Origin of the sequence: Streptomyces ficellus, assembly GCF_030406405.1 — a bacterium.
In the GTDB taxonomy this organism is placed as follows: domain Bacteria; phylum Actinomycetota; class Actinomycetes; order Streptomycetales; family Streptomycetaceae; genus Streptomyces; species Streptomyces ficellus_B.
Genome location: NZ_JAUEPL010000004.1, coordinates 111,399 through 168,421, shown reverse-complemented (window position 1 = coordinate 168,421; position 57,023 = coordinate 111,399). Strand labels below are relative to the sequence as shown.

Genomic DNA, 57,023 nt, shown 5'->3' with positions numbered 1-57,023 from the left:
TGTAGGAGCGGGCTCCGACGCCGAGCCCGAGCAGGGGTACGCCGTGGAAGGTGAGAACCTTCTGCACGTAGCCGCCGCGCCCGGGCTTCTTGTAGCGGACGGAGCCCTCCTGCACGTACCCGTGCTCGGTGAACACCTCGCGCGCGTAGTCGTAGCGGTCGTACAGCTCCGGCTTCCACATGTACTGGTAGGAGCCGGTCTTGGAGAACCAGGCGTCCGGCCGCACGGTGAGGAAGTAGGTGGAGATGGTGGTCGGGGCGAGCCTGGCGAGCTCGTCCACCGAGTGCCGCCAGGTCTCCGGGGTCTGCCCCGTGAAGCCCATGATCAGGTCGGTGGACAGGTCCGGCAGTCCGCGCTCCTGGACGATGGAGACGGCCTGGCGGATGACGTCCTCGCCGGCCTGACCGCGGCCCGCCTCCCGGATCTCCTTCGGGACGAGCGACTGGATGCCGATGTTGGCCCGGGTCAGCCCCATCTCCAGCAGCCGGCTGAAGCCGTCGGGATCGGCGACGATGGAGTCGGGCGTGGCCTCCACGGCGACCTCTTCCACCGTGGAGCGCCAGTTGGGGTAGATCTCGGTGAGAGTGGTGAAGATCTGCTCGAAGTGCCGGGTCGACAGGAGCGCCGGCGTGCCGCCCCCGATGTAGACGGTGCGCAGCCGCCGTGCCTGGATGATCTCGGCGTGGTCGCGGATCTGCGTACAGAGCGCGTCGGTGTAGGCGTCGTAGAGGTCCTCGTCGGTGGAGATCACCGTGTAGAGGTTGCAGAAGCCGCACTTGTAGCGGCAGAAGGGAACGTGCAGGTAGAGGTTGAGTTCCGGTACCTGGTACGCCTCCAGGTCCCTGGCCCAGACGTCGTGGACGTCCCAGGCGCCCTCTTCGAGGGGGCGGTAGGTCGAGCGGGGCGGATAGGAGTACTGGTAAGGCGGGATGACGCCCTGTCGGATGTACGCGGCGAGCTGATCGTGCAGGCTGTTCACGATGGATCTCCCCATTCGGGTCATGCCGTCGTAGTGACCGTGCGCAGCGATTCGATCACGCCACATTTTGTTGAAGCTATGGGTCATGTGCACCAACTCGCCTGCACCGGACGGCGTCTGGTCGGTACCTTCGTCCAACTCGCCCATCCCGACGGACAGTTGTTTTCAGAGAAGAGGCCGATAGACGGTGCGGTCTCCCGGCGGGTCCACTGACCTGGTGGACATCAGCCAAGAGCCGGGCGGGACCGGCGTGATGGTGATCGAACCGATGGGGAACGCCGGGCGCTTCCTCGTCGAGGCCGCCGGGCGACTGCGGCTGCGCCTCTACGCGGCCACGCACAAGACCATCCACGACGGCTACGAACCGTGGCTGAGGGAGTCGCTCGCCGGGGTGTGCTTCACCGACCTGTCGGACACCGACCGGGCGCTGACCGACATGGAGGTGTTCTGCCGCGAACACCGGGTCACCGGCGTCGCGGCGTGCTGGGAGCTGCTGACGCCGCTGGCGGCCCTGCTGGCCGACCGCCTCGGCCTTCCGGGCAACGATCCGCGCCTCGCCGCGGCGGCCCGTAACAAGATCGCGATGGCCGGGGCCTTCCGCTCCGCCGGTGTCCCGGCCCCGCGCGGGGCGGTGGTCACCGACGCCCGGCACGCCCACCGGGTGGCCGCCTCGGCGGGGCTCGGCTGGCCCCTGGTGGTCAAGCCGGCCGAGCAGGGCGGATCCTGGGGGGTCAGCGTGGTGCACGGCCCCGACCAGCTCGACTCCGCGGTGGCCGCCGCCCAGCGGTACACCACCGCCAGGCCGCACGGCCTGCCGCTGGACTCCCGCGTGCTGCTGCAGAGTTACGTGGCCGGGGAGGAGTACTCGGCCGAGACGGTCGTCTGCGACGGCGTGCCCTACGCGCTGCCGGTGGTCCGCAAGGACACCACGGCCGGACGGTACCGGGTGGAGACCGGCCACACCTGCCCGGCCGGGCTGACCCGGGAGACGACCCTCGCCGTACAGCACACGGCCGCCCGCGCCGCCCTGGCCGTGGGCGTACGGAACGGCATCGCGCACACCGAGGTGAAGATCCCGCCCGGTGCCGGGGTGCCGGTCGTGATCGAGACCGGCGCCCGCCTGCCCGGCGACAACATCTGCGAGATCGTCGAAGCCGCGACCGGCGTCAGCGAGGCGGTCGCCCACCTGCGCGCCGTGACCGGACGCCTGCCCGACACCACGCCCACGCGCGACGCCGCGGCGGCCATCCGCTTCCTGCTCCCCGAACGTGCGGGGCTACTGGAGCAGGTGGCCATCCCCGACCTCCCCGGCACACACAGCGAGACTTACATCCGCCCGGGGGAACGCGTCCCCGAACCGACGGACAGCTCCGGTCGCATCGGCCACGTCGTGGCCCGTGCCCACACCATCGAAGACGCCCGCCGCCTGGCCGACCGGGTGATCGCCGGCACACGAGTGAAAGTGAACTGACCTGTGCAGAGCATGCGGAAACTGGCGTTCCTGCGGTCCGTCGACATCCAGCGCGCCGATCCCTACATCCAGCAGTGCGTCCGGGACCTGGCACGCAGCGGCGTGGAGACCCGCCTGTTCCACACCCACGGTGAGGCGGGCGACGACGACTTCCCCGGCGAACGCCACCGGGTGGACCCCGCCGTCACTCCGGCGGAGCTCGCCCGGCTGGTGGCCGACTGGGGTGCGGACGCCGCCGTCTCCATCTCGCTGCCGTGCGAGAACGCCCTGCGGGACGCCACCGTGAAGCAGCTTCTCGACGCCCGCGGCATCCCGACCGTCATGACACCGCTCGCCGCCACCCGGGCCCTGTCCGACAAGTGGGAGACCAAACAGCTGCTGGCCCGCGCCGGCCTGGACACCCCGCGGGGCGTCCGGGCCGACTCCGACCTCCTCGCGGGCCGGGGCCTGCCGGTGCCGGCGTACGCCGACGCCCTGCGCGCATCCGCCGAGGAGATCGGCTACCCGCTGCTGTCCAAGCCCATCTGGGACTCCACCAGCATGGGCATCCGCGCCCTGCCCGACCCGGCGGCGCTGGACGCCTACCTGGCCGACCCGCCCGAGGTGTCGGCGGTGATCGAGGAGTGCGTCAGCGGCGACCTGTGCTCGGTCGACATCGTCGGACAGCCCGGCGGCTACCAGGTGCTTCCGCTGTGCTGGACCGGCACCGCCGGAACCGAGCCGGTGTTCACCTTCGCGGACCTGCGCTGGTGCGGGCCCCGGCCGGAGGCCGACGCCGCGTTCGCGCCCGTCGCGCGGAAGCTGGCCGCCCTGTGCGAGGGGCTCGGCGTGTACGGGTCGGTCAACGTCGACATGATCTACACCGGCTCCCGGTACGTGGTGCTGGAGATCAACCCCCGCATCGGCGGAGCCACCACCCTGTCCTGTGCGGCCTCCGGCACCAACACCTTCCGGTCGCTCGCCGACATGGCCCGCGGCCGGTACACCTCCGGAACGGCCCACCGCACACGGTGGGCCATCGAGTTCCTCTCCCCGGAGCGGCTGCCCGCGCCCGCGCGCGCCGAGCTGACGGAACGGCTGGCCGTCATCACCGCGCACGAGCTGGTCATCGACGGCGTCAGCCACGGCGACATCGTCGTCCTCACTCTCGCCGAGGGCGACGAGGAGCAGACCGTGAAGGCCCTGGAGGCGGTGCACACCGCGAGCGGCTTCCCCCGGCCGGAGGTGCTGGACAAGGTCCGCGCCCTGCTCACCCCGTGACGGCCACCGGCACCGGCACCGGCACCATGGCCCGCCCCGGCCGGGTGCGGCGTGCGCTCGGCCTCCCGGCCACCGGCGGGCACGGGCGGTTCATCACCGGCAACCTCATCGACTCCCTCGGCAACGGCATGCTCTTACCCCTGGGCCTGCTGTACTTCACCACCATCAGGGACCTGCCTCTGGCCGCCGTCGGCGCCGCCGTCACCATCGGTCAACTCGCCGCGCTCCCCGTCGTCTTCGTCGCCGGCCGCTTCATGGACCGGCGCGACCCCCGGCGCCTGACCGTCGTCGCCAACGTCGTCGGCGCCGCCGGGTTCCTCTCCTTCCTCGCCGCCCACCGGCCCTGGCAGGTGGCCTGCGCCTACCTCCTCGTCCAGTCCGGCGTCAACGCGTACTACACGGCGCAGCGCACGCTGATCACGCACACCGTCCCCGCCGCCGAGACCCGCGCCTGGTTCGCCTTCACCGGCAGCCTGCGCAACATCGGCATCGGCGCCGGAGCGGCACTGGCCGCAGCCGCGCTCGCCCTGTTCGGCACCGGCGCTTTGACCTGGCTCATCGCGGCCGCCGCCCCTCTGTACCTGATCGCCGCCGTTTGCTTCGCCGGTGTGCCCACCAGCCCACCGCCGTCGCCCGCCGCCACGAAGGCCATGAACGCCACGGCCAAACCCGTGGCCCCGAACGCCCCGAACGCGCCGGCGGCGTCCACCTCGCCGGCCGCGCCGGGCGCCCCCGGGGAGACGCCTCCTCACACCGCCCCGCCCACCGAGGCCGACAGCGACAGCACCCGCCGCTACCTGCTCCTCGTCGCCTGCAACGTCCCGTTCGTGCTGGCCCAGTCCATGCTGTCGGTCCTCATCGCCCTCTACGCCACCCGGGCCCTGGGGTTGCCGGCCTGGACGGCGAGCGTCCTGCTCGTACTGAACACCGTGATGGTCTCGACCCTGACCAGCCCCCTGACGGCCCACGCCGCACCCTCGAAACCCCGGCACACCATCACGCTGGGCTACGTCCTGCTGGCGGCCGCCATGCTGGCGTTCGCCGCCCCGGCGCTGCCCGCACTGGGCTCCACCGCGTGGCCCGCGCTGCTGGTCGCCATCGTGCTGTTCAGCCTGGCCGAGATCTTCTACTCCCCGGCCATGAACGAACTGTCCGTCACCCTCACCCCCAGCGCCGCGCGCGGCAGCCGGCAAAGCCTCTACCAGCTCTCCTGGGCGACGGGGAACATCGCCGCCCCCGTCCTGTTCACCACCCTCCTCGACGCCGGCGCCCTCCTGCCCTGGGCCGCCCAGGGTGCCGCCTGCCTCTTGGCCCTGATCGCGGTCCCGGCCCTTGAACCGTCCCGGCGGGACCAGGGCCGGCCGCGCGGAAGGACACCACGCGGAAGGACACCACGTTGAAAGCCGAGACCACCACCGGCATCGCCGCCGTCCCGGCGGCGGCATGGGACCGGCTCGCCCGGCACGCGGGCCTTTACCTCTCCCACCGCTGGCTCGCCGGAGAGGAGACGGACCCCACCGCGAGCGCCTCCTACGTGCTGGTGCGCGACGCCGCGGGCGCCCTCATCGCCGCCGCGCCGCTCTACGTCGTACACACCGAGCCCAACGCGTACTACGAGCCGGCCCACCTCCCACCCGGCGCCGGGCGGCCGCGGGTCATCGCCGGCGCCCGCCGCGGCTACCACAACGCCCCGCTGACCGATCCCGGCCTCTGCGACGAACAGCGCACGGCCTGCCTCGCGCTGCTCCGCGACACCATCCGCGCCCACGCCGCCCGGCACGGCACCACCCACTGGTGGCCCTACCTGACCGAGACCGCCGCCCGGCAGCTCACCCCCCTCTACCGGACGGCCCCGTACCGGCTCGACGACGACGCCACCATCCCGCTGCCCGGCACCGGCTTCGACGACTACCTGGCCTCCCTGCCCTCCAAGCGCCGCGTCGCCATCCGCCACGAACGCGCCGCCTTCCACGCCGCCGGACTCGACGTCCGCCACCAGGCGCTCGCCGACTGCTACCAGGACGCCGGCCGCCTCCTCGCGTCCCTCCAGAACTCCCACGGCCACGCCGACGACACCGACGCCATGACCGGCCTGCTCAAACGCCAGGCCGACGCCATGGGGGAACAGGCGCGCGTCCTCGCCGCTTACGACGGCTCCCGCCTGGCCGCCTTCTGCCTCTACTACCACTACGGCAGCACGACCTGGCTACGCGCCGTCGGCACCGACCCGGCCCGGCCCGTACCCTTCGCCTACTTCACCCTGGCGTACTACCTGCCCATCGCGGACGCCTACCGCCACGGCACCAACGCCGTGCACGCCGGCATGAAGGCCATCCAGGCCAAACGCCTCCGCGGCGCCCGCGTCACCGGCCTGTACGCCCTCCACGACGGCTAGGCCGTCTCTTTGGGACACCCCTCCTGGCGGGCGCAGCCTGGACGATCACGGCCCACTTCGGACCGGGCACGGCCCCTGTGGCGATGCGACACGGGCTGTGGTGGACCCGTGTTGTACGGCGCGGCTCGGCCGTAGCGCTGTCCGGTGCGCTGGGCCCCCTGGCGGCAGTCGCCGCACCGCCCGGTGAGCCCCCTCGACAAAAGGCAGAGGCAAGGAGGTTGACCGCTCCTTGCCACTCTCAACCTATAGCGCACCGGGGGCCTTGCGGCAAGACCCGGGTCGTGGCGCAGAATCGTCGGCCGAGGCCAGGACCTGTGGAAATCCGGGATTCACGAGTCAGGTGTGCTTGTGCCGAGGCATGGGCCTCACGGTGCTGCGCTCCGTGCGGAGGTGCCGCCGTGTGCGCGCCGCCGGGCTGCGGGGAGCGGCTGGCCTAAATCCAATGTCGTTGCATGGGGGGTTTCATGGTTGACGTGATCGTGGTCGGCGGCGGACCGACCGGCTTGATGCTGGCGGGCGAGTTGCGGCTGCACGGGGTGCACGTGGTCGTGCTGGAGAAGTTGACCGAGCCGACCGGGCAGTCCCGCGGGCAGGGCCTGCATGTGCGCAGCGTCGAGATGATGGACCAGCGCGGGCTGCTGGACCGGTTCCTCGCGGTCAGTGAGAGGTTCCAGGTGGGCGGTCTCTTCGGCGGCATCGTCAAGCCGTGGCCGGAGCGGTTGGACACGGCGCACCCGTACGGCCTCGCCACCCCGCAGCCCGTCACCGAGCGGCTGCTCAACGAGCGTGCCCTCGAACTCGGTGCCGAGATCCGGCGCGGCTGCGAAGTGGTCGCCCTGAGCCAGGACGAGGACGGGGTGACCGCCGAACTGGCGGACGGCACGCACCTGCGCTCGCGTTACCTGGTCGGGTGCGACGGCGCCCGCAGTGCGGTGCGCAAGCGGCTCGGCGTCGGTTTCCCCGGCGAGCCCGCCACGGTCGAGACGCTGCTGGGCGAGATGGCGTTGACCGAGGATGCGGCGACGGTTGCCGCCGTCGTGGCGGACGTCCGCCAGACCCAGCTGCGGTTCGGCGCCATTCCCCTCGGGGACGGGGTGTACCGCCTGGTCGTGCCCGCCGAAGGGGTGTCCGAGGACCGCACGGTCCCGCCGACCCTCAAGGAGTTCACGCGGCAGCTGCGGGCCTTCGCGGGCACCGACTTCGGCGCGCACTCGCCGCGCTGGCTGTCCCGGTTCGGCGACGCCACCCGGCAGGCCGAGCACTACCGGGTCGGCCGGGTGCTGCTGGCCGGCGACGCGGCGCACATCCACCCGCCGACCGGCGGGCAGGGGCTGAACCTGGGCATCCAGGACGCGTTCAACCTCGGCTGGAAACTGGCCGCCGCGGTCAACGGCTGGGCGCCGGAGGGGCTGCTGGACAGCTACCACACCGAGCGGCACCCGGTGGGCGCCCGCGTGCTGGACAACACCCGCGCGCAGATGACGCTGCTGGGGACCGATCCGGGTGCGACCGCGCTGCGGGAGCTGTTCGCGAAGCTGATGGACTTCGAGGAGGTGAACCGGTATGTGACCGAGATGATCACCGCGGTCGGGGTCCAGTACGACGTCGGAGGGGGCCACGACCTGCTCGGCCGGCGGATGCGGGACGTGAAGCTGAAGCAGGGTCGCCTCTACGAGGTGATGCACAGCGGCCGCGGACTGCTGCTCGACCGGACCGGCCGGCTCTCCGTGGAGGGCTGGGCGGATCGGGTGGACCACATCGTCGACGTCAGCGAGGAACTGGACGTGCCCGCGGCGCTGCTGCGGCCGGATGGCCACGTGGCGTGGGTGGGTGATGACCAGCAGGACCTGCTCAGCCGGCTGCCCACGTGGTTCGGCGTCGCTGCGGTGAGCTGAGCGCGTGGTTCGGTGCCGTACCCGACCATGATGGGGCCACCACCGGTGGTGGTTCGGCATCGCGGTCGGCTCCTCTAAAGGACCTTGCGATCTCGTATGGGAAGGGGCTCACCGCATCAGCTGGGGGCCCCTTCCTCTCCCGCCGCAGCCGGTGCTTCCCCGGATGGCCTGACGCCCCGAGCCCGCTGACGCTCAGTCAGCGAACTCCGCCTTGGTCAGGTCCTGAGAGAGGCGCCAGCTGTCTCCTGCCCGCTCGAAGAGCAGGACGTGCGACTGCGCGTAGGGAAGGGTCGGCTGCGGGTCGGCACCGGAGCGCGTGGTCGCGTAGGGCGTCGTCACCTCGCTGAGCCAGACCTTGGCGCGTTCACCGTGCATCTCCACCCGGGAGATGGTGGCCTTCGCCTTCGCCTCGCTCCACACACGTCCCGTCGGCGCTGGGTACTGCCGCCAGGGCGCGTCGGCAACGTCGGCCTCGCGCTGGAAGATCTGCTCAGCAGCGTCCCCGAAGCGACTTCCGCTCCGCCTCTTCCAGCCTGTTCTGCACCACGAACGCCGCCGGTACCGCCGCGACAACTGCCGCCGTACCCGCCAGTATCAGCTTGTAGGCCTTACGCATGGTCTCCCCCTTCGGATCGTGGAACGGATCGTATGCGATCGCCAGGTGAGTGGGCTCGGTACCCAACCGCGGTGCAGCGCGAGCGATCCAGAGCGGCCCTTCGGCCGGTTCCCGCAAACCACGATCGGGTCCGGCCTCGGGGCTCAGTCCTCGGCGTCCTCGGGGTACCAGCGCAGCTCGACGGTGTTGCCGTCGGGGTCACGCACGTAGAGCGACTGGGCGGTGCCGCGGGCGCCGAAGCGGGGAACCGGGCCCTCCAGCACGGTGAAGGTGCCGGAGTCGATGACCTCCTGCCAGTCCACCGGCTCCACGACCAGGCAGATGTGGTCCACGTTGGACTCGCCGCGGGGCCGGGCCAGCAGGTCGATGATCATGGTCGGGCTGACCCGTACGGAGGGGAACGGCACCTTGCCGGCCCGCCACTCCTCGACCCTGACCGGGCCCAGGCCGAGCGGCCCGCAGTAGAACTCCAACGATCGCTCGACGTCCTCCACATTGAGCACCACGTGGTCGAAATCCTTGACCTTCACGGGCCCCCCTTCGCTGTCCACTCCTCCCGGGCCGCAACCCGGTACATGATCGACCGACACTAGCGTGCCGGTCCCGGTGGAAGACCGCGAGTGAGCCGCATCTCACCTGGGCGGCGGCGCTTGTCTATGCAACAAGTTGCATAGCAGGATCCCCGCATGGCGCTCGAGCACGCGATCCTCGTCTCCCTGCTGGAGAAGCCGGGCTCCGGCTATGAGCTGGCCCGGCGGTTCGAGCGGTCCATCGGGTACTTCTGGACCGCCACCCACCAGCAGATCTACCGCGTCCTCAAGCGCATGGAGGCGGACGGCCGCCTCGATGTGCGCGAGGTGCCGCAGAGGAGCCGGCCGGACAAGAAGGAGTACTCGGTCTCCGCCCTCGGCCAGGCTTGTCTGTCCGAGTGGCTGCATGAGCCGATCCAGCCGGAGAGCGTGCGGCACGACCTCGCCGTGAAGATCCGCGGTGCGGCCTTCGACGACCCGGCCGCGCTGATCCAGGAGGTCGAGCGGCATCGGCGACTGCACGGCGACCGCCTCGCGCACTACCTCGCGGGAGAGCGGCGCGACTTCGGCGCAAGCGATGCGTCCGCAGCTCCGGACGCCGGGCGGGAGCTCCAGCACGCGGTGCTCCGCGGCGGGATCGCGTACGAGCGGATGATGCTCGCCTGGCTCGATGACGTACTCGCCACCCTCCATCGGCTCGCTCCCGGTCTCTGACACGGTCGCCGGCGAGCCGGCCTCCTGCCTCCATCCCCCTCACCACTCCCCGACCCCAAGCCGGAAAGGCGAACATCCATGGCTGACCCGCTGCTGTTCAACCCGCGCACCTACGACCCGGCGCACTTCGACCCCGAGACCCGCAGGCTGCTGCGCGCCACCGTCGACTGGTTCGAGGACCGCGGCAAGCGCAGGCTGATCGAGGACTACCGCTCCCGTGTCTGGCTGGCCGACTTCCTCGCGTTCGCCGCCAAGGAAGGGCTGTTCGCCACCTTCCTCACCCCCGCCACCGAGGCCGGCGGGCAGCGGGACAAGCGCTGGGACACGGCCCGGATCGCCGCCCTCAACGAGATCTTCGGCTTCTACGGGCTCGACTACTGGTACGCGTGGCAGGTCACCATCCTCGGGCTCGGCCCGGTCTGGCAGAGCGACAACACCGCCGCTCGCGCCCGCGCCGCGGAACTGCTCTCCCAGGGCGAGGTGTTCGCCTTCGGCCTGTCCGAGAAGGCCCACGGCGCCGACATCTACTCCACCGACATGCTGCTGGAGCCGGACGGCCAGGGCGGCTTCCGGGCCAGCGGCTCGAAGTACTACATCGGCAACGGCAACGCCGCCGGGCTGGTCTCCGTCTTCGGCCGCCGCACCGACGTCGAGGGTCCCGAGGGTTATGTCTTCTTCGCCGCCGACAGCCGCCACCCGGCGTACCACCTGGTGAAGAACGTCGTCGACTCCTCGAAGTACGTCAGCGAGTTCCGCCTCGACGGCTACCCGGTCGGCCCCGACGACGTGCTTCACACGGGCCGCGCCGCCTTCGACGCCGCGCTCAACACCGTCAACGTCGGCAAGTTCAACCTCTGTACGGCCTCCATCGGCATCTGCGAGCACGCGATGTACGAGGCCGTCACGCATGCGCACAACCGGATCCTCTACGGCCGTCCCGTCACCGCCTTCCCGCACGTGCGCCGCGAGCTGACCGACGCGTACGTCCGGCTGGTCGGGATGAAGCTGTTCAGCGACCGCGCCGTCGACTACTTCCGCGCCGCGGGCCCCGACGACCGGCGGTACCTGCTGTTCAACCCGATGACCAAGATGAAGGTGACCACCGAGGGCGAGAAGGTCATCGACCTCATGTGGGACGTCATCGCCGCCAAGGGCTTCGAGAAGGACAACTACTTCGCCCAGGCCGCGATCGAGATCCGGGGGCTGCCCAAGCTGGAGGGCACGGTCCACGTCAACCTGGCGCTGATCCTGAAGTTCATGCGCAACCACCTGCTGAACCCGGTCGACCACGCGCCCGTACCGACCCGCCTCGACGCCGCCGACGACACCTTCCTCTTCCGGCAGGGCCCGGCCCGCGGGCTGGGCTCGGTCCGCTTCCACGACTGGCGCCCGGCCTTCGACGCTTACGCCCACCTGCCCAACGTCGGCCGCTTCCGCGAGCAGGCGGACGCACTGTGCGAGTTCGTCACCACCGCGGCCCCCGACGAGGAGCAGAGCCGCGACCTCGACCTCCTCCTCGCCGTCGGCCAGCTCTTCGCGCTCGTCGTCCACGGCCAGCTGATCCTGGAGCAGGCCGGCCTGACCGGCCTGGACGAGGACGTCCTGGACGAACTCTTCGCCGTCCTCGTACGCGACTTCTCGGCGCACGCCGTCGAGCTGCACGGCAAGGACTCGGCCGGCGTGGAGCAGCAGCGCTGGGCCCTCGACGCGGTCCGCCGTCCGGTCGTCGACGAGGCCCGCTCGGCGCGCGTCTGGCAGCGCGTCGAGGCCCTGGCGGGGGCGTACGAGATGGCGCCGTAACGGCGGAGCGCGAGACAACGGGTGGGCGGGCCCGCCGGGTGACCCCGGCGGGCCCGCCCCCTTCGGCCGGTCCGCGGCGTGCGGCCGGCGGTCAGCGCCCCGGCGCCGCCCGAGGAGGCGCGGGATGCGGCCCTTCGGTGGCCGGCGCCGGGATCCAGGCCGCTGACAGCGGGCAGCGCGTTGTCTCAGAGCGTCAGGTTCCAGGCGTCGATCCTGCCCGTGTCCTGGGAGGCGGTGTCCCGGACGCGGAGTTTCCAGGTGCCGTTGGCGGCTTCCGCCGAAGCGTCGACCGGGTAGGTCTTGGTGACGTTGTCCGTGCCGTCGTTGTCGGCGAAGTCCTCCAGGAGGTAGACCGTGCCGTCCGGGGCGACCAGGGAGACGACGAGGTCTCCGCGGTAGGTGTGCTTGATGTCCACGCCCACCTTCAGGGTGGCGGGCGCGTTGCCGGTCACACCGGAGACGGTGATGGGGCTCTCGACGGTGGCGTTGTCCGCGATCGCGGCGTCCGTCGTGTTCTCGAAGTACGGCCCGGAGGGCGGGGTCGCGCCGCCGACCGCCTTCAGGGCGTCGGTCTGGCCCTCGCCGAAGAAGCCGTTCGTGGCGGTCGTGCCCGTGCACCGGCTGTCCGACGGGCAGGCGGTGTCATTGGCCTGGACGCCGAGCCCGGAGCGGAGGTCGGCCGGCGTGGCGGCCGGGTTCGCGCTCGCCATGAGCGCGGCGACGCCCGCGACGTGCGGGGAGGCCATCGACGTGCCGTTCATGTTGCCGTACTTGCCACCCGGGAGAGTGGAGTAGACACCGGACGTGCCGTCACCGCCCGGGGCGGCGATGTCGATGACGCCGTTGCCGTAGTTGGAGTACGAGGCCTTGACGTTGCCCTTGCCCATCGCGGCGACGGTGACGACGCCCGGCAGCTCGGTCGGGATGTCGAGGCAGGCGTTGGTGATGGTGCGGGTGACCGGTGTGGAGTCGTTGGGACTCTCCGTGTCGACCGTCTTGTTCGCCAGGTCGAGGTTGGAGTTGCCGGCCGCAGCTATCTGCAGGGAGCCGCGCTTCTCCGCGTACTCCTGGGCCCGCTTGACGCCCTCGATGATGGCGGCCTGGTCGGCGTTGTCGGGGCAGTTGAACTGCCAGGGGTCGGTGTAATAGCTGTTGTTGGTGACCTTGAAGCCGTGGTCGCCGGCCCACATGAAGCCGCAGATGGTGTTCTCCGCGAAGAACAGGCTGCTGCCGGGCTCGGCGATGCGGACCGAGGAGATCGTGACGCCCGGCGCCACACCGACGACACCCTTGCCGTTCTTGGCCGCCGCGATCGTACCGGCGACGTGCGTGCCGTGCGTGCCGACGTCCCGCCAGGCGCCGGTGCGGGTGTCCGCCTTGCCGTAGGCGCACGAGACGGAGTCCGCGGCGTTGAAGTTGGGGGCGATGTCCTGGTGTTGATCGTCCACGCCCGTGTCGAGCACCCCGACCTTGACGGCCGCGGAGCCGGTGGACACGGCCCAGGCCTGGTCCGCCTTGATCTGGGTCATGTCCCAGCGGGTCAGGCTCTCCGCCGGCGTGGTCGGCGACTGGGCGGGGTTCGCCGGCAGCTTCGGGTTGTACGCGTCGGCCGGTACGTCCGAGGTGCGGGTCGCGCCGACCTGCTGGACGCCGGTCACGCCGCGCATGGCCGAGGCGAAGCCGGCGGACGCCGAGTGCGCGACGATCACGCCGATCGCGTCGTACGAGGCGAAGACCGAGCCGCCGTTGGCCGCCACGGCCGCTCGCACGGCGGACGTGTCACCTGGTGCGGTGATGACGAGGTGGGCGCGAGTGCCGGCGGCCCAGGCCGCCGCCGCTGCCCGCGGTGCCGTTTCGACGGCTGCGGCCGGGGTGGCGAGGGCGAGCGTGGCGCCGAGGGTGACGGCGGCGGCCACAGGCGCCCGGAAGCGGCTCACTATGTGACGTATCAATGCGTCCTCCGAGTCCCGGCATGCCGGTCGGGCCGCCGGGCCGAATGTGTAGGGGGCGAACGCAAGATGTCAGAGCGCGCAACGGCTGAGGAAGAGGGAAATCCCTTGCACTGCTCACCGCTGCGTATGGGGGTCCGGAATACGCCTGTGGGAGGGCACGTGGGAGTACGGCGCGGGTCGGCCGTGGTCGAGGCACTCTGCGGCGAGGCGCTCAACTGCCGTGCGGGAACGGATCGCCGTCATGGCGCGGGGCCGGTCAGCACGGCGGCACACCGGCAGGCGCTCAACGCGACCGGTGCCCAGGGGGGTTGGGGTAGCCTTCTTTTCGAAACGGCCGGCAGGGCGATGGGGGTCCACCGCCGGGCCGAGCGCGGTGGCCGTTCAGCGGCCGGCCGGCCGGCCCTGGCGCTGTGGGCGGGACACCGACATGTCGGCTCCACGTGGCCGCCGCGGAACCGGCCTGCGAAGGCCGACCGCACTGGACTTTTCGGGCATGCCGGGGGCGTCGACGGGTCGGCGGTGCCGGAGGACATCGCCTCCTGCCGCTGCGACCGACTCCCCCATGACGCGGAAAGCCCTGCGCGAGCACCCCGGCCTCGTCCGCGTGGGGCTGCTCGCTCACTTCACCGACGCCGATCCGGCGGCCCTGTATGTGGGCCGCCGGATCGAGCGCGTCAACAAGGACGGCCTGATCAAAGGCCGAAGGCGCACGCGAAGGGCCTGCCGCCTGCTACGCCGATGGACGGCCTTCTTGGCCGGTCGGCCCGATCGAAGCCTTCGACTGCACCGTGTCGGCCGTGTGGACGACCTGCTCAAGCACGCGTTGACCGAGCTTTCCATCGACACCCAGCCGGACGCGGTCGATCAGCCCGTCGTTGAGCACTGATTCCGTCCCCCATTCGGACGGGCTGGGCGGGAGGAGCCCGCCGTGTCCGAGGCTCAACGGGGAAAGCCAGGCCGCGGCCGGTGACAAGCCTGTCGCGACGGCCGTCAGGACTGAGGCTTCACCGGCTCCACCGTGACCACGTCGAACTCCTCGATCGAGCGCACGGTCGCCTGCCCCGTGGCCGCCGCCTCGCCACGCAGTTTGGCGACGGGCCCCCGGGAGGCCACGAGGCTGTCCCGGTCGGCGTAGATCGCTCCCACCGTACCCCGCCCCCGCGCGCGGTCGATGAGGAGCGATCCACCGAGGTAACCGCGCATGGCCTGGAGCCTGGGCAGGACATCCTTCTTGAAGGCATCGACCACGAGGTCGGTCTGGGACGGGTCGAACTCCACCCGGGTGAGCCGGAAGCAGGCGCCTTCGCCGACCGGCTCGGGACGCGTCGCGGCTGCGGCTTCCCAGTTGTCGACCGCCATGGTCGTCGCGAACGGCGACAGCATCCGGGCGCGCAGCTCCCGCACGCGCTCGGCGCTCGCCCGGAGGGACTCCTCGTCCTGCCACCACGTCTTGGTCAGCAGTTTGCCCAGCTCGCGGTCGACGAACAGGCCCAGGCCACGGAAGCCGGGTTGTTGTACCAGCGGGTCCCTGCCTTCCGTGGTGATCTTCCGCACCGCGTCGTCCAGCGCCGCCGGATCACCCGTCGCATAGGTCGTACGAACAAACATGGCACCCTTCCCGGCTGACCTCGATGTCTCCCGCCCATGCGACGGCCGCCGCGACGTCACGGCAAGCCGGACAACGCGTTCGGGTGAACCCGACCCGGGAGAGCCGTCACCCGGGCTGGTCGGTGTCCTTCAGGGCGCCCCAGCCGTGCCAGCGTTCGACCTCGACCCACGCGCTGTAGCGCCGACGATCCCGTTGCGGGTACGGCTTGCCGATGTAGTGCTGTGCCATCCGGTCGGCGTCGGCCAGTTCCGCGTCCTCGCGCAGCTCGGCCACCCTTCCGACGATGCTGATGTGCGTGTACCAGCTGCTGCCGTCCAGGACGGTGAGCGACACCCGCGGGTCGTTGCGCATGTGGTCCAGCCGTTTGCGTCCCTGGTCCATGTTGACGAGCACCCGGCCGTCGTCCCAGAGGTACCAGGTGGCAGTGGAGACCGGCTGCCCGTCGGGGCGCAGGGTCGTGATGACGGCCGGATTGGCCTTCGCCAGCATCGCGACGGCCTTCTCGGGAAGCGGGGGTTTCGACATGGGGCGCCTTCCGTGACGGTGACGTTGTTTGTGCGGACGATCATCAACATATGCCGTACGTCCGCGTTCTTCCCGCCGCGCGACTCCGGACTGTTCCCGGACAGCGGTTCCTGTGCGGTGGGGCGGCGGGTGACCGGAGCACAGGTCTGCGCCCTCGGAAACCGGGCATACGCCCTACGCGCTCGGCGCTCTTGCAAGGCCAGGCCCAGGGGCATGGGCGGGGGAGGAAGCCATGGGAACGGTTGTGCATGTGCCGCAGACGCGGGACATGAAGGGTGAGGAGCTTTCGGGCGATGAGGCCTTCTCGGCTCTGCGGCACTACGGCGGCCGCAAACTGCTCGTCGACGCCTTCACGCGTTTCCGGTACGCGGACGGATTCACCTCCGCCCGCTCCCTGGCGTACCAAGTGGTCCTCGGCATCGTGCCGTTCACCATCGCCTTGGTAGGGGTCACCACGACCACACACACGGAGAGCCTGGGACAGGTGATCGAACTGACCCTGGCCGCGATCGTGCCGGGCACCAGCGCGGATCTCGTGCAGCAGGCCCTCGCGGACACCCGCCGCAGCGCCGGCGCGGACACGGCCGGTGCGGTCGCCATGTGGCTGGGCCTGGCCTTCGCCATCGTCAATCTCGCGTCCACCATGGGCCAGATCGAACGCGGCTGCAATCGCATCTACGGCATCGAGCGCGACCGCCCCTTCCTGCCCAAGTACGGCCGAGGGGTGCTTCTGGCCCTGCTCGCGGGTCTTCCGCTGGGAGCGGGGTTCCTGGTCATGGTCGCCGGACGGCACATCGGCGAGGCGGTGGTGCGGGCGCTGCACTGGCCGTCGTCGCTGCTCGACCGGTGGGAGTTCGCCCACCTCCCGATCGGCATCGTCCTTGCCGCGTTCGCCTCGGCCGTGATCTTCCGCTGGGCTCCCCGCCGGGACCAGCCGGGCTACACCTGGCTCGTGTTCGGCTCGGGCATCCACCTCTTCCTGTGGGTCACCGCCACGTGGCTGCTCTCGCTCTACATCGGGAGAAGCGGATCGTTCGGAGCGGTGTACGGCCCGCTGACCGCGTTCGTCGCGCTGCTGCTCTGGGCGAACCTGGCGGGCATCGCCCTCTTCCTGGGCATGTCGTTCTCCGCGCAACTCGAAGCGGCCCGCGCCGGGATCAAGAACCCGGTCCATCCGGACCCGGGCCCGGGCCCCTGAGCCGGGCGGGGGGTTGTTCCTGTCAGGGCGGGTCCCGCGCTCAGAGGCTCAATGCCGAGGTTTCCCACCGCGGCGCGGTCAACCGCTGTGCCTGGTAAGGCTGTAGGCGAGAACGAACACGGCGACGATGATGACGGTCAGATGGAGCCACGCGGGGGCAGTGGACGCGTCCCCGGCGGCCAGCATGGGCGAGATCACGACAGCCTCCCCACCTCGTCGTCCGGCTGATGCCGGCCCGCCCCGCCAGGTGTGCGACCACCCGGCTGCTCGGCGAGCAGGAGTGTCTTGGTGACCGGACTGGTCCGACTCGTCTCGCTTAATCGATTCGCTGTTTTTGTCGTCATGCTGAGCGCCTACCCGGAAGCGCTCCGTGGATGTATCTCCACGCGTCTCGGCTCGGCGTACCGCCCGTCCCGTTGGACGACGCCAAACCCGTCGGTGATGACGGGCACTCAGGAGTGCTGCCACGGCGGTGGGCGCTGCGCGCCGGCCCCCGGAAGGGCCGTCCTATTCCCGGAAGCCGGGCCGGCGTCGTTCCTCCAGCGCCGCTTCGGCACTGCGCCGGTCGAGTGCGACGCCGAACTCCTCCATCGCGATACGGCGGACATCGTCGGCGTCGGCGGGGAGGCCGCCGAGCGCGTCCCTGTGGCGGACGAGGGCCAGCTCGGCGGCGCCCCATGCCAGGATCTTCTCTCGGTTCTCGGCCTGCGGATCGTTGTACGCGGCCACCACGAGACGCCACAACATCATCGACGGGCCTCCCGCACGGGCGGGTCGAGGGCCACGCCCCGGGGCTTCCGGGGCGCCCTACTGACGGCCATACCAGTCGAGGCAGACGACCATGGCGTCGTCCTCGGCGTCGATGGAGCCGCGGTGCCCGGCCAGTTCCTGGAGTACCGCCCGGGGGACCTGGGACGGCGGAAGGAGTCGGGTCGCGGTCATGGCGCGGGTGAGCGCCTTCTCGCTGTAGCGTTCGCCGGCCGGCGAGGCGACGTCGTACACCCCGTCGCTGAGGAAGAAGAGCCGGTCGCCGGGCAGGACCTCAAAGCGCTGCGCCGTGTAGATGGTGTCCTCGAACATGCCGAGGGGAAGTTGCGCCTCCAGCTCGATCGGTTCGGGCTTGCCTTCTCTCAGACGCCACATTTTCGGCGACCCGGCATCCACGATCTCCGTCTCCCCGGTCGCGAGGTCGAAGCGCAGGAGGAGAACGGAAAGGTGGGCGTCGCCGTGGTAGTGCCCATAGATCGCCTGATCGGCGAGGAAGGCCTGGTCGGCGAGCGAGAGCCCGGCTCGGCGGGCATTGCGCAGGGCGTTGACCGCGAGGCTGGTCAGGATGGCGGCTTCGATGCCCTCGCCCATGCCGTTGGTGACGGTGAGGGTCAGGTGGTCGGCCGAGGCGGACCAGTCGAAGTTGTCACCGTAGATCGCGTAGGCGGGCTCGAGCTGGGCTCCGAGCTCGTACTCGGGGCGTGCGCAGGAGCGTCCGGGCAGCAGGTGCCATTGCATTTCGGCCGCGAGAGTGAGGCGGCTCGCCCGGCGGGCCTGGAGGTACAGGTCGGTGTCGCGTTCGGCCACGACGATCTCGTGGCCGAGAATCTCGGCGATGTCCTGTAGCTCGCGCTCGGTCTGCGGGGTATAGCTGTCCTCGGGGAGCCGCACCATGAGCACGCCGATGCGGTCCCCTCGCACGCTGACGGGGAAATGCGCGACCACGTCGGTGGAGCGGGCGTGCCTTTCCACGTACGGCTGCTGCGCACCGAAGGCCCGTCCCGGAGCGCTGGCGTGGACGGGGACGGGCTCAGCGGTGTCGGGGAGGGCATGGACGGGTTGCAGTATGGTCATCGCGTAATCGGCCATGAGGAGGTCGACGGAGACGGCCGTGTAGTGGGCGACGAGCACATCCTGCAGCGCTTCCAAGAGGGCGTGGGCCGGCGCTCCACGCAGCGCGCGTTCCACAGCCGAGAATCTGTCCACCGTTCAATTACCGCCTATTCAGTAAGAAAAGAGCAGAAGGAGCGTATGGCCTCTTATGTCTCAGAGACTGACAAGGCCGTTGCAAAGTGTCACAGTTGAGGGCATGCATTCCGAGACTTCCCCAGGTGCCGGACGGGATGCTGCCGCACATGCCGCCCGGGAGGTCATCGAGCTGCTCGAAGTGCTGTGGACCAAGGGCCGGGACCTGACCTCGACAGCCCCCGTCTCCTCCTCACAGCTACGCGTGCTGTACATCCTGGACCGCGACCAGCCGATCAACCTGCGCACCCTCGGAGACGTCCTGGGCTCGGCACCCTCCTCCGTCAGCCGCATGTGCGACCGCCTCGACGCACTCGGCTTCATCGAACGCTCCCCCAGCTCAGCAAGCCGACGAGAACTCGAACTACGCCTGTCCACCCGCGGCGACAACTACCTCAAAGACCTGCGCGCCCGCCGGGAAACCGCCCTCCTCGACGTCATCTCCGCCATGCCACCCGCACAACGCGCCGCACTCGCAGCCGGCCTGAACAGCTTCCGCCACGCCATCGACCACAGCGGCGGCCACAAGCCCGACGACGCGACCGGTGACGCAGCGGAATCAGCCTGACCGCGGAGGGTGTTCGACGTGTCGCCTGCTCCACGTTCACCTGCCTCTGCTCCCCAGTGTGCGGCCACGGAGCACACGGCGCGCGGACGGACGGACTGACACCAGGGCAAAGAGTGTTTCCTTCGGTGCACAGTTGTCAAACGACAAGTTTTACCGCTGCGTAATCGCTTGGTCCTGCCCTGTAACGGCCGCGTCGAAGGCGACACCGTTCTCCCTCCTTCTCCGTGTTTCCCACCCGTACAGCACGAGGCCCAGCTGGTCGCCGCGCCGCATCACACCAGCCATGGCGCTCGCTCAGCGGGCTCCCGCGTCCCCGCGCGGCCGCGGGAGTCGGTGGCGACAAGGGCCGTACGGTCGTCGCGACGGGGCTCATGCGGCCGCGCCCCCGACGCGCCGCTCCGCCGCTCCGGGGCGTCGGCCCCGTCCCCGTTCCCATGTGCCGCCGTCACTCACCGCGGCTCTGGCTGATGCCGGCGTGCGGTCTCCCTCCTGGTGCCCGGCGCCGGCCACGCCATGCCCGGATTCCGCAGCTTTCGGCGGCCCTCGGTCTCGCGCTACCTTTGCCGTGCGGCAACGATTGCGAAGGTGGATGAATGGTCCTCAGTGAGCCAGAGGCTCGCCTCCATGTGCTCGCGGCCCTGCGGGAACAGCCCGAGAAGATTGCCGACCGCTGGGTACAACTGCAGTTCGAGCAGGCGGTGCTGGGCGGCGGGCTGACCGAGGCAGAGCTGCGCGAAGAGGCCGATGTCCTGGTCGGAGCGCTGCGCTCCGGTCTGGAGAACGAACAGTCGGCGCACCGGGTGGTCGCCACCCAGCGCGTCCTGCACCAGGCCATAGTGGATTTCTCACTGCGCCGCGCGCGGGGCGGGTCCACGCCGACCGTCACCTCGCTGGCCGTGCTGTCACTCAAGGAAGCCCTGCTCGAGGCGGTGCAGCAGTACGCCCGCGACAGCGCCGCCCTGTACTCCGCGGCGCTGCTGGTCAACCGGCTCCTGGACGCGGCGGGCGCCCTGTCCTTCGAGACGTATGTGGAGGGGCGCGAGGAGATCATCCAGCGTCAGAGCCGCCAACTGCTCGAAGTGTCGACCCCGGTGGTGCGCCTGTGGGACAAGGTGCTGGCCGTCCCCCTCATCGGCACGCTCGACACCGCCCGTACCCAAGTCGTCATGGAGAACCTCCTGCACGCGATCCAGAGGCACGAGGCCCAGGTGGCGATCATCGACATCACCGGCGTGCCGACCGTGGACACCGCGGTGGCCCACCATCTGATGCAGACGGTCAACGCGGTACGCCTCATGGGGGCGGACTGCCTGATCAGCGGCATCCGGCCACCGATCGCCCAGACCATCGCCCAGCTCGGCATCGACCTGTCCCCCATCCTCACCCGCGCGACACTGGCGGACGCGCTGGCCGCCGCGATGGCACTGATCGACCGCGAGGCCCCCGGGTCCGGGTCCGCGGCGATCCGGTGAGCGCCCCCGCCGGCGCGGGAGTACCCATACTGCGCCTGGGCGACGTGCTGGTCACCGGTCTGCTCAGCGAGCTGGACGACAAGGCGGCCGTCGCCCTCACGGAGGAACTGACCCAGCGCGTCGCGTCCGAACGGGTACGCGGGGTCCTGATCGACATCTCACGGCTGGAGCTGATCGACTCGTTCGTCGCGCGGGCTCTGATGGAGCTGACGACCAGCGCGCGTCTCCTGGGCGCCCGCGTCGTGGTGTGCGGAATGCGCCCCGCGGTCGCGATCACCCTGGTGGAACTGGGACTGGCACTCACCGGGGTGGAAACCGCCCTCAACGCGGAACGCGGCATGACCGCGCTCGGCTGGTCCCGGGGTCACCTGCCGCAGGAAGGGGCCGGGGATGCTCCACCACGGTGACCACGGCACAACGCCGCCCGCCCCGGCGCCTCCCACGGCGGTCACGGAGCCGCAGCGGAAAGACACCGCCACCACGCACCCCCTGCGCACCGAGGAGGATCTCCTCACCGTGCGCCACGCCGTGCGGGCCGCCGCCCTGAACGCCGGCTTCGGTCTGGTGGATCAGACGCGCATCGTCACGGCTGCCAGCGAACTGGCCCGCAACGCCTACGTTCACGGCGGAGGCGGCTCCATCCGGCTCGAAATCATCCAGCACTCGGGGCGGCTGGGGCTCCGGCTGTCCGTATCCGATCAGGGACCGGGCATCGCGGACCTCGATGCGGCCTTCATCGACGGATACACCACCGGCGCCGGGCTCGGCCACGGGCTGGGGGGCGCGCGCCGCCTCATGGACGAGTTCCACGTCCGCACCACACCCGGCAGCGGCACCACCATCACCGCCGTGCGCTGGGCGTCCGACACATGAGGGGGCTTCGGGGCTCGATTGCCCCATTCCCGCCGCCCGGGTTAGCCTGCGTGATATTTGTCGTACGGCAATGGTTAAGCCCGAAAGAATAGCGTGGGGCCGCCCGGCACAAGGGGCGCGCGTCTGTGGTCTTTCCGTCGTGGCATCTGAGGGGAACGAGGTCGGTCATGACTGAGACAGCGGTCGGAGCTACGCGTGCCGTACCGCGGTCGCGACCCTCCGGTGGGGGCGGCGTGGGGGAGTCGGAGCTCCGGCAGTTGCTGGCCGGGCTTACGGCGGTCCGCGACGGCGACTTCGGTACCAGGCTGCCCGATGAGAGCGACGGGCTGATCGGGGAGATCGCCACCGTCTTCAACGGCATGGTCGACCAGTTGTCCCTGTTCACCTCCGAGGTGACCCGGGTGGCCCGCGAGGTCGGCACCGAGGGGACCCTCGGCGGCCAGGCGGTGGTCCCCGGGGTGTCCGGTACGTGGGCGGATCTGACCGACTCGGTGAACGCCATGGCGGGCAATCTGACCACCCAGGTCCGGGACATCGCCCAGGTGGCGACCGCGGTGGCGAAGGGTGACCTGTCGCAGAAGATCGACGTGGACGCGCGCGGCGAGATCCTGGAGCTCAAGGAGACCGTCAACACGATGGTCGACCAGCTCTCCTCCTTCGCCGACGAGGTCACCCGCGTCGCCCGCGAAGTCGGCAGCGAGGGGCGGCTCGGCGGACAGGCCCTGGTACCGGGCGTCGGCGGGGTCTGGCGGGACCTGACCGACTCCGTGAACTTCATGGCCGGCAACCTCACCGACCAGGTGCGCAACATCGCCCAGGTCACCACCGCCGTGGCCAAGGGCGACCTGTCGCAGAAGATCACCGTCGACGCGCGCGGCGAGATCCTGGAACTGAAGAACACCATCAACACGATGGTCGACCAGCTCTCCTCCTTCGCCGACGAAGTCACCCGCATGGCGCGCGACGTGGGCACCGAGGGCATCCTGGGCGGCCAGGCCGACGTCAAGGGGGTCTCCGGCACATGGCGGGACCTGACCGACTCGGTGAACTTCATGGCCGGCAACCTCACCGCCCAGGTCCGCTCCATCGCGCAGGTGGCCACGGCCGTGGCCAAGGGCGACCTGTCGCAGAAGATCACCGTCGACGCGCGCGGCGAGATCCTGGAGCTCAAGAGCACCATCAACACGATGGTCGACCAGCTCTCCTCCTTCGCCGACGAGGTGACCCGGGTGGCCCGCGAGGTCGGCACCGAGGGCCGGCTGGGCGGGCAGGCCGACGTCAAGGGGGTCTCCGGCACGTGGAAGGACCTCACCGAGTCGGTCAACGTGATGGCCGACAACCTGACGGCCCAGGTGCGTTCGATCGCGGAGGTCACGACCGCGGTCGCCCAGGGGGACCTGTCCCAGAAGATCCGGGTCGACGCCCGGGGCGAGATCCTGGAGCTGAAGGAGACCATCAACACGATGGTCGACCAGCTCTCCGCGTTCGCCGACGAGGTCACCCGCGTCGCCCGCGAAGTCGGCACCGAGGGCAATCTCGGCGGCCAGGCCACCGTGCGTGGCGTTTCGGGCACCTGGAAGGACCTGACGGACAACGTCAACGTGATGGCGTCCAACCTGACCGGTCAGGTGCGTTCCATCGCGCAGGTGGCCACGGCCGTGGCCAAGGGTGACCTGTCGCAGAAGATCACCGTCGAGGCCAAGGGCGAGGTGGCCGCGCTCGCCGGGGTCATCAACACGATGGTCGACACGCTCTCGGCGTTCGCCGACGAGGTCACCCGCGTGGCGCGGGAGGTCGGCACGGAGGGCATCCTCGGCGGCCAGGCGCGGGTCCCCAACGTGGCCGGTACGTGGAAGGACCTGACCGACAACGTCAACTCCATGGCGAACAACCTGACCGGTCAGGTGCGTAACATCGCCCTCGTCACCACCGCCGTCGCCAACGGCGACCTGTCCAAGAAGATCGACGTCGACGCCCGCGGCGAGATCCTGGAGCTGAAGACCACCATCAACACGATGGTCGACCAGCTCTCCTCCTTCGCCGCGGAGGTGACCCGTGTGGCGCGTGAGGTCGGCAGTGAGGGCCGGCTCGGCGGGCAGGCCGAGGTCGAGGGGGTGTCCGGCACCTGGAAGCGCCTCACCGAGAACGTCAACGAGCTGGCCGGGAACCTGACCCGCCAGGTGCGGGCCATCGCCGAGGTGGCGAGCGCCGTCGCCGAGGGCGACCTGACCCGCTCCATCACCGTCGACGCCTCGGGCGAGGTCTCGGAACTCAAGGACAACATCAACTCCATGGTGGAGTCCTTGCGCGAGACGACCCGGGCGAACCAGGAGCAGGACTGGCTCAAGTCCAACCTGGCGAGAATCTCCGGCCTGATGCAGGGGCACCGGGACCTCGCGGTCGTCGCGGAGCTGGTGATGGACGAGCTGACGCCGCTGGTGTCCGCCCAGTACGGAGCCTTCTACCTGGCCGAGGAGACCCCTGGCGGCACCGAGCTCATCTCGGTCGGCTCCTACGGCCGTCCGGCCCACTTCGCCGGGCACGCTCGCTTCGCACTGGGTGAGTCCCTGGTGGGGCAGGCCGCGCGCAGCCGCCGGACCATCGCGGTCGAAGGGCTGCCCGGCGACTACGTCACCATCTCCTCCGGCATCGGGCAGGCCGTACCCGGCAGCTTGGTGGTGTTGCCGATCGTCGTCGAGGACCAGGTCCTCGGCGTCATCGAACTCGCCTCGTTCACGCCCTTCACCCCGGTGCACCGGGACTTCCTGGAGCAGTTGATGGAGACGCTGGGTGTCAACGTCAACACGATCGTCGCCAACGCCCGCACCGACGAACTGCTGGACGAGTCCCAGCGCCTGACCGCCGAACTCCAGGCCCGTTCGGAGGAGCTCCAGGTCCAGCAGGAGGAGCTTCAGCGCTCCAACGCGGAGCTGGAGGAGAAGGCCGCCCTGCTGGCCGCCCAGAACCACGACATCGAGACCAAGAACCTGGAGATCGAGCAGGCCCGCCAGGAGCTGGAGACCAGGGCGCAGCAGCTCGCGCTGGCGTCCAAGTACAAGTCTGAGTTCCTGGCCAACATGAGCCATGAGCTGCGTACGCCACTGAACAGCCTGCTCATCCTGGCCCAGTTGCTGGCGCAGAACCCGACCCGCAACCTCACGCCCAAGCAGGTCGAGTACGCGGGCATCATCCACTCGGCCGGATCCGACCTGATGCAGCTCATCAACGACATCCTCGACCTGTCGAAGGTCGAGGCCGGAAAGATGGACATCAACCCCGAGCGGGTCCCGCTGCGGCAGCTGGTCGAATACGTCGAGGCCACTTTCCGTCCGATGACCACGCAGAAGAACCTCGAGTTCACCATCAGTACGGCTCCGGGTGTCCCGACCGACCTGTTGACCGACCATTCACGGCTGCGGCAGGTGCTCCGCAACCTGCTGTCCAACGCCGTCAAGTTCACCGAACGCGGCAGTGTCGAGCTGCGCATCGAGACGGCCGCCGACAAGGAAATCCCCCCGTCCGTGCGCCACGGTGAAACGGTGCTCGCCTTCCGCGTCAAGGACACCGGCATCGGCATCGCGGACCAGCACCTGGAGGCGATCTTCGGCGCCTTCCAGCAGGCCGACGGCACCACGAGCCGCAAGTACGGGGGCACGGGCCTGGGCCTGTCCATCAGCCGGGAGATCGCCCACCTGCTCGGTGGCGCGCTGACCGCCGAGAGCGCCAAGGGACGAGGCAGTACGTTCACCCTCTACCTGCCGGTGACGTCGGCCGGCTCGGGCACCGACTCCCCCGCCGAGGCGGGTGCGCGGAGCCCGAGGAGCGAGACCACGACCACGTCCGGGAGCGCCGCCGCGCCGCGTACGCCCTCGGTGCCCCGGCAGAAGCGCCGGCTGCTGGTCGTCGAGGAACGCGCGCGCGGGCTGCTGTCCCTGGTCGCCGAGAGCGCGGTCGCCGATATCTCCGGCACCCGCGACCTCCCCAAGCGTATGGCGGACATCGAGGTCATCACGGCCGTGGGTGCGCAGGAAGCGGCCGAGAGCCTGGCCGCGGGGCCCTTCCACTGCGTCGTCCTGGAACTGGACATGCCCAAGGACGAAGCCCTGCGGTTCCTGGACGCCATGGACGGCGACGCGGCGGTGACGACCGTGCCTGTCCTGGCACACAACAGCCGCCGTCTGGATCCCGCACACGAGGAGCGGCTGCAGTCGCGTTCCGAGACCCGGCCGCTGGAACTGATCTCCAGCCTCGACGAACTCCGCGAGCGGATCGCCCTGCATCTGTCCGCCGAGGAGCCGGGCGACGTGCTGCCGCTGGTACGCAACGAGGAGACGCGCCGGCAGCCCTCCCAGCCCATCGACGAAAGCCTGGCCGGGCGCACCGTACTCGTGGTGGACGACGATGCCCGCAACCTGTATGCCATCAGTGGCATCCTCGAGATCCACGGCATCGAGGTCCTGCACGCCGAGAACGGCCGCAAGGGTATCGAGGCGCTGCGGGAACACCCGGAGGTCGATCTGATCCTGATGGACGTGATGATGCCGGAGATGGACGGGTACGCCGCGACGTCCGCCATAAGGGAGGACCCCCGGTACGCGAAGCTGCCCATCATCGCCGTCACGGCGAAGGCCATGCCGGGAGACCGGGAGAAGAGCCTGGCCGCGGGGGCGAGCGACTACGTGACCAAGCCGGTGGACGCCCACGACCTCATCGCCCGCATCGGGCGCTGGCTCACCGCCGCCTGAGACGCGCCGGGGCCGCGCCCGGCCCCGCGCTCTCGCCCCCAGTCCATCGCCCGCCGACCGAGGAGTCAGCAGCACAGTGAGCACTCCGGACAATCCTGCACAGCCGATCCGGCAGGATGAGCCGCTGACGCCCGCGCACCCGGCCCCGTCCCGCCCCGGTGAAGCGTCGGCGGCGGCGCACTCACCGGAGGACGTGCCCCGGCAGAGGTCGGCGTCGCACATCCCCTCCCTGGCGTCGGGTGGCGGCTCACAGACCGTGCCGGCCACCCCGCCCGCCCCGGAGGCCGCGCATGCCGAGGAGACGGGGGTCGGGCGGCTGGCCGCGACGGTTGAGCGGCTGCGGGGCGAGATCCGCGCCGCGCAGGCGGCGGCCGACGGCCGCGCTTTGATCGAGCTGGCCAAGGGCATCCTGATCGAACGGCTCCAGTGCGGACCCGCCGCGGCCGCCCAGCAGCTGACCATGCTGGCCGACGAGTCCGGGGTCTCGCAGCTGGAGCTGGCGGCGGACATCATCAACCAGGCGGCACACGACCATGTCACCGACGTCGCCACCGACTTCGTCAGGAGGACGAGCGGCGAGGGCGCGGCGGAAGACGCCACCGCTGTCGGTGTGCGCCTGCGCACGGCGGAGAGCGGCGCGCTGGCCGCGGGAGACACCCAAGCGGTCGCGGAATCGCTCCTGGAACACGCGTTGACACCCCTGGGGGCCGACGCGGTGGCCGTGTGGACGGCGGGTTCGGACGCGTCGCTGAGCCTGTCGGGGCACGCCGGTTTCCCCGTCGATGAGGCCGGCCGGTGGCACTACGTACCGCCAGGGGTGTCCACGCTGGCGCGACAGGCGCTGATAGAGCGGCGGGCCGTACGGGTCACCTCCCTGTCGGCGGCGGGTCTGCCTTCCATCGGAGGGACGCACAGCCCGGAGGGCGGCCGGGTAGCCGTACCCGCCGGGACGGGCGGACGTATTCACGGGATTCTGGAGATCTGCTGGCCAGGTCCGCTTCAGCCGCAGCCGCCGCAGATCGAGCGGCAGATCGAGGCGCTGGCCGAGTTGTGCGCGCACACCCTGGAGGGCCGGTCGGTCTCCGCCGCCTCGCCCGCCGCGGACCCGTGGACCACCAGGTCGGACCTGTCGGAGCTGGTGGACCTGGCGGACGGGCTGTACGACCCCGCGCTGGTCCTGGTTCCCTTCCTCGGCCCCGAGGGCAGTCTCGCCGACTTCCGTATCCATCACGTCAACAGCCATTTCATCGACCCGGCCGGGCGTCCCCGCAGCGCTGTGAACGGTGCGCTGCTGCTGGAGGCCTATCCCATGGCTGTCGGGGGCAGCGAGCTGTTCGAGAGGATCGAACGGGTCTATGCCACCGGTGAGCCGTTCCGTGCGCAGCGGATGACTCTGACCGCTCTGGTCGATCAGGTGCCTCTGGACGCGGTCGCCGACATCAGCGTCAGCCGGCACGGCAGCAGTGTGCTGCTCATCTGGCGGGTCGAGGATGACACGGCACGCCTGGCCAATCTCCTTCAGCATGCCCAACGCCTCGGCCGGATCGGCGGGTTCGAGCAGAACGTCGCCACCGGCGAGATCGTCTGGAACGACGAGCTGTTCGACCTCTACGGCCGCTCCCCCAGCACCCGGCCCGTGCCTCTGGAAGCGCTGGCCACTCACGCCCACCCGGACGACGCCGTGGCCATCGGCCGTTTCCTGCGCGCGGTGCTGCATCACCGGCGCCCGGCATCGGCGGCCTTTCGTCTGCAGCGCCCGGACGGCGTCACCCGGCACATCCGCGTCATCGCCGAGCCCGTCCTCGACGCCGACCACAGGCTGCTGGCGATCCGCGGCGCTTACCAGGACATCTCCGCGCAGCACTGGACGGAGGTGGCGCTCGCGGCCACCCGGGACCAGCTCGCACAGACCGAGCAGCAGGCCGCCGAACGCAACCGGCTCACCTTGCAGTTGCAGCATGCCATCATGCCGCCGACGCAGGCGCCGCTGGACAGTCCGGGGCTGCGGATCGCCGTGCGCTACCGTCCCGCGGAGTCGGAGTCCATGGTCGGCGGAGACTGGTACGACGCCGTCGTCCTGCCGTCCAAGCAGGTCATGCTGTGTGTGGGGGATGTGGCCGGCCACGGCATCGAGGCCGCCACGAGCATGGTCGTGCTGCGCAACGCGATGCGCGGCCTGGCCGTCACCGGGGCGGGACCGGCTCAGCTGCTGTCCTGGCTGAACATCGTGGCCCACTATCTGACGGAGCACGTCACCGCCACAGCGGTATGCGGCCTGTACGACCCGCAGAAGCGCACCTTGCGGTGGGCGCGGGCCGGCCATCTTCCCCCCGTACTGGTCCGGGGCCAGAAGGCGAGCGCTCTGCGACCGGTCGGCGGAATACTCCTCGGGGCGCTCTCCGAGACCGTCTACGAGGAGGAGGAGCTGCAGATGGATTCGGGCGACACTCTCCTCATGTACACCGACGGGCTTGTCGAGCGGAGGGACGAGTCGGTCCAGGACTCCCTGGCCCAGTTGCTGACGAACGCCCGGCTACCGGCCACCACGCTGGAGCAGCGGCTCGACGGTCTGCTCACGCACAGCAAGTCGGACACCGACGACGACACGTGTCTCATCGGCATCCAGGTGGTATGAGTGACGGGTCGCGCCGTGCCCCGGCGCGACCGGGCAGGTGCCAGTGCCCTCGTGAGGTGTGAGGTTGTCGCCCAGCGGTACGAGGAAGGTCCATGTCTCAGAGACTGACAAGGCCGTTGCAAAGTGTCACAGTTGAGGGCATGCATTCCGAGACTTCCCCAGGTGCCGGACGGGATGCTGCCGCACATGCCGCCCGGGAGGTCATCGAGCTGCTCGAAGTGCTGTGGACCAAGGGCCGGGACCTGACCTCGACAGCCCCCGTCTCCTCCTCACAGCTACGCGTGCTGTACATCCTGGACCGCGACCAGCCGATCAACCTGCGCACCCTCGGAGACGTCCTGGGCTCGGCACCCTCCTCCGTCAGCCGCATGTGCGACCGCCTCGACGCACTCGGCTTCATCGAACGCTCCCCCAGCTCAGCAAGCCGACGAGAACTCGAACTACGCCTGTCCACCCGCGGCGACAACTACCTCAAAGACCTGCGCGCCCGCCGCGAAACCGCCCTCCTCGACGTCATCTCCGCCATGCCACCCGCACAACGCGCCGCACTCGCAGCCGGCCTGAACAGCTTCCGCCACGCCATCGACGACAGCGAGCGGGAAGGACGCGCAACGGACAGCACGGGGAGGTCCGCGTCCGCCGAATCCGCCTGATCCGTCGTGGTCCCGTTGATCCGTCGTGGTCCCGCCGGCGACTATGCGGCGAGGGCGTCGTCGACGGTGGTGTACAGCGGGATCGCCTGGTCGAGGCCCACGAGTTCGATGACTTTCAGCACCGGCGTACGCGGTCCCGCCAGCCGCGTCCAGCCGCCCCTCGCCCGGGAGTCGCGTTGCACGCGCAGCATCGCGTTGACCCCGGACGAATCCATGAACGTCAAGCCGGACAGGTCCAGCAGCAGGCAGTGGCAGCCCTCGGCCCGGACGGATCTGACCGCCTCCTCGAAGGTCGCGACCCCGTCATGGTCGAACTCGCCGCTGATGCTCAGCATCCCGACGCCGGCTGGACGTACCTCAGCCCGCACCCGTACCCGTACCCGAGAGGGCTCCATTCCTGCTCTCCTCCTCACAAGGCTCTACACCGAGGTCACGGCACGTCCACCACGGACGCGAAGCATCACTTCACCGCCAGGCGGGCGCGCACCCGCTTCCCCGAGGACAGCGGCTCCACGTCCAGGCTTTCGCACAGCGCCAGGACGATCTCCATCCCATGCTGCCCGATCCTGCTGGGGTCGGGGGCGCGGGCGATGGGAGGTACCTCGTACGTGTCGGATACGGCGATCTCCAGCATGCCGCTCATGAGGCTGACGTCGACCCGGCAGGGCCCGGAGGCGTGCCTGACGACATTGGTGACGAGCTCACTGACCACCAGACGGGCGTCTTCCACGGTCCGCGGCCGCACCACCGCCCCCTCGGCCACCTTGGCCAGCAGGAACGACGCGGTGAAGTCCCGCGCCGACGCGATGGCGCCATCGAGGTCGGTGTAGACGGTGGACGCGGCTCCCGCCGGAGCGGGCACACCGGGCTTCCCGCGCCCCGGTTCCCGGGCAGCCGCCCGATAGGGTCTCGCGGCCCCGATGGAGGCCGTGTTGTCACTACGCGTTCGCGCTGCCCCCACTGCCCTCGTCCTTCCGTTCGCCACCGATTTCCCTCTATCCCTATCCCGAATCGAGTCGGCGACACCGCCCGTCCCGGTCCGGACTCAATCAACGACACCGTGCGATGTGCCCGAGGGGGCGCGGACGGCAATCCGGGTGACAACACGTGTTTGCGGACGCAGCAACACCGCCCTACCCTTCGGGCACAGTTCTCGTTCCGCACATACACCACGAGCCCCCGCAGGAGGGCATATGCCGAACCCGGTCACCACAGCTGGCAGCATCGAAGCGACCACCGCCCTGTTGCTGGAGGAACTGCCGCAGCTCGAACGACAGCAACAGGCCCTGGAGCAGGACCTCGCGGCGGTCAGTGATCGGCTCGAATCGGTGCGCGGCGCCCTCGCCGCGCTGCAAGCCCTGTCCGCCGCGGCAGTCCCGGCGCCGCGTGCCCACACGGAAGCCCGGACCGAGCTTGCCGCGGCGCCGGAGGACCAGCCCGCGGCCGAGGCGGCACCGGAAGAGGCCGCGCGCGAAGAGGCGGCGCCCGAGGGCCCCGAGAGCGCCGAGAGCGCCGCCACCCAGGACGCGCCCCCGGCTGAGGGCACTTCGGCGACGCGGCGCAAGCCGCGCAAGAGTGCCACCGGGCGTAAGAACACCTCCAAGAAGCCGGCCCCCTCGGCACCCAAGAGCCGACAGCGCAAGAAGACCGGCTCGGTTCAGCCCACCACGGCCAAGAGGAGTGCCGGCAAGGCTTCTTCCGCCGGTGTCCCGGAGGCAGGCGGGCTCACCGAGCAGGTCGCTGCCGTGCTGGCCCGCAACGGTGACACACCGCTGCGCGCCAGGGACGTCGCCAAGGCGCTCGGCCGTGACGGCTCCACCGGCGCCATCAACACCGTACGCAGCACGCTCGACCGGCTCGTCGCGACCTCCCGTGCCCACCGTGCGGGCCGCGGTCTCTACCAGGCGCCCACCGGCTGACAGCCACCTCAGGTGCGCCCGTGCGCCCGTGCGCCCGGCCGTCAGTGCGAGGCGCCGAAGACCTGTGTCCACCAGGGGCCGCCCGGGCCCTGATGGACACCGACGCCGATCTCGTCGAACGAGCAGTTCACTATGTTGGCGCGGTGTCCGGGGCTGTCCATCCAGGACCGCATCACCTGGCTCGGCGTCTGCTGGCCGCGGGCTATGTTCTCTCCGTACGTGCTCCACTCGTAGCCTGCCGCGGTGATGCGTTCACCGGGGCCCGTTCCGTCCGGAGCGGTGTGGTCGAAGAAGTCACGCGCGTCCATGTCCCCGGAGTGCCGTTGCGCCGCGGTGTCCAGGCGGCTGTTCTGCCGTACCGGGCCGCAACCGTTCTTCCGGCGCTCGGCGTTGACCAGTTCGGTCACCTGGCCGCCGAGGGAGGCCGGAGCGGCCGGTGGGCGGCTGCCCGGGTCCGGCGACGGCGACACCTCACGCCGGGCTGCCGGAACGGGCGTCCGCCGAGGCGTGGCGGAGACCGTCGCGTCGCTCGGCGAGGCCGTGACACGGGGCGTGGCAGAGGGAGAAGGGGACCCCGACGGGGGCGGGGACGGCGAAGTCGCTGGAGCGGTCGCGGTGTTGCGGCCGGTGGGAGCCGGCGCGGGGGCGGACTCTGCGGCCGGCCGCGAGAGGACCGCCCCCGCGTCCTGGTCGGGGAACAGCAGCGTCACCCCGAACACCCCGCCACCGCCCACCAGCAGCGCCACGGCTCCGACGACCACGGTTCGGCGCCGCGCCGGCCGCCCGCCGCGCCGCTTCGCGCGCCGCCCACGCGCCACCGGAGCCACGAGCGCGTCCGCCGGTGTCACAGGGCCGCCCACCACGTCGTGGTGCCCCGCCGGATCGGCCCCTCCGCCACCGCCGCCCGTGGCCGCCGCGCCCTTCCACCGCGCGGCGGCCACGGGTACCAACCCCAGACCCACCAGCAGCCCCTCGGCCGGAACGAGCCCGGCCTCGCAGGCGGAGCAGACCGTGCAGCCACGGGCGTGCCGGGCCAACCGCTTGCGCCACAGCGCGGACGGCACACCGTCCCACGGGCCCAGCACATCGTCCAGCAGGACGCACCGCGGCACCGCCGACAGCGCGCGCACCACCAGCCGAGCCGTTTCCAGCTGTGCCTTCATGCGCTGCACCCGTACGGCGGTGTGCTGCCGGGACAGCTCCATCGCGGCGGCCACCTCGGCCCGGGTGAGCTCACCCGCTGCCTCAAGCCACCACAACGACAACAGCGTCCGGTCGTCCTCGTCCAGCCACCGCGTGGCCTCGGCGACCTCCTTGCGCTGACCCGACAGACCCAGGCGTACGATCGTCAGGTCCACGAAGTCCGCGCCGGGATCGGCCACATCATCGGCGTCCCGCGGCTCTCCGCCGACCGGGGCCTCACGCCGGGCGGCCTGCCGGTGGCCGCGTATCCGGTTCATGGTGATGGCCACCAGCCAGGCACGGAACCTCTCCGGATCGCGCAGCGAACCGAGACGGTCGAGCGCCCTGATCATGGATTCCTGCACCACGTCGTCGACGTCGGCATGTCCGTTCAGCGCCCGGCCCACAATGTTGTGGACGAGCGGGAGGTACGCGGCGACGAGCCTGTCCTGTGCCCACTGCTCCCCGCTCTGCGCCGCCCTGACCACTGCGGCTTCCCGTTCGATGTCCACGTCGCGACCACTCTCTTCTCCGGGCTGCGCCCGGTCGTCTTTTCCTACCGTCATCAGGGAGATACGAGCACCGGGGCCGTGATAACAGAAAAACGCGGGCGGGCGGAGAGAATCTCTCCGCGCCCTCAGGGACGCGAGAGCGGCGCCGAGGGGCAGGAGGGGGATCACGGTCCCTATTGCGGGCAAGGGGAAGGAGCACCGGACGTCGTGGAGGGCGGGCAGATGAGTGACGAAGCCAATGAATCGGTCCACAAGGAACTGCTGGACGGGTTGAGTGTCGACACCACCCGGCCGGAACAGCCCATACTGCTGGACGGCGAAGGCCGGCCGATCCGCACGTGGCAGGAGAACTATCCGTACCGGCACAAGGTGCGGCGGCGCGCGTACGAACGGCAGAAGCGGATCCTGCAGATCGAACTCCTCAAGCTGCAACGCTGGGTGAAGGCCACCGGCGCACGGGTCGTCGTCCTCTGCGAGGGCCGTGACGCCGCCGGCAAGGGCGGCACCATCCAGCGCTTCACCGAACGCCTCAACCCCCGCGGTGCCCGCATCGTCGCCCTCGACAAGCCGACGGAGGCGGAAGCCGGGCAGTGGTACTTCCAGCGTTACGTCGCCCACCTGCCCTCGCCCGGGGAGATCGTCTTCTTCGACCGCTCCTGGTACAACCGCGCAGGGGTGGAGCGGGTGATGGGCTTCTGCACCGAGGAGCAGTACCAACGCTTCCTCCGGCAGTGCCCGCTCTTCGAGCGCATGCTCGTCGAGGACGGCATCCACCTGATCAAGTTCTGGTTCTCCGTCTCCCGCGCCGAGCAGCGCACCCGCTTCGCCATCCGCCAGGTCGATCCGGTGCGCCGGTGGAAGCTGTCCCCCACCGATCTGGCCTCCCTGGATCGCTGGGACGACTACACGAACGCCAAGGTCGCCATGTTCCGTGCCACCGACACCGCCGAGGCCCCATGGACGGTGGTCAAGAGCAATGACAAACGCCGTGCGCGCCTCGAAGCCATGCGTCATCTCCTGTGGCGCATCGATTACGAGAACAAGGACGCCCAGGCGGCCGGGGACCCCGACCCGCTCATCGTCGGTGCCGCCGACACCCTCCTCGAACCGGGCGAGGAGACCACCGACCTCTCCCCCACGCCCCTGGCACCGCACCCGAACGGGCCCGGGGAACACCCGGCGTAGTCCGCCCCCCAGGTACCCGCAGGTCCCCCAGGTACCCGCAGGTCCCTGCCCGGACGGTCGCCCGGGGGCCGGTGGCCCCATCACGTAGGCTCAAGAAATGGCCAAGTACTTCGACGTGCACCCCGAGAACCCTCAGCGGCGCACCATCAGCAGTGTGGCTGACAGCATCCGCTCCGGCGGGCTCGTCGCCTACCCGACGGACTCCTGTTTCGCCCTGGGATGCCAGCTGGGCAATCGTGACGGCCTCAGCCGGATCCGGTCGATCCGGAACCTCGACGACCGTCACCACTTCACCCTCGTGTGTCAGAACTTCGCGCAGCTGGGTCAGTTCGTACACATCGACAACGACGTGTTCCGCGCGATCAAGGCGTCCACGCCCGGCAGTTACACGTTCATCCTTCCCGCGACGAAGGAGGTGCCGCGCCAACTGCTGCACCCGAAGAAGAAGACGGTGGGGGTGCGGATCCCTGATCACGCCGTTGCCCAGGCCCTGCTCGCCGAGCTCGGTGAGCCACTGCTCTCCAGCACCCTCCTGCTGCCCGACGAGGCCGAGCCGCTGACGCAGGGCTGGGAGATCAAGGAACGGCTCGACCACGTGGTGGACGCGGTGGTCGACTCGGGTGACTGCGGCACCGAGCCCACCACGGTCATCGACTTCTCCGGCGGTGAAGCGGAGATCGTACGGCGAGGCGCCGGCGAGACGTCGCGGTTCGAGTAGCCGCGCCGCCGGCACGGTGCCCGTCCGCCGGTGATGACGCGGCCCTCACGGGCCGGGGCGGGTCAGGAATTCCGCGATGCGCGCTCCCCATGCGTGGATGTCGGCGCGTGTGCGCGCCACGTGCAGATCGGCGTGGAGCAGCGTGTCGGCGAGCGTCCGCGCGGTGGACAGGGGATGGCCCGGGTCGTCCGCCCACGCCAGGATCAGCGTGGGGTGGGGCAGCGCGGCGATCTTCGGGAGGGAGGGCAGGTCGGACCGGGCCAGCCCTCTGAGGACGGCCGGCAGTACGGGGCCGGCGGGCGTCGGTGGTACCTCGGGAACGTCGGCGACGACCGGGGGGCGGGGCGCTGCCCGCCTGGCCGCGAGCCATGCGTCCACTCCTGCTCGTTCGATGGTGGCGGCGGACCGGCGGTTGTCCGACGCGTACGCCGCCCGGGTCGTCCACGCCGTGGGCGGGATGAGCAGGACGAGCCGGGAGAACCGGTCGGGTGCCCGGACAGCGGCGTGCAGCACGGTGCCGCATCCCATCGACGCGCCCATGGCGTCGACCGGCCGGCGGGCGCCCAGGTGATCGAGCAAGGCCAGAAGGTCGCCGGCGAGCGAGGGGTAGGTGTAGTCGTCGTCCACGGGCTCGCCGGTGGACCGGCCATGGGCGCGGGCGTCGTAGCGGACCAGGCGCCGCCCCGCCGCCAGGACCGGCGTCCAGTCGAATAGGCCCATCCGGTCCTCGGCGGCCTGACTGGCGAAGCCGCCGTGCGCGTACACGGCGAGAGGACCCTCACCGGCGTCACCCTCGCCGGCGTCGCGATGGACGTCATGGACGTCATGGACGTCATAGACCAGCTCGGCCCCACGGTGCCGGAATCGGCCTTCCCTGACCGGATGCCTGCGCACTGCTCCCCTGCCTTCGGGCCTCGCTCTCCTGCCTTCGAGCCTCGCCTGCTTCAGGCTCGGCCGCGCGCCAGCCGTCAGCCGTCCCGCAGTTCGTCGGCCACGTGCCGTACCACGTCCAGCGAGGAGTGCAGCGCCTCACCGGACGCGGAGCGCGCGACGCCCAGTTTCCTGGAGCCGTACCGGACGAGGGCCGAAGCCCCGGAGGCGTAGACGACCGTGAGTACGCCCGTGACTCGCTGGGGCTCCCACGCGCGCTCCAGGTGGCGCAGCAGCGTCGTGTGCGCCGACCACAGGGCGAGCAGGCCGCACGCGCCGCCGGCCGCCAGCGCAACGGCGCCCCGCCGGGCCTCGGACAGACCGAGGGCCGCCTCCTGCCGGGCGTTGTCCATTTCCTCGCGTACCACGGTGGACATGTCCTGGGGCGACGACTGCATGGGGTGCGCGTACCCGCTGCGCGGCGGGGCATACGGCCGGGCCCCGGCTGCGCCTCGTCGCTGCCGATGGCGGGGCAGAGCGGGCCGTGGCCGGACCGACATATTTTCGACGGGTTCCCGTCGTGACGCCCGGCCGGGCCCGGCAGTTGAGCTGGGCATGAAGAAGCGCAGCATGCTCGCCGTCGCGTCCCTTGCCGTCGGAGCGGCGATCGCCGCCCTCAGCCCCGCGCCGCCCGCCGCGCAGGCGGCCACCGGGGACGGGGCCCTGAACAGTCCGGACGTCGTCGGTTCCGTGGAGTCACCGGAACGCGACGGGGAAGAGGCCGAGGACGCGTAGGGCGGCGCGGCACGTCCGCCGGCCGGAATCGTCCCGTCCAGGACCGACGTGGAGCCGCGATCCACCACGATGGGCGTAACGGCGTGGTGTGGACGACCGTTCCGGGCGATCGTGGAGTTCCGAGCCAATCCGGCGGAGCGAGAGGGCATCCTGTGGGCAGCGCGGAGCAGCGGGGAGAGCGGTCAGGCCGCGACGGCGGGCACTGGGCGTACATCGGGTCGTTCACCTCGGGAGGTGGCCGCGGCATCACTGTCGCGGCCGTCGATCCGGCGACCGGGGCGCTGACCCCGCGCACGGCCGTCGACACCGTCGTGAACCCCGCGTGCCTCACGCTCGCCCCGGACACCGGGGTGCTCTACGCGGTGAGCGAGACGGAGCCGGGCAAGGCGGCGGCCTTCCGGACCGGGGACGGTGTCCTCACCCCACTGGGCCCGGCGGTCGAGGTGGGCGGCTGCGGGCCTACGCATCTCAGCCTGGCCGGGCGCCGGTTGCTGACCGCCAACTACGGCTCCGGCAGTGTCAGCAGCCTGCCGCTGGCGGCCGACGGCAGCCTGTCGGGGCCCCCTGCCGTGCTCGCGCACCGGGGGTCGGGCCCGGACGCCGAGCGACAGGAGGGGCCGCACGCCCACCAGGTGCTGCCCGACCCCAGCGGCGCCTGGGTGCTCAGTGTGGACCTGGGCACCGACTCGGTACGGGTCTGCGCGCTCGACCCCGGGAGCGGAATGCCGCGTGTGCACGCCGAGACGGTGCTCCGGGCCGGGTCGGGGCCGCGTCACCTCGCCTTCCACCCGGACGGCGAGCTGGTGTACGTACTGCACGAGCTGGAGCCGCAGCTGACCGTCTGCCGTTGGGACCCGGTGTCGGGGGGCCTGGAACCGCTCTCGGAGGTGGCGGTCGAGCCCGAAGGGGCTCCGGAGGACGGACGGGCCTACCCCTCGGTCGTGTCGGTCTCGTCCGACGGGCGCTTCGTCTGGGCCGCCGTACGCGGGAGCAACACCCTCGTCACGCTCTCCCTCGCCGACGGAGCCGAGAAGCCGCGGGTCACCGGCGCTGTGGAGTGCGGGGGCAGCTGGCCCCGCGATCTCGTGGCCGACCGCACGGGGCGCAGGCTCTACGTCGCCAACGAGTGGTCGGGGGACGTCACCTGGTTCGACATCGACCCGGTGGACGGGCGGCTGCGCCGCGCCGGCGCGGTGGAGGTGCCGGCCGCCGCCTGTGTGGTCTTCTCCTGATCCCTGGCCTCCTGATCCCCGGCCTCACCGGTCGCCCGGCCGGCCGCGCCGCGGCGCCGGTCAGCGCACCGGTGGCGGTCAGCGCACCGGTGGCGGGGCCGTGCTGGCGCGCCGTACGAGGGTCGTGGGGACGAGCGTGGTGCCGGGTTCCGGCGCTTCGTGGCGCATCTGGCGCAGGACGCCCTCGACGCAGCGTCGGCCCACTTCGGCGAAGTCCTGACGGCCCGCAACTTCACCCACTACATCAAGCCCGGCGACCGGCTGATCTCGGTGGACGACACCTCCAGCGCCGCCGCCGTCTCCAAGGAGGGTGACGCCGCGACGGTCGTCCACGTCAACAGCGCGAGCAGCGCCCGTACGGTCACCGTGGATCTGTCCACGTTCCGCCACGTCGGCCGGAAGGCGACCGTGACGCCCATCGTGACCAGCGCGGAAGGCAAGCTGGAGCGGCACAGGGCCCTCGCGGTCAGCGACCGGAAGGCCACCTTCACCGTGCCGGCCCCGTCGGTGACCTCCTTTGTCGTCACGGGCGTGTCCGGTGTCGCGAAGGACGCCGCCCTTCTGCGCAAGGGGCACACGTACCAGCTGACCGGTGTCCACAGCGGCAAGGCACTCACCGTCGCCGACAACGGCAGCGGCCTGGTCATCGCGAGCGCGAGCACGGACCCGGCCGCCGTCGGCCGGCAGTGCCAGCTGCGGCAGATCAGCGGTGACACCGGCAACCGGCAGCGGTATGTGTTCACCAACCCGGTGGAGGGCAAGCGTCTGGCCGTACGCCATGGCGCGCCGGTGCTGGAGGCCGACCGCGGGCCTCGCGACCGGGGCGCCCAGTGGATCATGTCGACGACCGGTGACAGCACCTGGACCCTCGTCAACGCCGCGACCGGGCGGCTCCTGGAGGTCGGCGGCCAGGCCACGCACGACGGGGCGGCGGTCACGGTGTGGGAGCCGAACTCCGGCTCCCACCAGCGCTGGAGGGTGACGGATGTGACCGGCCGGTCGGGCCCGCAGGTCCGGTAACGCCTTCCCGGGCCGCCCACAGCGCTCCGGCTCTGCCGCCGATCGCCCGGCGGGGGGCCGGAGCACGTGCGTGGGCCCGTCGGGCGGCCGGGGGCTGCCGCGAGCGGTCGGCACGACAGGCCGCCGTGATCGTCCCGGTATCCCACGTTTCGTGGCCATCGTGACGGATGATCGACGTGGCTGCCCCGGCGCGGCGGGGCAGCCCACACGAGCGTGGGAGGTCACGGTGGCGGAGCATCCGGTGATCGGGTACCTCATCTGGGCGGTGATCTTCGGTGCCCTGTTCGCCTGGGAGGGCCTGGCTCTCGTACGGACGGGTGACGCCTTCCCGACCCTCAGCGACGCCATGCGCGCGGTCATGCGCTATCCGCTGGGGCGTTGGGCGCTGTTCGCGCTCTGGCTGTGGTTCGGCTGGCACACCTTCGTGCGCGGCTGGCACTTCCTGCTGCGGGACGCACCGTGACGGCGCTCCGCCGGACCGGAGGGAGCGTGCCGTGCTGCCCCTCTCCCTGAACATCGCCCTCATGCTGACCGGCTACCTGCTGGTCATGGGGTACCTCGGCCTCGGCCTGTGGCTGCTTCGCCGCCAGCCGCCCGGCACGCCGGAGCGCCGGCTCGCCCGGCAGCTCGCTCCCGCCGCCGGGCGGCGGGGCTGGCCCGGCCTGGTCCGCCAGGTGCTGGGCACCGCCGTCGGCGGATACCTGCTGCTGATGGCCGTGGTGGTCGGCTATTACCACGGGGTGGCGCGGGTGGGCGGCCGCTTCCTGATGAGCGCGTTCACCGGTTCGGCGCTGATGGCGGGGGTGGCCCTGCCGGTGTTCTTCGCCGCGTCATGGCTGGTCGAACGGCGGCGGGGCAGGCGCGGTTCCCGATGAGGGGCCGCCACCGCGCACGACACCGGCCGTAACCGGCCGTCCAGGGCGGGCGCCCGGCACGTTTGGAGGATTTTCGAAAGGCTGTCCGCGCCGAGGCCGCTGCTGAAGACTCGTCCGTGCCGGTCGGGGCGCGGGCCACCCGCTCGCTCCCGGTACGGGACCGGCGCCTCGCGTGCTCACGCGGGGCAGCGTCAGCCAGGACTGTCAGGAGCGATCGATGATGCGCAGAAGGCTGGCCGGGGTCGCCCTGCTCCTTGCCGTCACCGGGTGCTCCGGCGCCCACCTACCGCGGCAGGACGGGACCGCAGCGGCGTCCGGCGCCCCGGCCGCGAGGCCCACCACGGCCGCCGAGCGGAGCCTGCTGTACCGGGCCGAGCAGGAACTGCAGCGCGCGTGCATGACCGCGGCGGGCTTCCGGTTCTGGGCCGTGCCGGAGAACCCGCTGCCGCAGGCGCGCGACTTCCCGTACGTCGTGGACGACGAGCGGTGGGCCCAACGGTACGGCTACGGCAGCGTGTTCCAGCCACAGATCCAGCGTCTGCGCCGGCAGGACCCGAACCAGGTCTACCTGCGCGGCTTGCCCGAGCAACGCCGCCGGGCCGCCGTGGCCGCACTCAACGGCACCGGTGGCCGCGAGGGGCTGAGGGCACGGCTTCCGGGCGGCGTGGTCGTGGGACACAGCACGGACGGCTGCCGGGTGACGGCCTGGCGGACGCTGTACGGGGACGTGCCGGGCTGGTACGCCGCGAGCACCCTCGTCGGCAACCTCAGCGGCATCAGACGTCAACGCGTCGTCGCTGACGCCGAGTTCACCTCCACTGTGCCGGCCTGGTCGGCGTGCATGCGCACGCATGGCTTCGCGTACGACGACCCGGCGGACGCCAGGGCCGCGTTCCTCGGGCAGGACAGCGGCCGGCAGCGGGCGCGGGAGATCCGTACCGCAGTCCAGGAGGCGCGCTGCGCGCACAGCAGCGGCCTGGCCGCCGTCGCCCGGCGACTGGACCGTCACCACGACCGTGAGCTGCGCCGTGAGCACCACGCGGCCGTGGAACGGGCGGAGCGGCTGCGCGCGGCCGCACTGCCAAGGGCACGTGCCGTCGTGGCCGGCTGACCGGCCGGCACCTCAAGGCTCCCGCGCCCGGTGAAGCGCGGGTTTTCCCTCACCGACCGACATCACCAACCGACATGACCAACGACATCACCAACCGACATCATCAAGGAGACTCTGTGTCTGCGAACCGAGGAAAGTTCGTGCTCGCCGCCGCGCTGGCCGCCGCCACGCTGGGACTGGCTCCGGCGGTCGCGCACGCCCAGGACGCGGTGCCGGCCGGCGCCGCGAAGGCCGGCACCGCGTCGGCCCGTACCGCCGCGGTCGCGGCGGCCGACGGCAACCTGTACGCCTGGGAGCACTCGTGGAAGGGCGGGCGCGTGGCCGCCTGGTCGGGCAACAGCTCGAACTGGGCCGACCGCAACATGCGTAACCAGGCCTCGTCGGTCCACAACAACGGCTACCCGGGCGCCTACGACGACGTGCGGCTCTACTGGGACGCCAACTACGGGGGCGCCTCCTACTGCCTGCCCAACGGCAGCTACCTGATGGACATGCGCTACGACTACTTCCCGCACAACGGAGCGGGCGGCGGCCAGGCGATGAACGACAACATCTCCTCGCACCGGTGGGTCAACTCCTGCTGACCCACGCCCACCACAGCGCCGTCCGGCTTTGAGCCACGCCCCCGCCGCACCGCGCGGCGGGGGCTTTGCGGGCGTTCTCCCCCGTCGTACGCTGCCGGGGCGACCGAAGACCACCGGTCGCCAACGGGGACACATCCGGGGGAAGCATGTCCAAGGTTCCGACCGTGCCCATAGGCCCGCTGGAACACATCCATCTGTCCATCAGCCGGCATCCGGGTACGACACTGTTCTCGGTCATCACCAACGCCTTCGGCAGTCACGCCCACGGCATGCCGCCGGCCTGGCGTCAGGCGGTCCGCGACGGCGCCCCTCCGCAAGCCGCCGCCACGTTGCGCGCGCTGCTCACCACCGGGCACCCATGGGCGCCCGACTGCCTCGCTCTGACCGGGAACATGCGCTCCGGCCCAGAGGTGTCGGTAGCCGACGAACTCGACGGGATCGAGCCCGACAGGCTGGTCGCGGAGGTCGAGAACCGGTTCGGTGACGCGGTCCCGGCGGGGTGGCGGCACGTCGCGGACCGGCCCCGCGCGTTCCTCGCGGGCTACCGGGACCTGGCACGCTCGGTGTGGGACACCTTCGGCCCGCTGTGGCAACAGGCCGACGGCCTGCTGATGCGTGAAGTGGAACGCATCGGGGTCGCCTCCGTCACGGGCGTACTGGGCACGGTGCTCAACGGCCTCGGCTCACCCGTGCGCTACGGCGACGGCCTGCTCCACCTGCCGCACCCCTGCCCCGGCCACCTCACCGGCCCCGGGCGGCGCCGCCTCGTGCTCGTCCCGCTGGCGTCCGGGCTCTCCGCCTGTACCTACAGCGCCGAGGACCCGGACTTCGTCTGGATCGGCTACCCCCTCCCGGGGCTGGGCCGGCTGATCACCCGCCGCTGCGGCGAGCCGGAGCCGAGGAGCGGCCGGGACCGGCTCGACCTCGTGCTCGGGCCGGTCCGCGCCGCGATCCTGCGCCATGCGCGGCGGCGGCCGTCCGTGTCGGAGGCCGCGCGGCTCGCCCATGTCACGGTCAGCACCGCCACGTACCACTGCGGCCAGCTCGCGCAGGCGGGTTTGCTGCGACGCCTGCGCCACGGGCGGGAAGTGCGCCTGCACCTGACGGACAACGGCGCCGCTCTCCTCGACCTCCTGGCCTGACGCCCGCCGGGCGGCGCCCAGGGGATCCGGGCGCCGCAGTGGGCGTTTCGGGCCGACACTCCCTAGCGCACCCAGACGTGCATGACGGGTGTGACGGCTCGCTTGTGGGTGTCGACGAGGCGCAGCTTGTTGTGGCCCTTCATGCCGAGCATGACGCGCATGGAGTAGGTGGAGCGGTTCGTCGTGCGCATCGAGGCGGGGAGCGACGTCCACCGCTTGCCCTGCTTCTGCTGGAGGGTGACCTTGCTGCCCGGGCGCAGGTTGGTGATGACGCCGCTGATACGGAACTGCTGCCACGCCCTCACGGTCTTCATGGGGGCCTTGGCCGACGCGCTCGCGAGTGCGGGGCTCGACGCCGCCGGCTTGCGGGGCGCTGAGGACGGGGAGGCGACCGCCACGGCTGTCCCGACCGAACCGGCGACCACCGCGGCAGCGGTGATCCCGACGCCCCATGTACGAATGAACTGACCCATGTCCTGTGTCTCCCAGGGTAGAGGGATGGCTTCAGCGGCCCAGCCTAAGCACATCGCCCGATAACCTGACTATTCGACATGAAAGGGTCATCCATCCAGCGCTGTGCGGATGGCGGACGGCTGCTCGCAGCGTCAGCCCCAGTTTCGGGAGTAGTGGGCGCGGAGGTGGTCGCGATCATCCTGTTCGGACAGGAGCCGCCGGGCGGCCAGCAGCAGGACCAGGCTGACCCCGATGACTCCCACACCCGTTATCAGGCCCCGCGGTTCGACGATCCCGGTGACGGTCCGCCGCGGTGCGCCGCCCGGTGGCTCCACGGCCCGGGCAGTCGGCGCGGCGCCGGCGGAGGCAGCGGCGGAGGGAGTGGCGGAAGGGTCCGTGATGGCGCCCGTGCCCTCGGCGAGGCCGCCGTCGATGATCCGTACCCCCAGCGCGGTCATCGCCGTGGTGACGGGCTGGAAGAACGTCATCCCGCCCTCGGCGCAGTCGCCGTTTCCGCCCGACGTCAGGCCGAGCGCCAAGCCCTCGGCGAGCAGCGGGCCGCCGCTGTCCCCCGGCTCGGCGCAGACCGTGGTCTGGATCAGGCCGGTGACCGTGCCCTCGCGGTAGTTCACCGTGGCGTTCAGCGCGGTCACCCGGCCCGAGCGCAGCCCGGTGGTGCTGCCGCTGCGGAACACCCGCCGGCCGACCACGGGATCGGCCGCGCCCACGACCGGCACCCGCCTGCCCTGGCCGATGTCCACGGCGTTGGTTCCGTCGAAGGCGTCACGGTCGTCGTACCGGACGAGTGAGAAGTCGCCGCCGGGAAAGCTGCGGGCGACGGTGGTGCCCAGCTGTCCCGCGCCCGGGGTGCTCCGGAACCAGGGCGTGCCGACCGGGCCGCAATGCCCGGCCGTCAGCAGGAAGTTCTGCCGCCCGTCGGTGACATTGAAGCCCACGGAGCAGCGGCCGCTCCCACTGACGATGGGCACCGCGCCGTCGACCCTGGTGGTGAAAGCCCCCTCGGTCCGCCGCATGCGTACGAGGCCGCCCGCCCTGCGCGCGACGCCGGACACACGCGACCAGTCCGCGGCGGAAACGGTGCTGTCCGCGTACACCTTCACCTGGTTGGACGCGTAGTCCACCGCCCAGGCGGTGCCCGGCACCCTCACGGACCGCCGCAGGGTCTCGGTCGCCGAGCGGAGGTCCCGCATGCTGTACCGCTTGACCTCGGCCCGGGCCCCCGCCCGCCGCACCTCGGCGGCGGAGTCCTCGTCGGTCACGGCGACGACCGGGCGGCCGTCCGGCCCAATCCAGCTGCCCGCGGTACGAGAGGTGCCGAGCCGTGCGACCAGGGCCGCCACCGGGTCACCGCCGGCGTTCAGGGGTCGAGCCGGCGTCTCGCCCGCCACCGCGTTCGACACCAGCAGTCCGCCGCAGAGCAGTCCCCCGACGGCCGCCAGCCGGATCCCCCGGCGGAGCGTGCGCCGCCCGTGCTTCATCCATGGCCTCCGACGTCCGTACGGGTGGGAAACAGAAAGCTGCCCCTCCATACGTGCCGCCGCCCCCTCGGGTTCAGCACGGTGTGCCGGCTTCCTCACTGGCCGCCCCGCCTCGGCCGCGGTCATCGTGCCCGCCCCCGGAGCGCCCCAGGGGCCCTCCCTCCTCAAGCGGGTCGACGGGCTTCAGCGACTGGGCGAGCTGCGCCAGTTGATCGAGCCGGTGGCACCCGCCCTGTGGCTGGTACCCGGCATGGAGGACAGGCCCTGATCGCGGCGCGCGTCCCGGGGGTTCAGGCTCCGCACCTGCCTCGGCGAGCGCGCCGCCGGCCACTGGTCGGGTACGCGCGTCACGCCGGGTGCCCCGGCGACAGATGGACGACGTCCCGGAACATGACGAGCGGCGGGCGCCCGGGCGCGGGCGGGGACGCCTCGACGGGGTCGAGGAGGAAGCCCACGTGGTCGCCGCCGTCGATGTGCCCGCCCACGCGGCCGACGAACCAGGCGCACGCCTCGCGCAGCACCGGCGTGTCACCGTGCCGGGGATGCCAGGCGACGTGCCGGAACTTGTCGATGCTGTCTCCCGTCTCGCTGCCGAACAGCCGGGCCACCTCGGCGTGTTCCTTGGCCAGGAGGTGCACGCCGAGGTGCGTGGCGTGGCGGGCCACCCGGTAGGTCCGGTTGGCCCTCGACAGCCATACGGCGTACCGGGGCGGGTCGATCGAGCACTGGGAGGCGAATCCGACCAGGCAGCCCGCCCGTTCGCCGTTCGCCGCCGCTGTCACGACGTACATCGGATAGTCGACCAGGTCGGTGAACGCTGTGAGTTCCGCCATGGCCCCGACCCTAACCGCACGCGCCTCGCGGGCGGGAGTACGGCACCGGGCGAGACACGAAGTCGGCCACGGCCGGCACGCGCCCTTCTGCTGCCCCCGTCCCTCTCGTAACGTCAGCACGGCTTGAGATGGCCATGCCGAAGAGAGGGTCCCATGCGCAGACGTCTGCTCCACCTGGTCCTCGCCCCGCTCGCGGGTTTAACACTGATCACGGCGCCCGCGGCAGCCGCGCCGCCCGGGCCGTCCGATGTGTACCGGCCCGTTCGCGGGCCTGCCGCGCCGGCCGAGTACCGCTATCTGCAGAAGACGGTGCCGGGGCAGTCGATTCCGCGCCACGCCCATGAGGACGCCATGGCGCAGGCGCGTCGGCTGCCCACCGTGGGCGGGCGCTGGAAGCCGCTCGGGCCCACCAACATCGGGGGCCGGATCGTGTCGCTCGCCCTCGACCCGAAGCGTGCCGACACCGTGTACGCCGCCGCCGCGAGCGGCGGGGTGTGGCGCAGCACGGATGCCGGGCAGACCTTCGCGTCGGTGTGGCCGGACGGCTGGACGCAGGCGATGGGCGCGGTCGCCACCGGGCCGGACGGGACTCTGTACGCGGGGACGGGTGAGCCCAACCCGGGCGGTGGCAGCATCACGTACGAAGGCACCGGGATGTACCGCAGCACCGACGGCGGGGCCCACTGGCGGCCGATCGGGCTGCGCGACTCCGGTGCGATCAGCGCCATCACGGTCGACCCGGGCAATCCGCGGCGCGTGTACGTGGCCGCGGCCGGCTCGCTGTACAACGGCGGTGGCGACCGGGGCGTGTACCGCTCGGACGACGGCGGCGACACCTGGGAGCGGATCCTCGCCGGCGCCAACGAGTTCACCGGCGCCACCGAGGTGTTCGTGCGGGGCAGGACCCTGTACGCCGTGATGTGGGACCACCGCCGTACGCCGCGCTTGCGCACCTACGGCGGGGTGGGCTCCGGCGTCTTCCGCAGCACCGACGGCGGCGGGACCTGGCAGCGGCTGGCCGGTGGCCTGCCCGCGCAGGGGCCGGACGTCGGGCGGATCGGTCTGGCGGTCGCGGGCGAGAGGCTGTACGCCATCGTCAACAAGACCAGCGGCCCCTTCGAGGGCTTCTACACGTCCACGGACGGCGGGGACAGCTGGAGCCGGACACCGGCCGACGAGAAGCTGACCGGGTCCCAGTCGACGTTCGGCTGGTGGTTCGGGAAGGTGTGGACCGACCCGGCGGACGCCCGGCATGTGCATGTGGCGGGGGTGCCGCTGATGACCACCAAGGACGCCGGCGCGACGTGGACGTACGACGACTCCAGCATCCATGTCGATCAGCACGCCATGGTGTGGGATCCACGCCGGCCGGGCCGCGTCTACCTCGGCAACGACGGCGGGGTCTACCGCTCCGACGCCAACGGGGACGGCGGCTGGGTCAAGGCCCGCCACGAGCCGTACACCCAGCTCTACAGCGCGGCGATCAGTCCGCAGGACACCTCACGCGTCTCCGGCGGAGCCCAGGACAACGGGTCGCTGCGCTCCTGGGGTGGCGACGGCTTCAACGAGTACCTCGGCGGGGACGGCGAGGAGAACCTGATCAACCCGACCGACGTGGACAACGTGTTCGCCTGCTACCAGTACGGCAACTGCTTCCGGTCCACCGATGGCGGCGACACCCTGACGTACTTCGCCGACCGGACGACGTACAAGCGGCGCAACTGGTTCACGCCCGTGGTCTTCGACCCGCGCGATCCGAAGGTCCTCTACTACGGGTCGGAGGTGCTCAACCGCTCCACGGACGGGGGCGCGACCTGGCGGGCCATCAGTCCCGACCTGTCCGGCGGCCCCGGGCCCGACCCGATCTACACCAACTACGGGACCATCACCTCCATCGCCCCGGCGGGCGACGGCCGGACCATTTACGTCGGCACCGACGACGGCCGGGTCTGGGTCACCAGGGACCTGGGCGCGACCTGGACGAAGCTCGCCGAGGGCCGCCCGTGGGTGACCCGCGTCGTGGTCGACCCGGCCGACGCCGACGTCGTCTACACCACCCACTCCGGCTATCGCGCCGGTTCACCGCTCGCCCACGTGTACGGCAGCACGGACGGTGGCGAGCGGTGGCGGGACCTGTCCGGCAACCTGCCGGACGCGCCCGTCAACGACCTCGTCATCGGGCGCGGCAATCTGCTGCACATAGGCACCGACCAGGGCGTGTTCACGTCCGCCGCGGTGGGCGGCCGGCAGTGGGTCCGCCTCGGCCGTGGCATGCCCGCGGTCCCGGTGGACGACATCGAGTACGACGCCGGACACCACCGCCTGGTCGCCGCGACCTTCGGCAGGGGGTTCTATGAGCTGACGGTCCCCTAGCGGCGGTCCTGCTCGCGGTCGCGCACGCGGGCGAAGAGCAGCGCGACGTCGTCGTGGGTGCCGCGGTGGCGCAGTTCGCGCAGGAGGCGGTCGCAGGCGTCCTCCAGTGACGCGTCCGGTGTGCGGAGCAATCGGAGCAGGACGTCCAGCCGCGCGTCGATGTCCTCGTCACGGGTTTCGACCAGGCCATCGGTGTAGAGGACGAGCCGGTCGCCCGGGGCGAGGTCGATCGTCACGTCGTGGAACGGGACGCCGCCGACGCCGAGTGGCGCGCCGGTGGGCAGGTCGAGCAGGTGGGGACCGTCGCCCGCGCGGATCAGTACGGGCGGGGGGTGGCCGGCGGTGCCGACGCAGGCCTGGGCGCGGTGCGGGTCGTAGACGGCGTACACGCACGTGGCGAGGGAGGGCTCCAGGCCGGCGGTGATCTCGTCGAGGTGCCGCAGGACTTCGGCGGGTTCGAGGGCGAGCCGGGACAGGGTCTGGCTGGCGGTCCGCAGCCGGCCCATGGTGGTGGCGGCGTTGATGCCGCTGCCCATCACGTCGCCCACGACGAGGGCGGTCCTGTCGTGGTCCATGGGGATGATGTCGAACCAGTCGCCGCCGACCTCGCCGACCGCTCCGGCCGGCTGGTAGCGGGAGGCGACCTCCAGGCCGACGAGGTGGCGGGGCGTTTCGGGCAGGAGGCTGCGCTGGAGGGTCAGGGCGGTGTCCCGCTGCTGCCGGTACAGGCGGGCGTTGTCGATGCACACCGCCGCGCGCGCGGCCAGGTCGCCGGCGAGCATCGCGTCTTCCTCGGTGAAGGGCAGGGGGTTACGGGCGCGTTTGAGGTCGAGGGCGCCCAGCACCTCGCCGCGGGCGATCAGCGGCACGGCCAGGTAGGAGTGGACGCCGGCCCGCGCCAGCTGCCGCGCGGCGTGGCTGTCCCGGGCGATGCAGCTCAGGTCGTCGTCGTCCACGTCGGCCACCAGGACCGGCCGGGCGGTGCGCACGCAGCGGGTGACCAGCCGGTCGGCGCCGTACTGGGCCGGTTCACCGGGCGGATCGGCGGCCTCGACGGCGATCGTCGGGTAGGCGGCGGCGACGGCCAGCGCCCGGATGACGGCCGGCCCATCGGCCGGGACGCGGCCGGGCCGCCCTTCGAGGACGGAGTCCAGGAGGTCGACGGCGGCGACGTCGGCGAGTTCGGGGACGGCGATGTCGGCCAGTTCGCGGGCCGTCTGCTCCAGGTCGAGGGTGGTGCCGATGCGTACGGAGGCGTCGGCGACCAGGGCGAGGCGGTCACGCGCCCGCTCCGCCTCCGTGGCCGCCCGGTACCGGTCGGTGACGTCGATCACCGAGAAGGCGAGCCCCAGCACCCGGCCCCCGACGTCCTCCAGCCGGTACAGCGACACCGACCACGCGTGATCGGTGTCCGGGTCCGCCGGGGTGCGGCCCACCACCTGCCGGTCGAGGACGGGTACGCCGGTCTGGAGGACCTTGCGCATCGACTCCTCGACCGATTCGGCGTTGACGAACGGCAGGACCTCCCCGACGCGCCGTCCCATGTGCTGCTCGGCGGTCAGGCCGTCGATCCGTTCCAGGGCGGCGTTCACCCCCACGTACCGCAGATCCGTGCCCACGACCGCCAGGCCGATCGGGGACTGGTCCACCAGCCTCACCGACAGCGCCAGGTCCCTCTCCACCTTGCGCAGCGTCTCCTGGTCGGTGGCGAGCCCCAGGGCGTAGTAGTCGCCCTGGTCGTCCAGCAGCCGCATGTTGCGGAACTCCAGCAGCCGTGTGCCGCCGTCCTTGTGCACCACGGGGAACACGCCTGACCATGTGTCCCCGCTCGCCATGACCTCGGCGAAGAGGCGCAGGACCTTGTCGAAGTGCGCCTCGTCGACCATCAGCCGCGCCGCGTACCGGCCCAGCGCCTCCTCGGCCGTGTAACCGAGCAGTTCCTCCGCCTGCGGGCTCCACAGGACGATGCGCCCCTCCGCATCGACCACCACGGCCGCCACGCCGAGGACGTCGAGCAGCCCTTCCGCGGGTGACGGCTCGGGGTCCGCCGCTCCGCTCACCGTGCCACGGCCGGCCGGAATCCCGTCTGTGCCGCCCATGACCGCTCCTCTCCGTACTGGCACCGCGCCTGACGTACCGGCGCCGCGCCCGGGCCCGCCCGGACACGTCACCCCTCCAATGTCCGACACGGCGGCGGTGACCGAAACAGCTGCGGAGAGTGCCCTGCTCAGGGGCGGTAACGGCCGCTGCCCGCGGTCCCGGGCAGGCCCGTGGCCGCGGTCGTTCCGTCGCCTCCTTCGCGTGGCGGAGGGAACCCGCACAGCGGGTACCACCGGCTCGCGCACCCGAACACCGCCGCGGTGACCGGTCGGGGCCCGGCCGCCTGTCCGCCGGTCCCCGTGCGGTTGACGGTATCGCGGCTCGTCCCGGTCCGCCGGGGCGGCGGCGGGCCGGGGACGGACGGGCGTTCATGAGCGCCACATCCACGCCACACCCGGCGTAGGGGTGACGGTCACCCCGCCCTCACAGGATCGGCACCGGTTTGCCATGTTCCCGGCAGCAAGGGGTTCTCTCGTGATCAGGCACCGTCCCGTCCGGTCCGCCGCGCTCGCGCTGGGTACGGCATGGGTGGCGCTCGCCGCCTCCGTCCCCGCCGGCACACCGGCCGCCGCCGCACCGCCGCACCGCGTCGCGCCGCTGCCCGCAGTCGCGCCCCGGGCGGAGACGGCCCCGCTCCACGACGACGAGGCGGGCGGCAACGCCGACGCGGACGACCCGGCGATCTGGCGCAACGCCGCCGATCCCGGCCGCAGCCTGGTCATCGCCACGGCCAAGGAGGGCGGGCTGCGCGTCTACGACCTGGACGCCCGCCAGGTGCAGTCCCTTCCGGCGCCCCCGGCGGCGGGTCCCGGGGACGCCCCCGGGCGCTTCAACAACGTCGACCTCCTCCACGGGCTGCGGCTCGCGTCCGGCCGCGCCGATGTCACGGTGACCACCGACCGCGGCCACGACCGCCTGCGCATCCACCGCATCACCCCCGGCCGTCCCGGCGGGCCGCTCACCGACATCACCGATCCCGCCGCGCCGCCGGTCTTCTCCGCCGGCCAGGAGGAGATCAACGACCAGAACACCGCCTATGGCCTCGCCACCTGGACCGACGCCACGACCGGACGCGCCTACGCCCTGGTGAGCCGCCGCAACCGCACCACCCTCGCCCTGCTGGAACTTGTCCCCACCCCGGCCGGCACGGTCACCTACCGCAAGGTCCGCACCCTGGACCTGCCGTCCTCCTTCCGGCTGCCGGACGGGACCGCGTGGACACCGTGCGGTGAGCCCGGCGAGCTGCCCCAGGTGGAGGGCATGGTGGTCGACCCGGCCAACGGCATGCTCTACGCCGGGCAGGAGGACGTCGGCATCTGGCGGCTGCGCGCCGACCTGAGGAGCGCTCCGGCGCTCGTCGACCGGGTCCGCGAGTACGGCGTCCCGGCCGCGTACGACGAGGAGACCGAGGAGTGCGCCGCCGGCGCCGACCCGGGCTTCGGCGGCTCCCGCCTGGCGGCCGACGTCGAGGGGCTGGCGCTGCTCACCGAGCCCGGCGGTGACGGCTATCTGCTCGCCTCCAGCCAGGGCGACGACACCTTCGCGCTGTACGACCGTGAAGTGGGGGACGCCAACGAGTACGAGGGCGGCTTCCGCGTCACCGCCGCCTCCGCCGCCCTCGACGGCTCGGAGGCGTGCGACGGCGCCGCCGTCCTGAGCGCGCCCCTCGGTGCGAAGTACCCGCACGGCCTGCTCGTCGTCCAGGACGGCCACGACACGCCGGTGGACGGCGAACGTGAGTCCACCAACTTCAAGTTCGTCCCTCTGGACGGCGTCCTGGACCGCGTGGAGGACTGACCACGGGTTCGCCCGGGCTCGCGGGCACTCCATCCGGGTGGCGTGGCTGCCCCGTACAGCGCAGGCCCCGGGGTGATGCGGTTACCCGCCCGCCCCGGGGTCGACAGCTCTCTACGGGTGCTGTGACGGGGGGCGGGTGTTGTGGCGGGTGCCACCAGGCCGCGAAGGAGTCTGCTGTGCGAGGCAAAGCCGGGCGTTGCGCATCCCGTGCGGCCGTGGCCGCGGCGGCCGGGCTGGCCGCGCTGGTGTCGGCGCTGCCGCACGCCTCCGCCGGGGCGGCGGGTAAGGACGCCGCGACGGCCTCCGGCGCGGTGATCACCGAGTGGGTGGACACCGTTACCGCCACGGTCAATCCGCACGACGAGGTGGCCGCCTCCGAGGAACTGCTCTGGCACGCCTTCGTCTCCGCGGCCATGTACAACGCGGTGGTCGGGATCGAGGGCCGTTACGAGCCCTACCGCTGGCGGCAACGCGCACCGCGCACGGCCTCCCCCGAGGCGGCGGCCGCCGCGGCCGCGCACCGGCTCCTGCGGGCCTCCTTCCCTTCCGCCGGGCCCGCGCTGAAGCGCCGGTACGCCGCGAGCCTCGCGAAGGTGCCGGACGGCCGGGCCGAGGACGAGGGCGTGGCTTTCGGAGAGCGCGCCGCCGACCACATCATGGCGCTGCGCGCGGGGGACGGCCGTGGCGCGCGGGTGCCGTTCCCCGCAGTCCCCGTACCCGGCCGCTGGCGGCCGACGCCACCCCGCCACGAGCCGTTCACCACCGCCTGGCTGGGCCTGCTGCGTCCGCTGCTGCTCGACTCCCCCGACCAGTTCCGGCCCGGCCCGCCGCCGCGTACCACCTCGGCCCGCTACGCCGAGGACTTCGCCGAACTGCTGGCGTACGGCGGGCGGACGGGGTCGCGCAGGACACCCGCGCAGACGCGGACGGCGGTGTTCTTCGCCAAGCCGGACATCCAGAAGGCCCTGGGCGACTACGCCCGCCGCCACCGCCTCGACATCGTGGACACCGCGCGCCTGTTCGCCGCCGCGAACACCACGCAGGCGGACGCGGCCATCACCGCCTGGAACGCCAAACTGCGCTACGGCACCTGGCGCCCGGTCACCGCCATCCGGGAGGCCGGTCACGACGGCAACCCCGCCACCCGCCCCGACCCACGGTGGAAACCGCTGCTGACCACGCCCGCGCACCCCGACTACCTCAGCGGGCACACCACCGTGGGCGGTGCCCTGACGCGCACGCTGACCGAGCTCTTCGGCACCTCGCGCATCGACCTGCGGGTCCCCTCCGCCGGGAGGAGCCCGACGCGGTACTACCGCTACGCGCACGAGTACAACCGGGACGTGGTGGACTCGCGCGTCTGGGGAGGCATCCACACCCGGTTCGCCGACACCGCCGGAACCGCGGTCGGCACCCGCGTCTCGGCATGGGCCCTGCACAGGTACTTCGGGCCCGTGGGCGGCTGACCGGGCCGACCACCAGGGTCTTCCGCCGGGCTTGAGGACACCGGTCGGTTCTCCCGTGTGCGTTAGCCTGGTGGGCCGGTGACCCGTGGGTCGCCGCGACGGCGGTGGGGCCCGCCGTACCCCAACCGCGGCGCGGATGCCGCCAACGGTCCCTGCTTGCGAGGGTGTGCGCCGTGTACCCATGTACGCGGCGCCGGCGAGTAGGAGACGTACGACGATGACAGCCCCGCGGAAGACTTGCGACCGGCCGCCCCGGCCGTTCCGATCGTCCCGGCCGTCCGGGCTGTCCCGGCCGTGGCGGGAGCGGGTCCCCGTGGTGGGGGTCGTGGCGCTGGGCGGGGCGATCGGAGCCGGCGCCCGCTATGGCGCGTCGCTGGTGTGGCCGGCTGCCGTGGGCGGCTTCCCGTGGGCCACGCTGTGCGTCAACGCGGTCGGCTGCGCCCTGATCGGCGTGTTCATGGTGCTGGTCGGCGACGTGTGGGCGGCCCACCGGCTGGTGCGGCCGTTCTTCGGGACCGGGGTCCTGGGCGGCTTCACGACCTTCTCGACGTACGCGCTCGACATCCAGCAGCTCGCGGCCCGTGGCCGGGCCGTGGCGGCTGTCGCGTACCTCGGGCTCACGCTGCTGGCGGCCCTGGGAGCGGTGGCGGGCGCGGTGTGGCTGACGCGGCGCGTACTGCTCGTCCGGTACGCCGCCGGCCGGGAGCGGGAGGGAGCGCGGTGAACTGGCTGCTGGTGGTCGTGGGCGGGGCGGTCGGCGCGCCGCTGCGGTATCTGACCGACCGGGCCGTGCAGGCCAGGCACGGCACGGTCTTCCCCTGGGGCACGTTCACCGTCAATGTCGTGGGCTGCCTGGTGCTGGGCGTGGTGACCGGGGCGGTGGCCGCGGGAGCCGCCTCGTCGGCGTGGCGGTTGCTGCTCGGCACGGGGCTGTGCGGGGCGCTCACCACGTACTCGACCTTCTCCTACGAGACGCTGCGGCTCGTGGAGGGCCGGGCGCGGCTCTTCGCCGTCGTCAACGTGGTGGGCAGCGTGGTCGCCGGCCTGGGCGCGCTCCTCGCCGGCCTCTGGATGGCCGACGCCCTGTGGGGCTGAGGCTGCCGGACCCGGCCACCGGTCACCGCGTACGTACGCTGGGATGACAGCGCTCGGATGACAGCGCTGGGATGACAGCGTCTCGTACGGGTCCGGGAGGCTCGTCATGGCCCGCGATCCCCGTTTCCACCTCGATCAGGACGGGCACTCCGTCACGGTCCAGCTCTACGGGCGCTCGGGCGGACTTGAGGTGCTCGTGGACGGCAAGGTCGTCGCGTACGAGCGGGACTGGCGCCGGGGCGGCACGGTACCGGCGGAGCTTCCCGGCGACCCGCCGCGGCCGTTCAGCATCACCGTCAGCAGCGCCAAGGAGATGGGCGGGGTGCCCTTCTGCGTGATGGAGACGGGCGGCACACGGTACCTGATGCCGCGGGTGCCACTGGGCGGCTCACGGTATGAACCGGCGCGCCCGGGGCCGTACTTGGGGTTGCGGCGGCTGCGCAGGTTTCTCCGGCGCCTGGTGAGGCGGTGGGCGCGGCGGTAGGCGGCTAAGGGGTGCTCGCGCGGGCGGTGATCTTCGACAGCAGTTGTTTGTCGAGGAGGAGCAGCGCCGTCAGGGCGTGCCGGGTGGCGGTGGCGAGGCGGTCGCCGCGGTCGGGGTCGGGGGCGCCGCGCGGGGACTCCTCCAGCTCGGTCAGCGGGTGGTCGAAGGCCAAGACCGGCACCCTCACGCCGGGCCGGCCGCTGGTGACCAGCGTCGTCACCCTGGACGAGGCGTACACCGCCGACCAGGTGCTCAGCCTTGCCGCCTCCGGTGAGCTGCACGTGCGCCGTACCGAGGAGCAGCACCTGCACATTCCGATCCACCAGGCGCGCGAGGTCGTCCTCGGCATGGGCGTACGGGCTGAGCTGGACGGCAGCCGTCTGCTGGTGGGCAGCCCGGCGCTGCTGCGGCAGCACGGCGTGGCGCTGCCGGAGGTGGCGCGAGAGTGGACCGAGCGGCTGCGCGCGGACGGCGAGACGGTGATCTCCCTGGCGCACGACGACAACCTGATCGGCATGCTGGGCCTGTCGGATGCGGTACGAGGCGGTGCCGACACCGTCATCCGTCAGCTCACCGAGCTGGGGGTGTCCCGGATCGCCCTGCTAGTCGTCGCCAACTCCGCCCGGCTGGTCAGCCACACCCCGCACTTGCCCGGCGGCGCCGCCTCCCGGCTGGGCGCCGCGCCGCTGGCGGAGAGGCGGGTGCGCTGACGGCTGACGCCCCCCGGCCGCGACGGCGTCAGCCGCGGCCGGGCGGGTCCGCCGATGGCGGCTGGGGGGAGCGGCGTCGTCAGGGTGTGTCGTCGTTCCGGCGGTGCTTGTCGTTCTGGACGGATTCCTGGGCCGTCTGGCTGGGCGTGAGGGTGTCGGCCGCCTCCTTGTCGTTCTCGTCGTCCCGGCGCCCTTCACCGATGCGCAGTTCGGCTTCCTCGAACTCGTGCAGGACTTCTTCGGTGGCGGTTCGGGGGTTGCGTTTCCGCTCGTTCATTTCTCTCCTTCGCCCGGGTCCGTTCGCACGGGTCCGTTCGCCCGGGTTCGCCTGTGCTTCCCGACTTCCTCGCAACCGGCGGCCCTACACCCCGGGGCTTCGCCCGGGGGCGCCCCGAGCGTGCCTCGGCGTGGAAATGGACTGGGCCTGCTGAGCGGTGCCCCCGAAACGGCGACCCAGGGTCCGGTTTCGGACACCGGGCACCGCTGGGCGAACGGGAGTGATTGACGCATAAAGCAGTGGCGGCTGCGCCCGGAGGGATACGTGGCGGACAGCCACCGGCTCCTCGCCGGAGGCGATGCGCCGCCCCGCGACCCGGGCGCACCGATCCTCGTTGCCGGGCGTCCGGATTGCGAGAGCCACTGCAACGGCGGCGCCGGCCCGGTCAGCACGGCCGGGGGCCGGACGGGCGCCGCCCGGTCGGCGCCGACGGCCCATGGGGGGCCATCCGTTGATCTCTGAACAGCTCGAACGGTACGCCGTCCGCCGCCGTACCGCCGCGCCCATACTGGCCCATCCCCGCGCCCGGTCGCACGACGGCCGGGCCATCCGGTGAACATTCAGCAAACGCTTTCTCCCTTTGCTCCGGGCCCCTCGCCGACCCTCGACCGGCTGCCACCACCAGCCGGTGCCGTGCGCGCCTTCGCGCCCCGGCGAGCCCCTTGGCGACGCGTCCTGGACGGACGCGCGTAGAGCGGCCGAAAGACGATCTTGCCCCGCATCCGACCGGAGCCCAGGATTCCTAGGGCGCGCACTTGTCAGGCACATGGCGGCAACCATTCGTCATGTACCCACCGCCGGCGCGCTGTCGGGCCCGCCCACCCAGCGGGCCCCCGGATCCCCCACCGGAGGATGCAGTGAATCTCAAGCGCTTCACCCCCCTCGGCG

54 protein-coding genes and 2 pseudogenes (2 of these 56 cut by a window edge) are annotated in these 57,023 nt (G+C 71.6%); 36 read left to right on the top strand and 20 right to left on the bottom strand.

The window, feature by feature from the left end; all coding sequences use genetic code 11:
* On the bottom strand, positions 1-979 hold the 5' portion of the coding sequence (locus QWM81_RS04675; RefSeq protein ID WP_290110206.1) for a coproporphyrinogen-III oxidase family protein. The gene continues 461 nt to the left of window position 1, outside the view; the window shows 979 of its 1,440 coding nt (coding positions 1-979); it begins with the start codon at positions 977-979; its stop codon lies off the left edge, out of view.
* 217 nt (positions 980-1,196) lie between these two features.
* Between QWM81_RS04675 and QWM81_RS04670 the strand changes: the two genes are divergently transcribed.
* The 5 genes from QWM81_RS04670 (at position 1,197) to rox (ending at position 8,000) form a co-directional block, all read left to right on the top strand.
* Positions 1,197-2,450, top strand: coding sequence for an ATP-grasp domain-containing protein (locus QWM81_RS04670; protein ID WP_290110205.1), 1,254 nt, complete (start codon positions 1,197-1,199; stop codon positions 2,448-2,450).
* 12 nt (positions 2,451-2,462) lie between these two features.
* Entirely contained in the window at positions 2,463-3,710 is a 1,248-nt protein-coding gene (locus tag QWM81_RS04665) for an ATP-grasp domain-containing protein (protein ID WP_290110289.1), read from the top strand.
* A complete protein-coding gene (locus QWM81_RS04660) occupies positions 3,707-5,110 on the top strand; it encodes an MFS transporter (protein WP_290110204.1) in 1,404 nt (467 codons plus the stop codon). Before QWM81_RS04665 ends, QWM81_RS04660 begins: the two co-directional genes overlap by 4 nt.
* Positions 5,107-6,105, top strand: coding sequence for a peptidogalycan biosysnthesis protein (locus tag QWM81_RS04655; protein WP_290110203.1), 999 nt, complete (start codon positions 5,107-5,109; stop codon positions 6,103-6,105). Before QWM81_RS04660 ends, QWM81_RS04655 begins: the two co-directional genes overlap by 4 nt.
* A gap of 464 nt (positions 6,106-6,569) precedes the next feature.
* Positions 6,570-8,000, top strand: a complete 1,431-nt coding sequence (gene rox, locus QWM81_RS04650) for a rifampin monooxygenase (RefSeq protein WP_290110202.1) — start codon at positions 6,570-6,572, stop codon at positions 7,998-8,000.
* A 192-nt stretch (positions 8,001-8,192) separates the two neighbouring features.
* Here rox and QWM81_RS04645 read toward each other — a convergent pair whose 3' ends face one another.
* From QWM81_RS04645 to QWM81_RS04635, 3 genes are all read right to left on the bottom strand, one after another.
* Positions 8,193-8,381: a hypothetical protein gene (locus QWM81_RS04645; RefSeq protein WP_290110201.1), complete on the bottom strand. Its 189-nt coding sequence runs from the start codon at positions 8,379-8,381 to the stop codon at positions 8,193-8,195.
* 109 nt (positions 8,382-8,490) lie between these two features.
* Positions 8,491-8,616 (bottom strand): hypothetical protein, encoded by a 126-nt coding sequence (locus QWM81_RS04640; RefSeq protein ID WP_290110200.1) that lies wholly within the window; start codon positions 8,614-8,616, stop codon positions 8,491-8,493.
* A gap of 143 nt (positions 8,617-8,759) precedes the next feature.
* Entirely contained in the window at positions 8,760-9,146 is a 387-nt protein-coding gene (locus QWM81_RS04635; RefSeq protein WP_290110199.1) for a VOC family protein, read from the bottom strand.
* Positions 9,147-9,302: 156 nt separating this feature from the next.
* Here QWM81_RS04635 and QWM81_RS04630 point away from each other — a divergent pair, with 156 nt between their 5' ends.
* Complete coding sequence (locus QWM81_RS04630; RefSeq protein WP_290110198.1) at positions 9,303-9,860, top strand: PadR family transcriptional regulator; 558 nt, start codon at positions 9,303-9,305, stop codon at positions 9,858-9,860.
* 78 nt (positions 9,861-9,938) lie between these two features.
* Positions 9,939-11,660, top strand: coding sequence for an acyl-CoA dehydrogenase family protein (locus QWM81_RS04625; protein WP_290110197.1), 1,722 nt, complete (start codon positions 9,939-9,941; stop codon positions 11,658-11,660).
* Positions 11,661-11,845: 185 nt separating this feature from the next.
* Here the strand turns inward: QWM81_RS04625 and QWM81_RS04620 are convergent, their stop codons facing one another.
* Complete coding sequence (locus QWM81_RS04620) at positions 11,846-13,612, bottom strand: S8 family peptidase (RefSeq protein WP_435372324.1); 1,767 nt, start codon at positions 13,610-13,612, stop codon at positions 11,846-11,848.
* A gap of 562 nt (positions 13,613-14,174) precedes the next feature.
* Here QWM81_RS04620 and QWM81_RS04615 point away from each other — a divergent pair.
* Positions 14,175-14,498 carry a hypothetical protein gene (locus tag QWM81_RS04615; protein ID WP_290110195.1) on the top strand — a complete coding sequence of 108 codons (324 nt, stop codon included), beginning with the start codon at positions 14,175-14,177 and terminating at the stop codon, positions 14,496-14,498.
* Positions 14,499-14,602: 104 nt separating this feature from the next.
* Here QWM81_RS04615 and QWM81_RS04610 read toward each other — a convergent pair whose 3' ends face one another.
* Together QWM81_RS04610 and QWM81_RS04605 are read right to left on the bottom strand one after the other, a co-directional pair.
* Positions 14,603-15,220 carry a hypothetical protein gene (locus QWM81_RS04610; RefSeq protein ID WP_290110194.1) on the bottom strand — a complete coding sequence of 206 codons (618 nt, stop codon included), beginning with the start codon at positions 15,218-15,220 and terminating at the stop codon, positions 14,603-14,605.
* A gap of 106 nt (positions 15,221-15,326) precedes the next feature.
* Entirely contained in the window at positions 15,327-15,746 is a 420-nt protein-coding gene (locus QWM81_RS04605) for a PPOX class F420-dependent oxidoreductase (RefSeq protein ID WP_290110193.1), read from the bottom strand.
* Positions 15,747-15,978: 232 nt separating this feature from the next.
* Between QWM81_RS04605 and QWM81_RS04600 the strand changes: the two genes are divergently transcribed.
* Complete coding sequence (locus QWM81_RS04600; RefSeq protein WP_290110192.1) at positions 15,979-16,944, top strand: YihY/virulence factor BrkB family protein; 966 nt, start codon at positions 15,979-15,981, stop codon at positions 16,942-16,944.
* A 507-nt stretch (positions 16,945-17,451) separates the two neighbouring features.
* Here QWM81_RS04600 and QWM81_RS04595 read toward each other — a convergent pair.
* On the bottom strand, positions 17,452-17,694 hold the full coding sequence (locus QWM81_RS04595) for a hypothetical protein (protein WP_290110191.1): 243 nt from the start codon (positions 17,692-17,694) through the stop codon (positions 17,452-17,454).
* A 57-nt stretch (positions 17,695-17,751) separates the two neighbouring features.
* A complete protein-coding gene (locus QWM81_RS04590) occupies positions 17,752-18,918 on the bottom strand; it encodes a PP2C family protein-serine/threonine phosphatase (protein ID WP_290110190.1) in 1,167 nt (388 codons plus the stop codon).
* Between the two features lie 103 nt (positions 18,919-19,021).
* Between QWM81_RS04590 and QWM81_RS04585 the strand changes: the two genes are divergently transcribed.
* From QWM81_RS04585 to QWM81_RS04555, 7 genes and pseudogenes are all read left to right on the top strand, one after another.
* On the top strand, positions 19,022-19,525 hold the full coding sequence (locus QWM81_RS04585; protein ID WP_290110189.1) for a MarR family winged helix-turn-helix transcriptional regulator: 504 nt from the start codon (positions 19,022-19,024) through the stop codon (positions 19,523-19,525).
* 593 nt (positions 19,526-20,118) lie between these two features.
* The gene (locus tag QWM81_RS04580) at positions 20,119-20,997 is read left to right on the top strand and encodes an STAS domain-containing protein (protein WP_290110188.1); all 879 of its coding nucleotides are present in this window, start codon (positions 20,119-20,121) and stop codon (positions 20,995-20,997) included.
* Positions 20,994-21,404 carry an STAS domain-containing protein gene (locus tag QWM81_RS04575; protein WP_290110187.1) on the top strand — a complete coding sequence of 137 codons (411 nt, stop codon included), beginning with the start codon at positions 20,994-20,996 and terminating at the stop codon, positions 21,402-21,404. The genes QWM81_RS04580 and QWM81_RS04575 overlap by 4 nt, the downstream gene beginning before the upstream one ends.
* Positions 21,388-21,870: an anti-sigma regulatory factor gene (locus tag QWM81_RS04570; RefSeq protein ID WP_290110186.1), complete on the top strand. Its 483-nt coding sequence runs from the start codon at positions 21,388-21,390 to the stop codon at positions 21,868-21,870. The genes QWM81_RS04575 and QWM81_RS04570 overlap by 17 nt, the downstream gene beginning before the upstream one ends.
* A 263-nt stretch (positions 21,871-22,133) precedes the next feature.
* Positions 22,134-26,615: pseudogene (locus QWM81_RS04565) on the top strand (HAMP domain-containing protein); the annotation flags it as partial.
* Positions 26,616-26,691: 76 nt separating this feature from the next.
* Positions 26,692-29,250 carry a SpoIIE family protein phosphatase gene (locus tag QWM81_RS04560; protein ID WP_435372323.1) on the top strand — a complete coding sequence of 853 codons (2,559 nt, stop codon included), beginning with the start codon at positions 26,692-26,694 and terminating at the stop codon, positions 29,248-29,250.
* Between the two features lie 140 nt (positions 29,251-29,390).
* A complete protein-coding gene (locus tag QWM81_RS04555; protein ID WP_290110184.1) occupies positions 29,391-29,903 on the top strand; it encodes a MarR family winged helix-turn-helix transcriptional regulator in 513 nt (170 codons plus the stop codon).
* Between the two features lie 41 nt (positions 29,904-29,944).
* Here QWM81_RS04555 and QWM81_RS04550 read toward each other — a convergent pair whose 3' ends face one another.
* Together QWM81_RS04550 and QWM81_RS04545 are read right to left on the bottom strand one after the other, a co-directional pair.
* Entirely contained in the window at positions 29,945-30,298 is a 354-nt protein-coding gene (locus tag QWM81_RS04550) for an STAS domain-containing protein (RefSeq protein ID WP_290110183.1), read from the bottom strand.
* 65 nt (positions 30,299-30,363) lie between these two features.
* On the bottom strand, positions 30,364-30,765 hold the full coding sequence (locus QWM81_RS04545) for an ATP-binding protein (protein ID WP_290110182.1): 402 nt from the start codon (positions 30,763-30,765) through the stop codon (positions 30,364-30,366).
* 331 nt (positions 30,766-31,096) lie between these two features.
* Here QWM81_RS04545 and QWM81_RS04540 point away from each other — a divergent pair, with 331 nt between their 5' ends.
* Positions 31,097-31,822: a hypothetical protein gene (locus QWM81_RS04540; RefSeq protein WP_290110181.1), complete on the top strand. Its 726-nt coding sequence runs from the start codon at positions 31,097-31,099 to the stop codon at positions 31,820-31,822.
* Positions 31,823-31,863: 41 nt separating this feature from the next.
* Here QWM81_RS04540 and QWM81_RS04535 read toward each other — a convergent pair whose 3' ends face one another.
* Entirely contained in the window at positions 31,864-33,516 is a 1,653-nt protein-coding gene (locus QWM81_RS04535; protein ID WP_435372329.1) for a sigma-70 family RNA polymerase sigma factor, read from the bottom strand.
* Positions 33,517-33,738: 222 nt separating this feature from the next.
* Between QWM81_RS04535 and ppk2 the strand changes: the two genes are divergently transcribed.
* Both ppk2 and QWM81_RS04525 read left to right on the top strand, forming a co-directional pair.
* Entirely contained in the window at positions 33,739-34,701 is a 963-nt protein-coding gene (gene ppk2, locus QWM81_RS04530; protein WP_290110179.1) for a polyphosphate kinase 2, read from the top strand.
* A gap of 97 nt (positions 34,702-34,798) precedes the next feature.
* Positions 34,799-35,419 (top strand): L-threonylcarbamoyladenylate synthase, encoded by a 621-nt coding sequence (locus tag QWM81_RS04525; protein ID WP_290110178.1) that lies wholly within the window; start codon positions 34,799-34,801, stop codon positions 35,417-35,419.
* Positions 35,420-35,464: 45 nt separating this feature from the next.
* Here the strand turns inward: QWM81_RS04525 and QWM81_RS04520 are convergent, their stop codons facing one another.
* Both QWM81_RS04520 and QWM81_RS04515 read right to left on the bottom strand, forming a co-directional pair.
* Positions 35,465-36,313 carry an alpha/beta fold hydrolase gene (locus tag QWM81_RS04520; RefSeq protein WP_290110177.1) on the bottom strand — a complete coding sequence of 283 codons (849 nt, stop codon included), beginning with the start codon at positions 36,311-36,313 and terminating at the stop codon, positions 35,465-35,467.
* Positions 36,314-36,387: 74 nt separating this feature from the next.
* Positions 36,388-36,747 carry a phage holin family protein gene (locus tag QWM81_RS04515; protein WP_290110175.1) on the bottom strand — a complete coding sequence of 120 codons (360 nt, stop codon included), beginning with the start codon at positions 36,745-36,747 and terminating at the stop codon, positions 36,388-36,390.
* A 157-nt stretch (positions 36,748-36,904) separates the two neighbouring features.
* Here QWM81_RS04515 and QWM81_RS04510 point away from each other — a divergent pair, with 157 nt between their 5' ends.
* From QWM81_RS04510 to QWM81_RS04470, 8 genes and pseudogenes are all read left to right on the top strand, one after another.
* Positions 36,905-37,084 carry a hypothetical protein gene (locus tag QWM81_RS04510; protein WP_290110174.1) on the top strand — a complete coding sequence of 60 codons (180 nt, stop codon included), beginning with the start codon at positions 36,905-36,907 and terminating at the stop codon, positions 37,082-37,084.
* Positions 37,085-37,236: 152 nt separating this feature from the next.
* On the top strand, positions 37,237-38,316 hold the full coding sequence (locus QWM81_RS04505; protein ID WP_290110173.1) for a lactonase family protein: 1,080 nt from the start codon (positions 37,237-37,239) through the stop codon (positions 38,314-38,316).
* Between the two features lie 219 nt (positions 38,317-38,535).
* Positions 38,536-39,336, top strand: a pseudogene (locus tag QWM81_RS04495) (RICIN domain-containing protein); the annotation flags it as partial.
* A 160-nt stretch (positions 39,337-39,496) separates the two neighbouring features.
* Positions 39,497-39,799 carry a DUF6186 family protein gene (locus tag QWM81_RS04490; RefSeq protein WP_290110172.1) on the top strand — a complete coding sequence of 101 codons (303 nt, stop codon included), beginning with the start codon at positions 39,497-39,499 and terminating at the stop codon, positions 39,797-39,799.
* 31 nt (positions 39,800-39,830) lie between these two features.
* Positions 39,831-40,211, top strand: a complete 381-nt coding sequence (locus QWM81_RS04485) for a DUF6256 family protein (protein WP_290110171.1) — start codon at positions 39,831-39,833, stop codon at positions 40,209-40,211.
* Between the two features lie 217 nt (positions 40,212-40,428).
* Positions 40,429-41,322 (top strand): hypothetical protein, encoded by an 894-nt coding sequence (locus tag QWM81_RS04480; protein ID WP_290110170.1) that lies wholly within the window; start codon positions 40,429-40,431, stop codon positions 41,320-41,322.
* A gap of 116 nt (positions 41,323-41,438) precedes the next feature.
* Positions 41,439-41,906, top strand: a complete 468-nt coding sequence (locus tag QWM81_RS04475) for a peptidase inhibitor family I36 protein (RefSeq protein ID WP_290110169.1) — start codon at positions 41,439-41,441, stop codon at positions 41,904-41,906.
* A gap of 146 nt (positions 41,907-42,052) precedes the next feature.
* Positions 42,053-43,048, top strand: a complete 996-nt coding sequence (locus QWM81_RS04470) for a helix-turn-helix domain-containing protein (RefSeq protein WP_290110167.1) — start codon at positions 42,053-42,055, stop codon at positions 43,046-43,048.
* A gap of 62 nt (positions 43,049-43,110) precedes the next feature.
* Here QWM81_RS04470 and QWM81_RS04465 read toward each other — a convergent pair whose 3' ends face one another.
* Positions 43,111-43,521, bottom strand: coding sequence for a hypothetical protein (locus QWM81_RS04465; RefSeq protein WP_290110165.1), 411 nt, complete (start codon positions 43,519-43,521; stop codon positions 43,111-43,113).
* 132 nt (positions 43,522-43,653) lie between these two features.
* Complete coding sequence (locus QWM81_RS04460) at positions 43,654-45,000, bottom strand: S1 family peptidase (protein ID WP_290110164.1); 1,347 nt, start codon at positions 44,998-45,000, stop codon at positions 43,654-43,656.
* A 127-nt stretch (positions 45,001-45,127) separates the two neighbouring features.
* Between QWM81_RS04460 and QWM81_RS04455 the strand changes: the two genes are divergently transcribed.
* Positions 45,128-45,268 (top strand): hypothetical protein, encoded by a 141-nt coding sequence (locus QWM81_RS04455; protein ID WP_290110163.1) that lies wholly within the window; start codon positions 45,128-45,130, stop codon positions 45,266-45,268.
* A 79-nt stretch (positions 45,269-45,347) separates the two neighbouring features.
* Here the strand turns inward: QWM81_RS04455 and QWM81_RS04450 are convergent, their stop codons facing one another.
* A complete protein-coding gene (locus QWM81_RS04450; RefSeq protein WP_290110162.1) occupies positions 45,348-45,833 on the bottom strand; it encodes a flavin reductase family protein in 486 nt (161 codons plus the stop codon).
* Between the two features lie 153 nt (positions 45,834-45,986).
* Between QWM81_RS04450 and QWM81_RS04445 the strand changes: the two genes are divergently transcribed.
* Positions 45,987-48,206: a WD40/YVTN/BNR-like repeat-containing protein gene (locus tag QWM81_RS04445; RefSeq protein WP_290110161.1), complete on the top strand. Its 2,220-nt coding sequence runs from the start codon at positions 45,987-45,989 to the stop codon at positions 48,204-48,206.
* Here the strand turns inward: QWM81_RS04445 and QWM81_RS04440 are convergent.
* Positions 48,203-50,305, bottom strand: a complete 2,103-nt coding sequence (locus QWM81_RS04440; protein ID WP_290110160.1) for a SpoIIE family protein phosphatase — start codon at positions 50,303-50,305, stop codon at positions 48,203-48,205. The two genes, QWM81_RS04445 and QWM81_RS04440, sit on opposite strands and share 4 nt — an antisense overlap.
* Before the next feature lie 475 nt (positions 50,306-50,780).
* On the opposite strand from QWM81_RS04440, the gene QWM81_RS04435 reads away from it, so the two are divergent.
* The 5 genes from QWM81_RS04435 to QWM81_RS04415 all read left to right on the top strand — a co-directional run bounded on the left by QWM81_RS04435 (position 50,781) and on the right by QWM81_RS04415 (position 55,148).
* Positions 50,781-52,103, top strand: coding sequence for a phytase (locus tag QWM81_RS04435; protein WP_290110159.1), 1,323 nt, complete (start codon positions 50,781-50,783; stop codon positions 52,101-52,103).
* A 215-nt stretch (positions 52,104-52,318) separates the two neighbouring features.
* The gene (locus QWM81_RS04430; protein WP_290110158.1) at positions 52,319-53,569 is read left to right on the top strand and encodes a vanadium-dependent haloperoxidase; all 1,251 of its coding nucleotides are present in this window, start codon (positions 52,319-52,321) and stop codon (positions 53,567-53,569) included.
* 217 nt (positions 53,570-53,786) lie between these two features.
* On the top strand, positions 53,787-54,293 hold the full coding sequence (locus QWM81_RS04425) for a fluoride efflux transporter FluC (RefSeq protein ID WP_290110157.1): 507 nt from the start codon (positions 53,787-53,789) through the stop codon (positions 54,291-54,293).
* Positions 54,290-54,664, top strand: a complete 375-nt coding sequence (crcB, locus tag QWM81_RS04420; protein WP_290110156.1) for a fluoride efflux transporter CrcB — start codon at positions 54,290-54,292, stop codon at positions 54,662-54,664. Before QWM81_RS04425 ends, crcB begins: the two co-directional genes overlap by 4 nt.
* Positions 54,665-54,770: 106 nt before the next feature.
* Entirely contained in the window at positions 54,771-55,148 is a 378-nt protein-coding gene (locus QWM81_RS04415) for a hypothetical protein (protein ID WP_290110155.1), read from the top strand.
* Positions 55,149-55,152: 4 nt separating this feature from the next.
* On the opposite strand, the gene QWM81_RS04410 is transcribed toward QWM81_RS04415, so the two are convergent.
* Positions 55,153-55,320, bottom strand: a complete 168-nt coding sequence (locus QWM81_RS04410; RefSeq protein WP_290110154.1) for a hypothetical protein — start codon at positions 55,318-55,320, stop codon at positions 55,153-55,155.
* Between the two features lie 31 nt (positions 55,321-55,351).
* Here QWM81_RS04410 and QWM81_RS04405 point away from each other — a divergent pair, with 31 nt between their 5' ends.
* Entirely contained in the window at positions 55,352-55,858 is a 507-nt protein-coding gene (locus tag QWM81_RS04405) for a hypothetical protein (RefSeq protein ID WP_290110153.1), read from the top strand.
* A gap of 79 nt (positions 55,859-55,937) precedes the next feature.
* Here the strand turns inward: QWM81_RS04405 and QWM81_RS04400 are convergent, their stop codons facing one another.
* Positions 55,938-56,135 carry a hypothetical protein gene (locus tag QWM81_RS04400; protein WP_290110152.1) on the bottom strand — a complete coding sequence of 66 codons (198 nt, stop codon included), beginning with the start codon at positions 56,133-56,135 and terminating at the stop codon, positions 55,938-55,940.
* A gap of 857 nt (positions 56,136-56,992) precedes the next feature.
* Between QWM81_RS04400 and QWM81_RS04395 the strand changes: the two genes are divergently transcribed.
* Positions 56,993-57,023: the start of a S1 family peptidase gene (locus tag QWM81_RS04395; RefSeq protein ID WP_290110151.1), read on the top strand. 887 nt of this gene lie beyond the right edge of the window; the window shows 31 of its 918 coding nt (coding positions 1-31); the start codon lies at positions 56,993-56,995; the stop codon falls past the right edge of the window.

Bases quoted from the DNA above. Each gene is read 5' to 3' on its own strand.
- QWM81_RS04665 (WP_290110289.1), top strand. From the start codon at position 2,463: ATGCGGAAACTGGCGTTCCTGCGGTCCGTCGACATCCAGCGCGCCGAT.
- rox (WP_290110202.1), top strand. From the start codon at position 6,570: ATGGTTGACGTGATCGTGGTCGGCGGCGGACCGACCGGCTTGATGCTG.
- QWM81_RS04640 (WP_290110200.1), bottom strand. From the start codon at position 8,616: ATGCGTAAGGCCTACAAGCTGATACTGGCGGGTACGGCGGCAGTTGTC.
- QWM81_RS04630 (WP_290110198.1), top strand. From the start codon at position 9,303: ATGGCGCTCGAGCACGCGATCCTCGTCTCCCTGCTGGAGAAGCCGGGC.
- QWM81_RS04625 (WP_290110197.1), top strand. From the start codon at position 9,939: ATGGCTGACCCGCTGCTGTTCAACCCGCGCACCTACGACCCGGCGCAC.
- QWM81_RS04615 (WP_290110195.1), top strand. From the start codon at position 14,175: ATGACGCGGAAAGCCCTGCGCGAGCACCCCGGCCTCGTCCGCGTGGGG.
- QWM81_RS04610 (WP_290110194.1), bottom strand. From the start codon at position 15,220: ATGTTTGTTCGTACGACCTATGCGACGGGTGATCCGGCGGCGCTGGAC.
- QWM81_RS04605 (WP_290110193.1), bottom strand. From the start codon at position 15,746: ATGTCGAAACCCCCGCTTCCCGAGAAGGCCGTCGCGATGCTGGCGAAG.
- QWM81_RS04600 (WP_290110192.1), top strand. From the start codon at position 15,979: ATGGGAACGGTTGTGCATGTGCCGCAGACGCGGGACATGAAGGGTGAG.
- QWM81_RS04595 (WP_290110191.1), bottom strand. From the start codon at position 17,694: ATGATGTTGTGGCGTCTCGTGGTGGCCGCGTACAACGATCCGCAGGCC.
- QWM81_RS04585 (WP_290110189.1), top strand. From the start codon at position 19,022: ATGCATTCCGAGACTTCCCCAGGTGCCGGACGGGATGCTGCCGCACAT.
- QWM81_RS04580 (WP_290110188.1), top strand. From the start codon at position 20,119: ATGGTCCTCAGTGAGCCAGAGGCTCGCCTCCATGTGCTCGCGGCCCTG.
- QWM81_RS04570 (WP_290110186.1), top strand. From the start codon at position 21,388: ATGCTCCACCACGGTGACCACGGCACAACGCCGCCCGCCCCGGCGCCT.
- QWM81_RS04555 (WP_290110184.1), top strand. From the start codon at position 29,391: ATGCATTCCGAGACTTCCCCAGGTGCCGGACGGGATGCTGCCGCACAT.
- QWM81_RS04550 (WP_290110183.1), bottom strand. From the start codon at position 30,298: ATGGAGCCCTCTCGGGTACGGGTACGGGTGCGGGCTGAGGTACGTCCA.
- QWM81_RS04540 (WP_290110181.1), top strand. From the start codon at position 31,097: ATGCCGAACCCGGTCACCACAGCTGGCAGCATCGAAGCGACCACCGCC.
- ppk2 (WP_290110179.1), top strand. From the start codon at position 33,739: ATGAGTGACGAAGCCAATGAATCGGTCCACAAGGAACTGCTGGACGGG.
- QWM81_RS04525 (WP_290110178.1), top strand. From the start codon at position 34,799: ATGGCCAAGTACTTCGACGTGCACCCCGAGAACCCTCAGCGGCGCACC.
- QWM81_RS04515 (WP_290110175.1), bottom strand. From the start codon at position 36,747: ATGCAGTCGTCGCCCCAGGACATGTCCACCGTGGTACGCGAGGAAATG.
- QWM81_RS04510 (WP_290110174.1), top strand. From the start codon at position 36,905: ATGAAGAAGCGCAGCATGCTCGCCGTCGCGTCCCTTGCCGTCGGAGCG.
- QWM81_RS04480 (WP_290110170.1), top strand. From the start codon at position 40,429: ATGATGCGCAGAAGGCTGGCCGGGGTCGCCCTGCTCCTTGCCGTCACC.
- QWM81_RS04470 (WP_290110167.1), top strand. From the start codon at position 42,053: ATGTCCAAGGTTCCGACCGTGCCCATAGGCCCGCTGGAACACATCCAT.
- QWM81_RS04465 (WP_290110165.1), bottom strand. From the start codon at position 43,521: ATGGGTCAGTTCATTCGTACATGGGGCGTCGGGATCACCGCTGCCGCG.
- QWM81_RS04460 (WP_290110164.1), bottom strand. From the start codon at position 45,000: ATGAAGCACGGGCGGCGCACGCTCCGCCGGGGGATCCGGCTGGCGGCC.
- QWM81_RS04450 (WP_290110162.1), bottom strand. From the start codon at position 45,833: ATGGCGGAACTCACAGCGTTCACCGACCTGGTCGACTATCCGATGTAC.
- QWM81_RS04445 (WP_290110161.1), top strand. From the start codon at position 45,987: ATGCGCAGACGTCTGCTCCACCTGGTCCTCGCCCCGCTCGCGGGTTTA.
- QWM81_RS04440 (WP_290110160.1), bottom strand. From the start codon at position 50,305: ATGGGCGGCACAGACGGGATTCCGGCCGGCCGTGGCACGGTGAGCGGA.
- QWM81_RS04425 (WP_290110157.1), top strand. From the start codon at position 53,787: ATGACAGCCCCGCGGAAGACTTGCGACCGGCCGCCCCGGCCGTTCCGA.
- QWM81_RS04415 (WP_290110155.1), top strand. From the start codon at position 54,771: ATGGCCCGCGATCCCCGTTTCCACCTCGATCAGGACGGGCACTCCGTC.
- QWM81_RS04400 (WP_290110152.1), bottom strand. From the start codon at position 56,135: ATGAACGAGCGGAAACGCAACCCCCGAACCGCCACCGAAGAAGTCCTG.